We start from the raw sequence: 57,671 nt of genomic DNA, 5'->3' as shown, positions 1-57,671 counted from the left end.
GCAAATGGCCCGAATGCGCTATCGTTCCGGAGGCCGGTACAATGCCCCCATTACAATTCGTTCGCCTTTTGGAGGCGGAGTGCATACTCCGGAGCTCCATGCTGACAGCTTGGAAGGATTAGTAGCACAGCAGCCGGGTTTAAAAGTCGTCATCCCTTCTACTCCTTATGATGCGAAAGGCTTATTAATCTCTGCTATTCGTGATAATGATCCGGTTATTTTTCTTGAGCATATGAAATTATACCGTTCTTTCCGACAAGAAGTACCTGAAGAGGAATACATCATTCCATTAGGCAAAGCTGATATTAAAAGAGAAGGTTCAGATTTATCCATTATTACGTATGGGGCAATGGTGCATGAATCTCTAAAAGCTGCTGAAGAGCTTGAAAAAGAAGGCTACTCGGCAGAAGTGATTGATTTGCGGACAATTGTTCCTCTCGATATTGAGACAATCATTTCATCAGTGGAAAAAACCGGCCGGGCAATCGTTGTACAAGAAGCTCAAAAACAAGCAGGTATTGCAGCAAATGTTGTTGCAGAGATTAACGACCGAGCCATCCTTAGCCTGGAAGCGCCTGTATTGCGCGTAACAGCTCCTGATACAGTATACCCGTTCCCGCAAGCGGAATCTGTATGGCTTTCAAACTCTAAAGACATCATTGAAACAGCGAAAAAAGTATTGACTTTTTAATTAATCGAATCGTGATGGAAAGAAAAGGGGCATGAACTGATTGCCCCTGTGTACGTAATATAACGAAGTTGCAAATTAAGCAACGTGAACTTAGGAGGGTGATTCCAAGTGGCATTTGAATTTAAATTGCCTGACATTGGCGAAGGTATTCATGAAGGTGAAATCGTCAAATGGTTTGTTAAGCAAGGTGACAAAGTTCAGGAAGATGATGTTTTATGTGAAGTGCAAAACGATAAAGCAGTAGTAGAAATTCCTTCCCCTGTTACAGGTACGGTTGAAAAAATATTAGTTGAAGAAGGTGCTGTGGCGACTGTCGGACAAGTTTTAATCACATTTGATGCACCAGGCTATGAAAATTTAAAATTTAAAGGCGATGACCATGAAGAAGCGCCAAAGAAAGATGAAAAAAAAGAATCTCTAGTACAATCAACAGTAGAATCCGGACGGGATATTAAAAAGGATTCAGCAGCCGTGCAAGAAGCACAAGATCCAACAAATGCAGCAGAGTCTCCTGTACAGACAGAAGTTGATGCGAACCGCCGTGTTATCGCAATGCCTTCTGTCCGCAAATATGCTCGTGATAAAGGTGTAGATATTCGTCTTGTTGCCGGTTCCGGTAAAAATGGACGTGTCTTAAAAGAAGATATTGATTTATTCTTAAGCGGCGGCCAGGCTAAAGCTGAATCTGAAGCACCAAAAGCTGATCATGCAGCTGCACAGCAAACAGAAACAATAGCTGCTCCAACAGTTCCGCAAGGTCAATATCCGGAAACACGAGAAAAAATGAGCGGAATTCGCAGGGCGATCGCCAAAGCGATGGTAAATTCCAAACAAACAGCGCCACATGTAACACTAATGGATGAAGTGGATGTAACAAAACTTGTTGCCCACCGTAAGAAATTCAAAGAAATCGCAGCAGAAAAAGGAATTAAGCTTACATTCCTGCCTTACGTTGTAAAAGCATTAACAAGTGCTTTACGGGAATATCCGGTTTTAAATACTTCACTTGACGACGAAAAAGAAGAGATTATCTATAAGCACTATTATAATATCGGAATAGCAGCAGATACAGACAGAGGTTTATTAGTCCCCGTTGTAAAAGATGCTGACCGCAAATCAGTATTCAAAATTTCAAAAGAAATTAACGAATTGGCAACGAAAGCCCGTGAAGGAAAATTGTCACCGGATGAAATGAAAGGCGCTTCATGTACAATTACTAATATCGGGTCTGCCGGGGGCCAATGGTTTACACCGGTTATTAACCATCCTGAAGTTGCCATTCTTGGAATTGGACGAATCGCAGAAAAACCTGTAGTAAAAGATGGTGAAATTGTTCCGGCTCCAGTATTGGCACTATCGTTAAGCTTTGACCACAGAATTATTGACGGGGCAACTGCCCAATATGCACTAAACCACATTAAGCGTTTGTTGAATGATCCTGAACTTTTGTTAATGGAGGCGTAAAAAATGGTAGTAGGAGATTTTCCTATTGAAACAGAAACTCTTGTCATTGGTGCTGGTCCAGGCGGGTATGTAGCTGCAATCCGTGCAGCACAGCTTGGGCAAAAAGTTACGATTGTTGAGAAAGGAACAGTAGGCGGTGTATGCTTGAATGTTGGATGTATTCCTTCAAAAGCTTTGATTTCTGCAGGACACCGCTATGAAACAGCAAAACAGTCTGATTCAATCGGAATTATTGCCGAGAATGTAAAAGTAGATTTCTCAAAAGTTCAAGAATGGAAAGCGTCGGTTGTTAAAAAACTGACCGGCGGTGTTGAAGGCCTGTTAAAAGGAAATAAAGTTGATATTGTCCGAGGAGAAGCATATTTTGTAGATGCAAATACTGTACGTGTCATGGATGAAAACTCAGCCCAAACTTATAAATTTAAAAATGCTATTATAGCTACTGGTTCGCGACCAATTGAATTGCCTTCAATAAAATTTTCAAAACGTGTACTTGATTCGACTGGTGCTTTAAGCCTTCAGGAGATTCCAAATAAAATTGTCGTAATCGGCGGTGGATATATTGGAATTGAATTAGGCGGGGCATATGCAAGCTTTGGTTCTCAAGTAACAATTCTTGAAGCAGCAGATGATATTTTACATGGATTCGAAAAACAAATGACTGCACTTGTTAAGCGCAACCTAAAGAAAAAAGGTGCAGAAATAATCACTAAAGCAATGGCAAAAGGTGTCGCGGAAAAAGAAAATGGTGTCGTCGTAACATACGAAGCGAAGGGCGAAGAGAAAAATATCGAGGCTGATTACGTATTTGTCATGGTTGGCCGCCGTCCAAATACTGATGAACTAGGTTTAGAACAAGCAGGAATTGAAGTGAATGAAAAAGGCATTATTAAAACTGATAAACAATGCCGTACTTCTGTAAGCAATATCTTCGCAATAGGCGATGTTGTCGAAGGACTTGATTTAGCTCATAAAGCATCTTATGAAGGAAAAATTGCCGCTGAAGTAATAGCCGGCCACAACTCAGAAATTGATTATCTTGGTATTCCTTCAGTTGTCTTTTCAGACCCTGAACTTGCTTCTGTTGGATATACCGAAAGTCAAGCGAAAGAAGATGGAATTGAAGTCATCGCAGCGAGATTCCCATTTGGGGCAAACGGCCGTGCTCTTTCACTGAACAGCAGCGAAGGATTCATGAAACTCGTTACTCGTAAAGATGACGGACTAGTCATCGGTGCACAAATTGCCGGACCAAGCGCTTCTGATATGATTGCTGAATTGGGTCTAGCGATTGAAGCTGGAATGACAGCTGAAGACCTTGCCATGACTATTCACGCTCATCCGACTTTAGGCGAGATTACAATGGAAGCAGCGGAAGTAGCTCTAGGAACACCAATCCATATTTTAAAGTAAACACCCATCAAAAAAAATCCTTTCCAAGCGGGAAAGGATTTTTTTGCAGTTAAGTCAGAAATTCTCATTTTACAATTTATATATTGCAAATATCTTGTACTTCTTCTACATATATTACCTATACAAGCAGTATTCATTGGAAGTTTAAATATAAAGTTAAAAGACGGTGGTGCTCTATGAAGATATATACTGTTATTTTAGTACAGCTGATACTATGGAGCGGTTATACTTTTATGGAATGGCTTTCAAAGCGAGATCAGCCGATATACAATGTATTGATGTTTTTAGTGTTTTTTTATTTGGCCATTATTGCAGGAAACTTTATTATGAAATCAGCGAAAAAAACGTTCCTTGTCACTTTAGTAAGCCTTGCACTATATGGCGCATTTCAAATTACGATGCAGTTGATGAGCACCCTTTTGTTTATTGCTTTCTTGGATAATAGTACATAATTCGTCCATTAAATAAATGAAGTTCCCCTTGCAGCTTTTTAGCAAATAATTTGCAAAACTCATTTGCCTTTCCTTTGTCTCCAAATGTTGAGCTCTCAGGAAGAGTTATTTGTATATATGTTTGCTCCATTTTTGTTCCATCCTCAGTAACAATTGTTTCTTTATCAACCCCGAATATGATTGAATGATAGCGGTCACGGTTGGAATATAAATAAAACCATTTACCTTTTCCTTCCTCATTTTCTTTAATTTCATAAGGAAAAGCGGCATCCTCGTATTTCCAGTCAAGCTGGTCGCCAGTTTTAGAAGTTGTTGAGCGCCTGATCTATTGTCGCACTACAGGAGATTTTCACCACTTATTTTGTCAGATTATGTACAAAGAAAGAGCCGACAGCTTCTTTGACTATGGTACAATGGTCAGAGAAGCTGTCGGCTCTTTAAACTATAACTATAAAGGAAAAGGTTATTTGTTCCTCCCTGCTTGCCGGCCCGGAGAACAAACGACCCTCTCACACTATGCCTATCATACTAGAATGTTTTGTCTCAATCAAGAGATATATTTCCACTATAGAAACGAGTGAACTTGAAATCTTATGTCCCTGCTGCGGAAGGCGAACTAGAAAGCATGGAAAATATAAGAGGACGGTGCACTTTAAAACGAGATCTCATGAGATTCCGATTATGCGTAGAAGGTGCCCTGACTGTAAGAAGACTTTTTCATTGATACCTTGCTTTATTGTTCCATGGGGACGATTTGCCAATCACATCATTGAATTCCTTCTTCGGTGGATCTTTTCCGGCCTCCCTTTGGTCCTCCTTCCGGAGCGCCTGTCTACTGAAGAAGTTTCCGTTGTCTCCCAAAAAACACTATACAGGTGGAAAGCCAAATATTTCGCCCGTTTTTTGAAATGGTGGAAGAATGAACGGAAGAGGATGGCTGAATACTACCAGGATGGAGACGGGTTGCTAGCCCTTTATCGTAAAGGAATTGGTTCGGCTGAAGAATTCCTTATCCTGGTTTCCTCCTTTTTTGGGGAGGATCGATCCATTCCCGGGCCAGGGAAACTTTTTTCATCCATACATTTCCGCCAATCCCCTATCCGGATTTAATCAGTGGTCTGTCTTTTCAACTGGCGGACAATTTGTAAATTTGAGGATGAATATCCATTTCCTTGCTCCACAAAATATGTCCCTTTTCTGGAAAGAAAAATGAGAGGAAAATAGAGTTTGTTTTATCATTTACCTATTTTGTGGAAAAAGGAGAAAAAGAGAATGAATGAAAACCTGCGTAATGACATTGCCGCTTTCCGATTTGGGTTAATTGCCCAAGTGGTTCAGCGGAAATTACAGCCCGGGGAGAGGTATGCCCTATTGCGGGAAATAGCCAAACAACGCTATACGATTCCAGGCAGTGAGAAGACGACCATCAGTATTCGATCCCTCGAAAGATACCTCCAGGCATATGAACAAGGAGGTTTTGAAGCCCTGAAACCTCAGGTCAGGGAAAAGAAAGGCAGCCTTCGGAAACAGGATCCCGAGGTACTGAAGCGTGCCATTGAACTCAGGAAAGAGCTTCCAAGCCGAAGTGTGGAACAAATTATCCGCATCCTTGAGCTAGAGGGGAAGGTGCCGGTTGGATTCCTGAAACCCCGTACTCTTTCCCGATATTTTCAGGAACAGGGCTTGAGTAAGAGAGATCTTCATCACGCAGTAAAGAAAGAGTTCCGGCATTTTGAACATGAAGCACCAAATGATTGTTGGCAGGCTGACACCCAGCACACCCTTTATTTGCCGGATCCAAAAAATCCTGAAAAACGCAAGAAGGCCTACCTGATTGCCATTATCGATGATCATAGCCGGCGTATCATGCATGCGGAATTCTTTTTTGAGGAACGGTACCCCAGATTAGAAAGGTGTGTTCAAAAAGCCGTCTTAAAGTATGGAGCCCCTCATCTTTTCTTCTGTGATAATGGTTCCGTATACAATGCCAAACAATTCAAAGTGATTTGTGCCCGTATGGGCACTAAGCTGATCCACGCGAAGCCTTATTCGCCGGAATCAAAGGGTAAAATTGAGAAGTTTTTTCAATATGTAGATTCCAGTTTTACAGGCGAAGCCAACCTTTTAATCAATCAAGGAAAGCTTACTACGCTGAAGCAGTTAAACGAGTATCTTCGTTCGTGGTTGGAAGCCTACGATAACCGGGTTCATCGAAGTACAAAACAGACACCTAGAAAACGGTTTGAAGCCAACCAGGAAAATCACCGTCTGATCCCCGCAGAAATGTTAAGGGAAATTTTCCTGTGGGAAGAGGAACGCACAGTGCGCAAAACCGCCGTAATAGAGTTGGAAGGAAACATGTATGATGTCGATTCATCTTTGCGGGGGAAAAAGATTCAAATCCGCTACAATCCGTTTGACCTTTCGTACATACAAGTTTGGAAAGATGGGCAGCGTTTTGATGATGCCAAACCAGCAGAACTCCTAAGTCAAAGCCATTCTAAACTGCCGGATGAATCGGTTGACGACTCTTCTTCCACATATGTCTCCAGCTTCCTGGAACAACTAAAACAGAGGCAAGAAGAGGAAAAGCGTAAACAGCTAGGTACACCTAGTTTTGTGCAGTGGAAAGAAAAACAGTCAGGGGGGCAGGCCTGATGTTAGAATTTTTCGAAATGAAGGATGTCCCATTCACTCGTGAAATTTCACCAAGTCAGTTATTTGTAGCTTCCAGTCACACAGAGGCTGCAGCCCGGCTGGAGTACACGGCTCGCCACAGGCAGTTCTGCCTGTTGACAGGAGAGGCCGGGATGGGGAAATCAACCGCGGTTCGAGCTCTAATCCATCAATTGGATCCCATGCAATATCGGTATTTGTACATCTGTGATTCTGCTCTGACTCCAAAGCTCTTTTACAGGGAAGTCCTACAGGACTTTGGCATACAGCCTGCCTTTCGGTCAACCGATGTCAAACGGCAGTACCAATCATTAATGCTCGATATTTATGAAAATGAAAAAAAGATTCCCGTCGTGATTCTGGATGAGGCTCATCATTTTTCTGAATCGATGTTGCAGGAATTGCGCTTTATCCTTAATTTCCGGGAAGATTCAATGTCTCCATTAGCTCTCATTATCGTGGGACAGCCAAGTTTAAGAAACCAACTCAAGTCCAAACATCTGGAGGCAATCGACCAACGGATCCAGATGAGATATCAACTAAGTGGGTTAACTGAAAAGGAAACATATGCATATATTCGTCATCAGCTGGATGCGGTAGAAACCCCTCAAGAAATTTTTTCAGAAGAGGCCATCCAAGCGATTTTCAACTTCAGTCATGGGGTTCCAAGGAAAATCAATACCCTGTGTAGCCAAAGCTTGTTGGATGCCTTTGTTCAGGGACATAAAATTGTGGGTGAATCACACATTCATCGGGTGATAAACGATCTTTAAAAGAGGGATGGGCATTGAAGAGACTTGAAGAGTATTTTGTACAACTGCAGGATGGCATTGCAGAAATGGAGGCTGTAATCGAAGTACTTAGATGATGAAATTTCTGAATTGAGGAACAAAGGGATACACTACTAAAATTAATTATTAATTACACTACTAAAAAAAGAGCTAAAGAATTTGTTATTCTAGTAGGTCGATATCGACATAGAATTAGACCATTACAACTGCCAGTGGCATTGTGGGTGACTGATATTCACTTGCCATGTCATTGCCACTGGCAAACAATCCGACATCGAAGGTGTCTGCGGACAAGAAGTAAGGTTTTTATAATAAAGAAGAAGTTCTTTTACTTCATCTAATGTAATATCCTTTTTCGCTGATGAAGGAACAAGCTTAATATATGCATTCTTTGTCATTATCCATCCCCCTAATTTTCAAAAATTATTAGTTTCTTATATACATTCTAGCTATATTAAAATTGTCTGACAACTTATTAAAAAATCGATTTAAGAAAAATCGGTTGTCAAAAGCAAAATTTTGAATTATAATAATTTTCTAATTACAAAGAAAAGGAGGTATGTTATGGGAATTTTCGAAAAACTTTATGATGAATACGAAAATGTGAAAGTTCGATTTGTTGGGTTTGCGACTGATCAGGCACGTTTTGACTTTGGAATAGTATATACGAGTATGTTTTTCGGAAAACCGCTTTTTGTCTGCATGCAAACAGGCCGCTCAGCCCTCCTTGATCCAAGAGACCTCGAAGATACAGATTATCTCATGAAGACTTTCCGTATTCAGGATGAACAACAGGTTGCTGATTTAGTAGAATTTTTCCAAGAAGCATTACCGACTACACCTTTCGAACCCCAATATGAATAACAAAAAACAGGTCTAATTAGGCCTGTTTTTCATAAATATGTTATACTAATTGGAAAAATAAACAAATAAATAATAGTAAAAAATCTGCAAATTTCGTTAATAATGATACATAAATAAGGCTTGAAATTTTAAATGTGTTATATTATTATTCTATTAAAGACATTGAAGCGCTTTCAGAATTTGATAAACTTCATTAAGAAGGGGAGATCAAAAAATGGGAACAATTGTATGTCAAACATGTCACTCCACTATTGACCATTTTGAAGCTGAAAAAGTTACTGTTCTTTATTCCATAAATTGTAATTGTTGCGATAAAGAGAATGAAGATCAAGAATAATAGTTTGATTGTTTAAAAGCATGTGAAAAATTTTCACGTGTTTTTTTTATCATGAGAAAAAGGGGGATGACTCATATGCAAAGGGTCAGACCCCTGACAAACACCAAAAAAATCAAACTTTTATTGGATTTGCCGGAGAATCCAGACCCTAATAAGACAGCCCGAAAGTGCTTTTGCATTTCCTAAAAGCTTAACGGATGGCTTTATGTTCTTTTATTACTCTTAATGTTTTTAGTTCGTAATCTTCAGGCCCTTGCACCGGAAGACCGGCCTCTATGTTCTTTTTAATATAAAGTAGGTTTTCTTTTGTAATAATTTCTCCAGGGATAAAGATTGGAATTCCCGGTGGATAAACCATGACAAATTCAGCAATAATCCGCCCTTCCGATTCTTCAAAAGGTACAACTTCTATTTCTGCATAAAATGCATCCCTCGGAGTTAAAGCAAGAATCGGTATATCGGGAAGCATAACTTGAACCTTCATTTTTTCAGCTTGATGTTGAAATTCTTTAGACAGATCCTTCAATGCTTCAAGAAGAATTTGTGCTTCTTTTTCAGTATCCCCAGGAGTAACAATGCAAAGAATATTGTATAAATCTGATAATTCAACTTCAATATTATATTTTTCCCTTAGCCATTTTTCAGCATCATATCCGGTTATTCCTAAATCTTTAACAGAAATAGTCAATTTTGTCGGATCATAATTAAACGTTGCTTTAGAACCAAGGATTTCATCGCCTACACAATATAAATGTTCAATTTCATTTATTTTTTTTCGCATCGAATGAGCAAGCTCAATAGTCTTATCTAACAATTCTTTTCCTTCTGTAGCCAGCCTCTTTCTCGCTGCATCTAAGGAAGCAAGGAGTAAATAAGATGTTGATGTAGTAGTCAACATGCTCAAAATCGATTGAACTCTTTTCGGAGAAATAAGTCCTTCACGTACGTTCAAGATGGAACTTTGAGTCATTGAACCTCCAAGTTTATGAACGCTCGACGCTGCCATGTCTGCACCTGCTTGCATAGCTGAGAGAGGCAGATCATCATGGAAATGGATATGAGTACCATGGGCCTCATCAACAAGAACAGGAACATTATAATTATGCGCAATCGAAACGATTTCTTTTAAATCGGCAACCATTCCGAAATAAGTAGGATTAATGACAAGAACGCCTTTTGCATCTGGATGCTGCTCAAGAGCCTTTGCCACTGCTTCTGTTGTAATTCCGTGCGATATTCCGAGGTTTTCATCAATTTCCGGGTGAATAAAAATAGGCACAGCACCTGAGAAAACAATTGCAGACATTACAGATTTATGGACGTTTCTGGGAACGATAATTTTGTCGCCAGGTCCGCAAACAGACATAACCATTGTCATTATAACGCCACTTGTTCCTTGAACGGAGAAAAAAGTATGATCCGCTCCAAAAGCTTCAGCGGCAAGATCCTGGGCTTCTTTAATAATGCCTTTAGGCTGATGGAGATCATCAAGAGGCCCGATATTTATTAAATCAATTGATAAAGCATTATCTCCTATAAAATTTCGAAAATCCGGGTCGATTCCGGTCCCTTTTTTATGTCCTGGAATATGAAACTGAACCGGATTTTTTTTTGCATGTTGTATTAAACCGCTAAATAACGGTGTATGAGATTGATGCAATGTTGTCACACCTCTTTATTTATTATCAATGAAGAAAAAGTCATAAAACAAATGAATTATAGCATCTATCATTTTCTTTGCAAAGGGAGAAATTTGTAAAAACGGCTGTTATTTTACACCGTTATAGAAAGGTCACTTTAGTTTTTGAAATAGACAGGAAAATAACACGGAAGTATCGAATTACATAAGTAAGAATTGTATGGAGGAAAATGTATGAATTGGAATACAAGAGTTACTGAATTATTGAACATTCAATATCCAATTATACAGGGAGGCTTAGCTTATTTAGCTTATTCAGAGTTGGCTGCGGCAGTTTCAAATGCCGGGGGATTAGGGCAAATTACTGCTATGTCACTTGGAAGCCCTCAGGCTTTAAAAGAAGAAATTCAAAAGGTAAGAGCTTTAACAGATAAACCTTTTGGTGTGAACTTTGCGATCGGTCAGCACGCAAGACCGTTTTCTGATATGCTCGATGTTGCAATAAAAGAACAGGTTCCGGTTATCTCCATGACAGGCGGAAATCCGACACCCATTTTTGAACAATTGGAAGGGACGAAAATAAAAAAACTTGTACTTGTAGCTGCAAAGAGACAGGCACAGAAAGCGGAAGAACTGGGTGCTGATGCTGTTATGGTAGTAGGACAAGAAGGAGGAGGCCACCTCGGAAGAAATGATATTGGAACGATGGTCCTCGTTCCTCAAGTTGTTGATGCAGTCAGTATTCCGGTAATAGCATCTGGAGGAATCGGCGACGGAAGAGGACTTATGGCTGCGCTCATTCTTGGGGCAGAAGGAATTGAAATGGGCACAAGATTTATTGCAACAAAAGAATGTGTCCATGCACATGAAAAATATAAACAGAAGCTGGTAGAGGGTACGGAAAATGATACGGTAGTTATTAAGAGGTCTTTAGGCGCTCCTGCAAGAGCCATCTTAAATTCATGGACTGAAAAGATTCTTGCGATTGAAAAAGAAAACGGAGGCTATGAAGCATTAAAGGACTATATAAGCGGGACGGCAAACAAACGATTTATATATGAAGGAAAAATAAATGAAGGTTTTGCATGGGCAGGTCAAGTTATGGGGCTGATTAAAGACATTCCATCAGTTGAGGAACTTATTAATCGGTTAATTCAGGAAAGTGAAGAAATCCGTAAACGTTGGATTAATTAAACCGATTTAAAAAAGATTCTTTTCGAGCAATATAAATATAGTTATACAAAATGTCAGACATTAGGAGTGTTAAAAGTGGAATATCATTATCCGATTGATTATGACTGGTCCACGAAAGAAATTGTGGATGTAATTAAGTTTTATGAAGCTGTAGAGAAAGCCTATGAAAAAGGGGTTAACCGTGACGAGCTGCTTAATGCTTACCGGCGTTTTAAAGAAATAGTTCCAGGCAAGGCCCAAGAAAAAAAGCTTTGCAGTGAATTTGAGGAGTTAAGTGGCTACTCGCCTTACAAAACTGTGAAAACTGTCAGAGAGGCGAATTCAGGGGAAATGATAAAAATAAGATAATTGAACTAACTCTAAGATAAACGGTAAAAATACTCCAATTTGGTTTGCGCTAATAAATATAGGGGTATTTGTATTCTATAAACAACTGTTGGAGTGGAAAATAAATTGCCCGATTTTATTTTTTTAAATGGAAAAGAAAAAAGTAGTTGCAAGTAAAATGGATAGCTCATAATATAATAGTAAAAAAATCAGAAAAAATTATTTCTCGAAAAAATGGAAGGGGTGTTTTTTCATGAATCAATTAATAAATTCGTCAAGAAAGAAAAATAGAGATATGGAAAGAACAGCTGTTTTAAGACTGGAAATGGATTATGAATTGGCAACGCTATTTGAAGCTATAAATGAAAAAAATGAAGAAAAGAAGAATGAATGCAAAAAAAATCTGGAAAATATCAGACAAGAATTGCTTAAACTTAAGGCTTTGTAAAAACTGTCTGAAAAAGGAGTACATGTAGAGGAAAATGAGAAAACAAAATAAGTGGCTAAAGAGTTAAAAACGAACTCCTGAATGAATATGGGGGGTTCGTTTTTGTTTTTATGAATATTGTAAAGGATGAAAAAAATGAATATTTGGTTAGCCGGAAAATATAAAACTTGAAAGGTTCAGTTATTTCCATTAAGCTTTTAGTAAATTTATGTGTCTATAGCGGAAAGCTCTGACTTAATATGGAGCAGTTTCGTGTAATAGTTATCTTTATTGGAGGATTAATATGACGAATTGGAAAGAAATTGATGCAAATGCAAAAACATGGATCAAAGAAGCAGGAGAAAGAATAAAGAACTCTTTTCCAAAAACATTAGATATTCAGGCAAAATCAAATCCTAATGACCTCGTTACCAATATTGATAAGGAAACAGAACAATTCTTTATTACAAAGATAAAAGAAACATTTCCTGATCATTACATATTAGGAGAGGAAGGATTTGGCGATAAATTGAAAAATGTAGCGGGGATCGTCTGGATTATTGATCCGATAGACGGAACGATGAACTTTATTCATCAACAGAGAAATTTTGCAATTTCTGTTGGAATTTATGAAAATGGCTTCGGCAAAATCGGATTAATATACGATGTTGTCCATGATGAACTGTACCATGCATTTAAAGGCGAAGGTGCTTATATGAACGGAAAACCACTTCCACGCCTTGAGGAAGTATCTGTTTCTGAAGCGATTATTGGTATAAACGCAACATGGATTACGCCAAACAAAAGAATCGATCATAATTATCTTGCAGCTCTTGTTAAAGATGTGAGAGGAACAAGGTCTTATGGATCGGCTGCACTGGAGATTACCTATGTTGCTACTGGAAGGTTGGACGCTTATATTTCTTTACGTCTCGCTCCTTGGGATTTTGCGGCAGGTATCGTAATAATTGAAGAACTTGGGGGCGTTGTGTCATCATTGAGAGGCGAACCGATAAATATTATGGAAAAAAGCTCCTTGTTTGTCTCTAAACCCGGACTTCATGGCACGATTATGAAAAAATATTTGCAGGAAGGGAATTGGTAGAAAACGAAAAAAAGAAAAAGGTGAACACAAATTAAATCAAAGAGGCTGAAGGTTGAGATCCCTCCAATGTTATAAAAAATCATTCTTTATTTTTGTCTTTGTTGGAAGGTGTCAGATCCTTATGAGTCAGCCTCTTTTCATTTTACAGCTCTCCCTTTTCTCTCATTTTTCGTTTCGTTTTAAAACCGAATCCCATGATAAACACCAGCAGCACGAACGAAGCGATGGCCCCAACCACGCTTCTTTCTGCAATGGAAATCCCTATCCCAATAATGCAAAAAGCTGCCGCAAATGCAAACAATAAAAAAATCCATTTAATCTCTTTCAAAAATGCTTCCTCCTCCAGGAAATACAATTCCATTTCAGGTTATTTTACATAAAAACTTTTTTAGTTTCTAGTAATTTTTGTGTTATAATGTGTTAGTTATAATAATAACAGCATTTACTAATGTAATTACAGGCAGGAGTGACCTTTTTGAAATTACGTGAAGATATAAGAAACATCGCTATTATTGCCCACGTTGACCATGGGAAAACAACACTTGTTGACCAGTTGTTAAAGCAAGCCGGTACATTCCGTTCAAATGAGCATGTTGCAGAGCGTGCGATGGATTCAAATGACCTCGAAAGAGAAAGAGGCATAACGATACTTGCGAAAAATACAGCGATCCAATATAAAAACACGAAAATTAATATTCTTGATACGCCGGGGCATGCCGATTTTGGCGGTGAAGTAGAACGGATCATGAAAATGGTTGACGGAGTTCTACTAATCGTTGATGCATACGAGGGATGTATGCCGCAAACTCGTTTCGTATTAAAAAAGGCATTGGAACAAAATTTGACCCCGATTGTCGTCGTAAATAAGATTGACAGAGCTTTTGCCCGGCCTAAAGAAGTAGTAGATGAAGTTCTGGATTTATTTATTGAACTTGATGCAAATGAAGAACAGCTGGAATTTCCTGTGATTTACGCATCAGCAATAAATGGAACAGCGAGTACAAATCCAACAAAGCAAGATGAAAACATGCAAGTACTGTATGACGCGATTATTGAACATATTCCTGCACCGGCTGATAATCGGGAAGAACCGCTTCAGTTTCAAGTTTCGCTCCTTGATTACAATGACTATGTCGGAAGAATTGGAATTGGCCGAATTTTCCGAGGAACGATGAAAGTTGGTCAACAAGTTGCATTAATGAAGCTTGATGGTTCAGTAAAACAATTCCGTGTGACGAAAATGTTTGGGTTCTTTGGGTTAAAGCGTCAAGAAATTCAAGAAGCATCTGCCGGAGACTTAGTCGCTGTTTCCGGGATGGAAGATATTTATGTCGGGGAAACAGTTTGTCCGGTTGACCGCCAAGAGGCGCTCCCATTATTAAGGATTGATGAACCAACATTGCAAATGACATTTCTTGTAAACAATAGTCCGTTTGCAGGCAGAGAAGGAAAATATTTAACAGCAAGAAAAATAGAAGAAAGACTGCGTGCACAATTACAAACCGATGTTAGTTTACGAGTGGAAAATACCGACTCACCGGATGAATGGATCGTTTCCGGAAGGGGAGAACTTCATTTATCGATTTTAATTGAGAACATGCGTCGTGAAGGTTATGAACTTCAAGTATCGAAGCCTGAAGTCATTGTAAAAGAAATTGACGGCGTACGTTGCGAACCAATTGAACATGTACAAATCGATATTCCTGAAGAGCATACCGGAGCGGTAATGGAATCACTTGGCGCCCGAAAAGGGGAAATGCTTGATATGATTAATAACGGGAATGGTCAGGTCCGGCTGATTTTTAATGTTCCGGCCCGTGGATTAATTGGTTACACTACAGAGTTCTTAACACTTACACGCGGTTATGGCATCATTAATCACACTTTTGACAGTTATCAACCAATGCAGCCCGGTCAAGTCGGCGGCAGACGCCAGGGAGTGCTCGTATCTATGGAGACAGGCAAAGCTACGACATATGGGATTATGCAAGTTGAAGACCGCGGCACCATTTTTGTGGAGCCAGGTACTGAGATTTACGAAGGGATGATCGTCGGAGAACATACGCGTGAGAATGATATTACGGTAAATATTACAAAAGTTAAACAGGCGACCAATATCCGTTCTGCGACGAAAGACCAAACGGCAACGCTTAAAAAGCCAAGAATTATGACGCTTGAGGAAGCATTGGAATACTTGAATGATGATGAGTATTGTGAAGTGACTCCTAAATCAATCCGCTTGCGCAAAAAGATTCTTGATAAGAATGAACGTGAAAGAATTGCCAAGAAAAAGAAATATGCCCAGTTGGGCTAAAACCTAGGGGGGTGATGAGTAATGGATGTGACGGAGCGTTTGTCCTTTTTTGCCGCTTTATATAAAGTAAATGAAAATCCCGAGGCCGGAATGTGGATGCTATATGTAACAATTGTCGTCCTGTCCATCATTGTGTATAAGCTTGGATTTGCCAAGAAACTCCCTGTTTTAAAATCATTCATTATTTATCTTTTCCTAATTCTGGGATGTACGATATTAACCTTCCTGGGAGCTTTCCTCCCAGTTGCTGAAGGGCTTGTTGTTGCTGCTTTAATTTTGATTATTTATAAAATTCGTCTTCGTCAGGAAAAAAAGCAGGAAGCGAATACAAACTAGGAGCATACAATGAGATCATTACTGGATGCATTATATAATTGGCTGACAATTAAAATTGTAAGTGATGAAAGGCCTGATGATACGGCGGCAGCAGAAACGAAGAATCTTTTTGAACGAATATTAAAAGAGGATCACGGAATAGGGGATATCGAAATTAAAAAAGATGATGTGATGTATACATTGCATTATCGTAAGGATGAAGAATGGAAAAAAACATCGTTTCCCTGTGAACTTATTGAAGTAATGATCAACCAGATAAACGAAGAACCGGAAAAATACCCGAATTACCCTAAATAAGAAGGGTCTGACTCCCTCCAATTATGACAATATATAGAATGATTATAATAGTGTTTGTCTATGTATTGTATTATAGGGGTCTGACCCTTTGCTTTTAAGTCAGCCTTTTATCCATATTACCAATCATCTTCTTGTGAACGAGGTTTATTGAGGCGGAATTTGCCTGATGCGAGTCTTGCCTTTGTTTTCTCTTCAATTCTCCTATCGCACTGATAGCACATGTACGTATGAATAGGACGATTTCTAAGACGTTTTGCTAATGGAGATTCATCTTCAATTGTTTCAATTTTATCACATAAAACACATTTTACTCTCATTTCAACACCTCTTATTGGCTCTTTTTTAGATCAAATTGCACTGTGTTGCTTAGAAAAAAATGATCATTAAACAAAAAACACGGCTGGACAAAGTGATAGCGCTTTTTTTATTATATTATAGATCATCACTACGTTTCGAGTGAACAATGATAAGATATACTAAGTTTAAGTTCCGGGATAACATGTAAAGTAGTAATATGTTCAATATTTAAGGAGGGATTAAAAGAATGGCTAATCAAGTTGAACCTAAGTTAATTAAACCTCTATACGATGAATTGCAAAAAGAGCGCTTTGTTCTTCTTGCGACTATTGACTTTGAATCGGGCGGCCCGAATGTAAGCGCAATCTCATGGGTATTTGCGAAAGATGATGAAACGATCTATTTTGCAGTTGATAACAGATCTAGAATTGTTCAAAATATCAATAAAAACAACAAAGTCGTTATCAATATTATTGCGAATGAATCTACATATTCAATTAGTGGAGAGGCAAGTGTGAAACAGGAAAAAATGGAAGGGGTTCCGCTTAAACTTGCTCTCATTGAAGTAAAGATCAAGGAAGTAAGAGATGTTATGTTTTATGGCTCAAAAATTGTAAAAGAACCTGAATATGATAAAACATATGATAAAAATGCCGCCGCCCGTTTAGATAAACAGGTAATGGATGCAATGAGAAATGAGGCTGTCTAAAAAGCCTAAGGGTCAGACCCCATAGCACAATATATAGAACATAATGTTGGAAAATGTGCTATATATTGATAAATGCACATGGGGTCAGACCCTTATGAGACTGCCTCATTTTACTTTTCAGAACAAAGAAAAACTTTAATTGGAAACTTATTCTTTTTGATAATTCGATTGTTTTTGTTGTTCTTTATCCAATTCATTTTTATGTGAACCTTTCAATTTGTTTTTAGGTTCTTCCGTTGCATTTTTTGGTTTTGGATCAACCATTTCAGCCGGCACTTCAGGCATAAGCCGCCCGGTGATATCAGAAAGTTCGTTTATGATTCCTTGTATTGGTTCCCCGTTCTCAATATCCTGAGAAATTTCCCTCAGCCGTGCATTCATATCCGGGTCAGCAACTACAATTGCTCTTGCACCATACGGATCTTGTTTCAGGCTTTCAGCCACAGAATATTTGATGGTGCCTACTTCAGAACGTTCGATATTAGAATCAACATCAATACCGACAATTGCGAACTTTCCTAAAACAACTGCAGTGGCATCATTTACATTCCGGATGCTGGTAGCCAGTTCAGCTAAGCGGCGGGAAATTTCCTGCCCAGTTTTTCGGTCCACTTCTTCGAAAGCAGTGTTTTTCACACTTACTAAATCTTGCTTTTTTGTTTCTGCACCTTCGTTTTGAGTATTACAGGCTGCAATATTCAAAAGTAATAAAACTAAAAGCAATATTCTGTACATACTAAATACCTCCGTCTTCAATAAAAGAACTTATTATTGTTTGATAACCATCTTCTCATGCAACAAGCCAAATGATTTTGAAGTTATAGAATTAAACCACTTTGAAAACCGTTCAATAACAATATTTGAATAAAGAATTTACTTAACAATTATTGTGCAAATTTTCGTCTATATTTATTCGGTCAAACATATATTTTACAAAAGCACAATCCTACCTTGAAAATTGTATTTTAGAAATAGAAGAGCGGGAGGCATCAGTTTGAGTAAAATATACGTGTTGGATACGAATGTCTTGTTACAAGACCCGTTTTCGATTTTCTCGTTTGAAGATAACGATGTGGTTATACCTGCTGTAGTTCTCGAGGAAGTCGATTCAAAAAAGCGATATATGGACGAGATAGGCAGAAATGCAAGGCAGGTTTCAAAACTCATCGATAGCTTTAGAGAAACTGGGAAACTGCATGAAAAGATTCCCCTTGAAAATGGAGGCTCTTTAAGAATCGAGCTGAATCATCGCTCTTTTCATCAGCTCCAAGAAATCTTTGTAGAAAAAACAAACGATAACCGCTTATTGGCTGTAGCAAAAAATTTGTCTTTAGAAGAACAGACGAAAGAAAATGGGAAAACGGTCATATTAGTAAGCAAGGATGCTCTTGTCAGAGTAAAAGCGGATGCCATCGGTCTTAAAGCAGAGGATTTTTTGAGTGACAGGGTAGTAGAAGTTGATCATCTTTATACGGGTTTCTTAAATGTGTTTATTGATGCGGCTCTTTTAGTGAAATTCTATGAAAAAGGGGAATTGCACTTATCGGAAATTGCCGATCATCCTTTTTTTCCAAATCAGTTTTTGATTATGAAAGATTCACTCGGAAGTTCGTCATCTGCACTTGGGATTGTTGACCAGCGAGGAAAAAAAGTAAAAAGGCTAGTTTTTGACCATGAACAAATATGGGGAATTCGCCCAAGAAATGTCCAGCAGACGATGGCAATTGAGCTGCTCTTGCGAAAGGATTTGCCTCTTGTGACTTTAACGGGGAAAGCGGGTACCGGAAAAACTTTACTCGCTCTTGCATCAGGATTATTGCAAACAGAGGATTTTCGCCAATATAAAAAGCTTCTTGTTGCAAGGCCTATCGTACCTGTTGGGAAAGATCTTGGATTTTTGCCGGGAGAAAAGCAGGAAAAACTAAGGCCTTGGATGCAGCCAATTTTTGATAATCTTGAATTTTTGTTCAACACAAAAAAGCCTGGTGAGTTAGATGCAATTTTAGCAGGAATGGGTTCTATTGAAGTGGAAGCGTTAACTTATATCAGAGGCAGAAGCATACCTGATCAATATATTATTATTGATGAAGCGCAAAATTTGACAAAACATGAAGTAAAGACCATCTTAACAAGAGTAGGAGAAGGCAGCAAAATTGTTTTGATGGGGGATCCAGACCAAATTGATCACCCTTATTTAGATGCGTATAACAATGGTCTTACATATGTTGTAGAAAAATTTAAAGACCAAATGATTGCTGGACATGTGAAGCTTATTAAAGGAGAACGGTCGGGTCTTGCACAACTTGCGGCGGACTTGTTGTAAGTTTAAAGGAAAGCCCCATTCCGGCCATATTTTGAATGATGGACAAGAAAAGGGGCGATGGAACATCATAAAAAATATAAGCAACGATTGGTTTCTTTATTATTGTACTGTAAATCCCTTCACGTTCTTAATCGGTGCATCTTTATTTGAACCGTCGCCATAGTATACATAAACGGGTCCGTCCTTTTTCAACGGTTTTCCATCTTTCGAAAAACCTAGTATTAAATCAAAGCCCTTCTCAAGCGGCAATTTTATATCCGATGAATCTGTTTCAATGACAAGCCACTCAGCGTTCTCAGCAGGTTCGGCATTGTTTAGAAATGATTTAAACGGGATTCCAAAAGTACCGGTTAATATTTTTTCTTTCTCAAATTTTTTTTCAGATTTTAAAGTGGGTGGATAAACTGCCCCTTCCATAATTTCTCTGTCCCAGTGCTTTGAGATGGATTTTGCATATTCTTCGAGGTTATCATCTTCTTGATTTTGAGAAATAAAGTATGTTTTTAAGTCAATGCGCCTATCGTCAAAAATCCATACGCCCGGATCCATTGTGATATTGAATTTTACTTTCCCTTTAATTGTAATGATATTTTCCATTTTCTCCACCTCTATCTGAATTTCATTCCCTTAAAGTATACATAGACTTTCACCAATTGTCATTTTTACTCAATAGTATAAGGGTCTGTAGTGAGCTTAATGAAACACTTCTTTTCCCGCCGGTGAAGGAAAAATTGTTCCTTATTATTCTTGCTTTTTTGTCCGATAAACGGTAAACTTTTAAGATAGGATCGGGTAATGGCTCGGAAACGGGGGGATCAATGTTGGCGTTCGAAATGATGGTTAATCATCAAGAAAAAGCACTCGCCCTATTAAAGGCTGACGCTGATAAAATTTTAAAGCTCATAAAAGTGCAAATGGATAACCTTACAATGCCTCAATGCCCTCTATATGAAGAGGTGCTGGATACGCAAATGTTTGGATTATCCAGAGAAATAGACTTTGCTGTCCGGCTCGGTTTGGTGGATGAAAAAGAAGGAAAAGCGATCCTTTATAAACTCGAAAGAGAGCTTTCCCTTCTTCATGAGGCGTCACAAAGAAAATAACATTGAAAAACTCAAACATATTCATTAGAATTTGTTTGAGTTTTTTTATAACTGCATTCATAATTAATCGAAAAAGAGTATATTTAATAGTCTAGAAGAAATAAAACTTTTTGTGCTATATTATATAATAAATAGTATAACATTATTGTGGAAAAATAATAATTGATATGTTACATTTAAATAAACTTTTCTCTTTTACGATAATAAGTCTAATCATATCGTTAGAAATAATGAATGCATTTAAGGAAAGAGGCTGAATGTTAAAAAAAATTTTAAAATGTTATGATTACTCTTTAATTATTGTCATGGTACTTTTATCTTTATTTGGATTAGTGATGGTTTATAGTGCGAGTATGGTTTGGGCAGTACAACGATATGGTTTGCCGAGTGACTTTTTTTATCAAAAACAAAAGTTGTTTTTGATTGGGGCATTTATCGTATTTTTGATTGTTGTCCTGTTTCCTTATAAGGCGATGAAAAGCAATAAAATACTTGGATTTATTGTATTGATGTCGTTATTTGGTTTAGGGGCACTCTTTGTTTTTGGACATATCGCAGGCAACGCTCAAAGCTGGTTTAAAATCGGACAATTGAGCCTGCAGCCGTCTGAATTTACGAAAATAGCTGTAATTATTTATTTGTCTGCAGTTTATGCCAAGAAACAATCATACATAAATGAATTTAACAAAGGAGTTGTACCCCCGTTAGTTTACCTTGTCCTCGTTTGTATTTTAGTAGCTATTCAACCAGATTTTGGTACAGCAGTTATTATTTTTTTAATCGCGGCATCCATTATTTTATCGTCTGGTATGAATTGGAAAAATATTTTAAAACTAATTCTTATAGGGATATTGGTAGTATCACCAGTTGCGCTAGTCATGAAAGATGAACTTTTTACAAAGGAACAGCTGGAAAGATTTGAAGCCGTGAAAAATCCATTTGAAGATGAACTTGACACAGGATTTCATCTTACTAACTCTTTTCTTGCAATTGGTTCAGGAGGAATAAATGGTCTCGGATTGGGAAAAAGCATTCAAAAGCTGGGCTATTTGCCGGAATCCCATACAGATTTTATTATGGCGGTCATTGCCGAAGAGCTGGGAGTATGGGGTGTTAGCTTTGTTATACTATCTTTAGGATATATTGTTTTGAGAGGTATTTATATTGGCCTTAAATGCAAAGACCCTTTTGGCAGTTTGCTTGCTATCGGAATCTCAAGCATGATAGGCATCCAATCCTTTATTAATCTTGCCGGGATATCTGGTTTTATTCCTCTTACGGGTGTTCCTCTGCCTTTTATCAGCTACGGAGGATCGTCATTGTTGCAGTTGTCGATTGCGATGGGGATTTTAGTAAATGTTTCTATGTTTGTGAATTATGAAAGAAAGTTTAAAAAGAATAAGGAAAAAAAGATAGTTGCTTAAAAGACAACAACAATCAAATCTGCTTTTAATCAATTCCACAGGCTTTCGTGCCTTAATTGGTTTTGAATAAATATAAAAATACATAAAAGAAGAGGTGTTCTAATGAAAAGACGCATTAACAAAGTATTAGTCGCGAACAGAGGTGAAATCGCCATTCGGGTGTTCAGAGCTTGTACGGAGCTCAACATTCGGACAGTAGCCATCTATTCGAAAGAAGATTCCGGTTCATATCATAGGTATAAAGCTGATGAAGCGTATTTGGTAGGAGAAGGGAAAAAGCCGATAGATGCCTACCTTGATATAGAGGGGATTATCGAAATTGCCAAAACTTGCGGAGCCGATGCGATCCACCCCGGATATGGATTTCTTTCCGAGAATATCGAGTTTGCCAAGCGATGCACTGAAGAAGGAATCATTTTTATCGGTCCTGAAGCAAAACATCTTGATATGTTTGGAGATAAAGTAAAAGCAAGGGAGCAGGCACAGCTTGCCGAAATCCCTGTTATTCCTGGCAGCAACGGGCCGGTTAAAGGGCTGGAAGAAGTGATTCATTTTGGAAAAACATATGGTTTTCCAATTATTATTAAAGCTGCCCTGGGAGGCGGCGGCCGAGGAATGAGAATTGTAAGGAGCCTTGAAGAAGTTAGAGAGGCTTATGAACGTGCAAAATCCGAGGCAAAGGCCGCTTTTGGCAGTGACCAAGTTTATGTAGAGAAATTTATTGAAAAACCGAAGCATATTGAAGTTCAAATTATCGGTGATGAACATGGAAATATCGTTCATTTATATGAACGTGACTGCTCGGTTCAGCGCCGCCATCAAAAAGTTGTCGAAGTAGCTCCATGTGTTTCTATTTCGAACGAATTACGGGAAAGAATATGTGAAGCTGCCGTCAGGTTAATGAAAAATGTAAATTATGTAAATGCAGGAACAGTAGAATTCTTATTGTCCGGTGATGAATTTTACTTTATTGAAGTGAATCCGCGCATCCAAGTTGAACATACAATTACCGAAATGGTTACTGGAGTCGATATTGTCCAAACACAAATTCTAGTTGCGGAAGGACATGAGTTGCACGGAGATAAAATAGGAATTCCGGAACAAAAAGATATTCACATTAATGGTTATGCAATTCAAGCTCGTGTTACAACAGAAGATCCGCTTAATAACTTTATGCCTGATACCGGAAAAATCATGGCTTACCGATCAGGCGGCGGTTTTGGTGTCCGCCTTGATGCAGGAAACGGGTTTCAGGGTGCAGTTATTACGCCATACTATGACTCATTGCTTGTAAAACTATCGACTCATGCTATGACATTTGAAAAAGCGGCGGCAAAAATGGTCCGAAACTTAAGAGAATTTAGAATTCGCGGAATAAAAACAAATATTCCTTTTCTCGAAAATGTTGTGAAACATGAAAAATTCCGTACCGGACAATACGATACTTCGTTTATCGACACAACACCGGAGCTTTTCTTGTTCTCTAAGAGCAAAGACCGGGGGACAAAAATGTTGACTTACATCGGTAATGTAACAGTAAACGGGTTCCCAGGCATTGAAAAAAGGAAAAGGCCGGTATTCGATAAGCCGAGAATTCCTAAGCTCAAATATAGTACAGAATACAAAAATGGTACGAAACAAATACTTAATGAACATGGTGCGGACGGTTTAGTCAAATGGGTGAAAGAACAAAAAGAGGTTCTGCTGACTGATACGACATTTCGTGATGCTCATCAATCTTTATTAGCAACTAGAATCAGAACAACAGATATAAGCCATATCGCAGAGCCTACTGCAAAATTATTGCCTGAACTTTTCTCATTCGAAATGTGGGGAGGGGCTACATTTGACGTCGCCTATCGGTTCTTGAAGGAGGATCCGTGGGAAAGGCTGATAAAACTAAGAGAGCAAATTCCAAACGTTCTTTTACAGATGTTATTAAGGGCTTCAAATGCAGTTGGCTATAAAAACTATCCTGATAATGTAATTAGGGAATTTGTAGAGAAATCTGCATATGCCGGGATCGATGTATTCCGAATTTTTGATAGCTTGAACTGGGTTAAAGGTATGGAAGTAGCCATTGATGCAGTAAGGCAGACTGGAAAAATTGCTGAAGCGGCAATTTGTTATACAGGGGATATAACAGACCCGACAAGAACAAAGTATGATTTGAATTATTATAAAGAATTAGCAGTTGAACTGGAAAAACAAGGCGCACATATTTTGGGAATTAAAGATATGGCGGGACTTTTAAAACCTCAGGCAGCTTATCGCTTAATATCGGAATTAAAAGAAGCTGTAAGCATTCCGATCCATCTTCATACTCATGATACAAGCGGAAACGGAATTTATATGTATGCGAAAGCAATTGAAGCGGGGGTTGATATTGTCGATGTTGCTTTAAGTTCCATGGCCGGTTTAACATCTCAGCCTAGTGCAAATACTCTTTATTACGCATTAGAAGGTACCGAAAGAAAACCGAACGTTAAAATAGAAGCACTCGAACAGCTTTCCAATTACTGGGAAGATGTACGAAAATATTATCATGACTTTGAAAGCGGGATGATGTCTCCGCATACAGAAGTTTATCAGCATGAAATGCCTGGAGGACAATACAGCAATTTGCAGCAGCAAGCAAAAGCAGTAGGGCTCGGGGACAAATGGGACCATGTGAAAGAAATGTATGCGCGAGTAAACCAAATGTTCGGAGATATTGTCAAAGTTACTCCTTCCTCGAAAGTGGTTGGGGACATGGCATTATTTATGGTGCAAAATGAGCTGACAGAAGAAGATATTTATAATAGAGGAGAATCTCTGGATTTTCCAGACTCAGTAGTAGAATTTTTTGAAGGGTATTTAGGACAGCCTCACGGCGGATTTCCGAAAGAACTTCAGAAAATCATTCTCAAAGGCAAAGAGCCGATCACAGTCCGTCCAGGGGAATTGCTTGAAGATGTTGATTTTAAGGCTCTTAAAGAAGAGTTATTTAAAGAAATTGGAAGACCGGTTACAAGCTTTGAAGTAATTGCCTATGCCTTATATCCGAAAGTCTTTTTGGAATATATTCAAACAGTTGAAAAGTTTGGGGACGTGTCTGTCCTTGATACACCAACGTTCTTATATGGAATGAGACTTGGTGAGGAAATTGAAGTTGAAATTGAAACAGGTAAAACACTTATTGTTAAGCTTGTTTCAATTGGACAAGCACAAGCAGACGGTACAAGGGTTGTCTATTTCGAATTAAACGGTCAGCCAAGAGAAGTTATTATTAAAGATGAAAGCATTAAAACAACAGTAGCTTTTAAGGTTAAAGCAGATCCTAAGAATGAATCACACATCGGCGCTACGATGCCTGGAACGGTTATCAAAGTTCTAGTCAATAAAGGAGAGAAAGTAGAGAGAGGAGACCATCTCGTAATAACGGAAGCGATGAAAATGGAGACGACCGTTCAAGCGCCGTTTTCCGGAATTGTAAAGGATATATTCGTCAACAATGGGGATGCGATTCAAACCGGAGATTTATTAATTGAACTGGCAAAATCATAAATAAATAAGACCTGTTCCCGCTATCACGCGGAAACAGGTCTTATTTTATATCGGCCGGAACCGGAGAAACGGAAACCGCATTTGTTTGTTGCTCTGTCTTCATATTCTTTTTCGCCTGGGCATTCTTTTTGCTTCTTGAAGTTAACAGAATAAAATAACTTAAGACACCAAATAAGCAGGAAATAAAGAAAGCGTGTGCCAGTGCTATATAAAGATTTAATCTCGTTAAGACAACAAGTGCCCCGGATGCTGCCTGAAGGGATACAAGAATAAATGAGATAATCCAGCCCCAATAAACAACCTTTTGGTGTTTATAATTTTTAACAGCTAGCAAGGTGACATAGCCAATCCATAAAAAAATAATTCCTGCTGCAGCTCTGTGTCCCATTTGGACCCATTCATAAAAATTAGCAGGCAATGATAGTGATGTATTTATGCAAAGCGGCCAATCCCTGCAAACAAGACTGGCATTAACATGTCTGACTAAAGCTCCTGTGTATACGACAATGATACTGTATGCTGTTATGCCGATCATATGCTTTTTCATTCTGTTATCAAGTACAAGATTCTCAGCATTAAATTTATGATTTACTTCGAAGATCAGCAAAGTTAACAGAAATACTGCTGCAAATGAGACAAGAGATATACCAAAATGAAGGGCAAGAACAAAATCGGATTGACCCCAAATTACAGCTGCCGCTCCAATTAGGCCTTGAAAGAGAAGAAAAAAAACTGACAAAAATGAAAGAAACTTTGTCTCTCGTATATGTCCGATCGAACGCCAAGACCAAATGGAAAGTACCAACACCATTATGCCAACAATTCCAGATACAAGCCGATGTGCAAATTCAATGATTAGTTCAATCGTAATAGTACTCGGAATAAGTTCACCGTTGCAGAGTGGCCATGATCTCCCGCACCCCATACCTGAATCTGTTTTTGTTACAAGGGCACCGCCCAGCAAAATAAGCAGCATTCCGACAGTTGTTAGAACGGCGAACCATTTAATGGATTTTCTCACTGCATTTCCACCTTCTTACCTATAATAAGTACGTGCATTTTTCATTATAGCCATTTATTCAATATTTTTGTAATCAGAATGATAGTAGCATACACTTTTCAGATAGTACATAATAAATCATTTTTTACAACTGTATTTGCTTCAAATATCATTGTAATTATAGTAAAAACGGTTGAAAATTGAAAGAGAGTTTGTTAGTAATATTAAAAGAGGGGAATCTGTGGGCAGTTTACCTTTTCTCAAACTCCCGACACTTGGGATGTAAAAGTACATATTCGAACAGAAGCGGCCGTATTTTTTTTTCTTTAATTATGGTGGAAAAATGACATTTTTAACAATCGAAACAGAAGTTTGACACAATTTAGCCATAATTTATTCAAAAAATATTCACATAAAACTACAAAAATATGATTTAATATACATTGAGTGACATTCTATACAAATATTTAACAATATTTTTACGTTAATAATACTGAAAACAACATTATTTTTTTTCTGAAGTTGTTTTCAATTTCCCAAGTTTTTATTGGAAATATAGCAATAAGCATAAAAATCTTTTATAGTATGGGTAGTACCTAATATAAAGCTATATTTGCAATGCGGGAAAAGGAGGAAAAGTTATGACTGACCCAAAGGCTTTTCGCGAAGCTGCGATTGATCCCAGCGAGCGAAGCCTGGAACCTGATATCCCTGAAACAACTGCTTGGAGGGATTTTCTTTCTTTAATTAAAATTGGTATTGTTAATTCTAGCATGATCACGACCTTTACTGGTCTATGGCTTGCTCTTTATTTTACGAACCAAAGTTTTTTAAACAATCTTGATCTTGTTCTGTTTACGCTGATTGGTTCCTTGCTAATTATCGCCGGTTCCTGTGCCATTAATAACTATATCGACCGCGATATTGATCATTTGATGGAACGAACGAAGGGAAGACCGACCGTAACAGGAAAGATTGCTCCGGCAAAGGTCGTTTTTCTCGGAGTTTTACTTATCAGTTTCGGGACAATATTTTTGTTAATGACAACATTAACTGCAGCTGTTATTGGTTTGATAGGTGTATTCAGTTATGTGTATTTATACACGATATGGTCTAAACGACAATATGTATCAAACACGGTTATTGGCAGCATTTCAGGTGCGATTCCGCCCTTGATCGGCTGGGCGGCAATCGATGCGAACCTTGATCCTGTTGCTTGGTATTTGTTTTTGATTATGTTTTTCTGGCAGCCGCCGCATTTTTATGCGCTCGCGATGAGAAGAGTAGAAGAATACAGAGCTGCTGGAATTCCAATGCTGCCTGTTGTCAGAGGCTTTGATGTTGCGAAAAAACATATTATGTTGTGGGTTGCTGCACTATTGCCGTTGCCGTTCTTACTGACATCACTTGGAATCCCGTTTTTAATTGTCGCAACAGCTTTGAATATTTGCTGGCTTGCATTAGGAATTTTCGGGTATAAGAAAAAAGATGATGTAAAATGGGCAACTTCAATGTTTGTATACTCGCTCCAATATTTAACTATTATGTTTGTAGCTATGGTAATAGTCACACTCATATAAATTGTTTTGTGAGGAAATTCTTTCTGTATAATTTTTACTGGAGAGAATTTTTCCATATATTATTTGATCAAACATTTCAAAAGAAATTTTTCACGAAAGAGGGGTTTGATTAAGCTATGAAAAGGCTTGCAAAATGGCGCCTGTTGACAATATTTGCAATAATGGCGCTCGTTCTGGCCGGCTGTGGTGAACCGTATTTATCAGCACTAAAGCCTGCCGGAGAAGTTGCGAAAACGCAATTTAATTTGATGATCCTAGCCACATCAATTATGGTAGGGGTCATTCTCGTTGTAACAGTGATTTTCGTTATCGTATTGATCCGCTTCCGTCGTAAAGATGACAGAATACCAAAACAAGTTGAGGGAAGCCATAAACTTGAAATTATTTGGACTGTTATTCCGATTATCTTGCTTCTTATCCTTGCAGTTCCAACGGTTGCTGCAACATTTAATTTTGCAGATGTATCGCCAATGGAGAAAAAGAATAAGGAAGGCAAAACGGATGTACTCGTTGTTAACGTCCGTGCAAATTTATACTGGTGGGAATTTGAATATCCAAACGAAGGAATCATTACTAGCCAAGATTTAGTTGTTCCTACCGGTGAAAGAGTTTACTTTAATCTAAAATCTTCAGATGTTAAGCACTCTTTCTGGATTCCCGCTGTTGGAGGTAAATTGGACAATAACACAGAAAACATCAATAAGTTTTGGTTAGAGTTCGATCCTGAAAAATCAAACGAAGCAGGCAACTTATTTTATGGAAAATGTGCCGAACTCTGCGGACCTTCGCATGCTCTGATGGACTTTAAGGTAAAAGCTGTTTCCCGTGAAGAATTTGATAAATGGGTGAAAGATATGCAGTCTGTAAAAGAGCCTGAAAAAGCACAGACAGACTTAGCTAGAGAAGGTCAGGAAATCTTTAACAAAAGCTGTATAGGATGTCACGCTGTAACTCCGGCTAATACGACACCCGAGGCGGCCCGTCAGGCTCCAAACTTGACCAACTTCGGTGAACGTTCACGTATAGCGGGAGTACTCGAACATAATAAAGAAGAATTAAGAAATTGGATAAAAGATCCTGAGGCTTACAAGCCCGGAAACAAAATGACTGGTACATACGGCCAGTTAACTGATCATCAAATTGATGCTCTTGCAGAATACTTAATGAATTTGAAAGTACAGGACTAATGGGGATTAGTTTAAGAGGGAGGTAAAACTGTGAGTACCTATGCTCAGAAAAGAGGATTCGGAGCAGTCTTATGGGACTACCTGACAACTGTCGACCATAAGAAAATTGCAATCCTTTATCTAATAGCTGGTGGATTTTTCTTTCTGCTCGGCGGTCTTGAAGCATTGTTTATCCGTATTCAGCTTGCAGTGCCGAATAATGACTTTGTAAATGCAGGATTATTTAATGAAATTATGACCATGCACGGTACAACAATGATTTTCTTGGCAGCTATGCCGCTCGTATTTGCTTTTATTAACGCGATCATGCCTTTACAAATCGGGGCCCGCGATGTTGCGTTCCCATTTATTAACGCGTTGGGTTTTTGGCTGTTTCTTTTTGGAGGGCTTTTCTTAAACCTTTCATGGTTCCTGGGAGGAGCTCCTGATGCCGGATGGACTTCATATGCTTCTTTGTCACTTGCATCTGAAGGACACGGAATCGATTTCTATACTTTAGGTTTGCAGATTTCAGGTTTTGGTACCTTAATGGGAGGAATTAACTTCCTTGTTACCATTATCAATATGCGTGCACCGGGTATGACTTATATGCGGATGCCGCTGTTTACCTGGGCGTCATTTGTCGCGTCTGCCTTAATCTTATTTGCATTTCCGCCGTTAACTATCGGAATTTTCTTATTAATGTTTGACCGTCTGTTCGGTTCCAACTTCTTTGACTCGGCTGCAGGTGGGAATTCGATTATCTATGAACATTTCTTCTGGATTTTCGGGCATCCTGAAGTTTACATTTTGATATTGCCTGCATTCGGTATTTTCTCTGAAGTCATTTCTACGTTTTCGAGAAAACGATTATTCGGTTATTCGTCAATGGTTTTTGCGCTTGTTTTAATCGGGTTTTTAGGATTTATGGTTTGGGCCCATCATATGTTTACAACAGGAATGGGGCCGATTGCCAATGCAATCTTCGCTGTTGCAACGATGGCCATTGCCGTTCCTACAGGTATTAAGATTTTTAACTGGTTATTCACGATGTGGGGCGGAAGCATTAAATTTACAACCCCAATGTTATGGGCTGTTGGATTTATTCCATCATTCGTTATGGGCGGGGTAACAGGAGTTATGTTAGCTTCAGCTGCTGCTGACTACCAGTATCACGACACTTACTTTGTTGTTGCCCACTTCCACTATGTAATTGTCGGCGGTGTTGTATTCGGATTATTTGCCGGAGCACATTTTTATTGGCCTAAAATGTTCGGCAAGATGTTAAATGAGTTCTTAGGAAAAATAACATTTGTCTTATTTTTTACCGGTTTCCATTTAACATTCTTTGTCCAGCATTTCCTTGGATTAATGGGAATGCCTCGCCGCGTCTTCACGTTCTTGCCTGGACAAGGATTGGACACAGGGAACTTTATCAGTACAATCGGAGCCTTGTTGATGGCTGCAGCAGTTATCGTATTGCTATTGAACATCGTTATTTCAAGTGTTAAAAAGCAAAAAGTCGGCAATGATCCTTGGGAAGACGGACGTACATTAGAATGGGCGATCCCTTCTCCACCGCCATTTTATAACTTTAAACAATTGCCGCTTGTTCGCGGTTTGGATGCTTATTGGCTGGAAAAAATGGAAGGGAAAAAAGGCATGGTTCCGGCTGAACCGCTTGGAGATATTCATATGCCAAACTCATCCTTTGTTCCATTTATGATTTCGCTCGGTTTATTTATTGCCGCTTTTGGAGCAATGTACCGTGCTGATTATTCATGGGGACTACCAGTGTTTATTATTGGCTTGGCCGTTACGTTTGGATCTATGGCGTTCCGATCAATTAAAGATGATCATGGTTTCCATATTCATAAAGAAGATTTAATTGATGATAATAAGAAGGGGGTTAAGGCATAATGCAAGCTGAAGAAAAATTTACAGTTGAAACGTGGCCTGCTTCGCCTGAAAGGGCTACCCTCGAAGGAAAAAATAAATTTTTAGGTTTCTGGTTTTTCTTAGGAGGAGAGACAGTGCTCTTTGCGTCTCTCTTCGCGACCTATCTTGCATTAAAAGATAAGGTTCCTAATGGAGACCATGCGTTAGCTAAAGATATGTTTGAATTACCGCTGACATTCGTGATGACGATGCTGCTGTTAACCAGCTCATTAACAAGCGTTTACGCGATGTATCACATGAAGAACTTCCAATTCAAAAAAATGCTTCTTTGGCTTGGAATTACCGTTCTTCTTGGCGCAGGCTTCCTTGGCTTGGAAGTTTATGAATTTAATCATTATGTACATGAATATCATCACACTTTTACAAGCAGTGCATTTGGATCAGCATTTTATACATTGGTCGGTTTCCATGGAGCGCACGTTCTGTTTGGTTTAATGTGGATCCTTACTTTAATGATCCGCAACGCGAATCGGGGTTTAAACTTGTACAACGCACCAAAGTTTTATGTAGCAAGCCTTTACTGGCACTTTATTGACGTCGTGTGGGTATTTATCTTCACAGTAGTATATCTAATGGGAATGGTGGGATAAACTGATGACGAACCAACAACTCAATTCAGGTAACCCAAGAGTAGACATCGAATATCGTCGTAAGAAAAATGCAGAAGAGATGAGAGATCAAATTATCTCTTTCTCCATAATGATATTTTTAACTCTTATCGCATTTGCAGCAGTTGCCTATGAAAAATTTTCTGGATGGTTTACTGTACCGTTTATCATCCTTTTAGCAGTTGTTCAAGTTATTTTTCAGCTGTATTATTTCATGCATATGAAAGAAAGAGGTCATGAATCACCCGCACTTTTTCTGTACTCAGGTGTATTGGTTGCGGCTATGACTGTACTTGCTTTAATGACTGTAGTGTGGTGGTAAAAAAAGAGGCTGTCTCATAAGGGTCTGACCCCATGTGCATTTATCAATATATAGCACATTTATGCAACAATATGTCCTATATATTGTGTTATGGGGTCTGACCCTTAGGGTTTTGAGACAGCCTCTTTTTAAGTGGATAATAACATTATGGTGGTTTTTTTTTGCATTGCGGAAATAATTTTTTAACTGTAAAATATAATTGTATTTTTTATATGAACGGGGTGATTCTGCCTTGCCATTAAGCATATTTGGTTTTCGGGCATTATGGAGCCCATATTTTTTTATCGAATTATCACTCGTCATTGCAGCCTTTTTTCTGATAACAGTGAAATATCGTGATCGTTTTGTTGGGAGCGAACCTTTAACAAAAACAGAAGGAACGTTATTTGTTATTTTGATTATTCTTTTGTATATTATTAAAGGTTCACCTATTGATCTTATGGGGCATCTTACTTTTTCTGCACATATGATTCAAATGGCTGTTGTAAATCTAGTTGTTCCTCCAATTTTGATGATTGCGATACCAAAATGGCTTTGGAAATATGTTATAAGTTTAAAAGGAATTAAACCGTTATTTCGTTTTTTTACGAAACCATTAATTGCGGTAGTTTTGTTTAACGGAGTTTTCTCTTTCTACCATATCCCGCTTATTTTTGATGTGGTAAAAACAAATATGTGGCTGCATGCCGGATATAATACGTTGTTGTTTATCTTAGCAATCTTGATGTGGTGGCCCTTATTAAATAAGCTCGAAGAATACCAGACATTAAATGGGTTAAGGAAAGTTGGATATATTTTTGCTAACGGGGCATTGCTGTTACCTTCATGCGCACTGATCATTTTTGCTGATTCACCATTGTATGCGACATTTACAGATCCAAACTCATGGGCAAAATCGCTTTTATTGTGCGTGCCGTCATCAACATTGTCTGGTTTGAATTTAAGTGGTCCTGAGATGTTCACTTCATTATCTCTTCTTAATGATCAGCGGCTTGGCGGCATTCTAATGAAAATTACTCAAGAAATTGTATTTAGTGTTGTACTTGCGAAAGTATTCATTGACTGGTATCGAAAAGAACAGAATGAACATGATACTGAGTCCGGAGAGTATTTACCACCTCACCCAATTAAACAATAACAGGGGGCTGACTCTTTGTTTTGAGTCAGCCTTTTTTACAGCGAGATGCCATAATATGTAAGATTTTTTACAATTTTTTTAAAACTCCGCCTCTTTAATTGAAAAAAGGATCATGTTTATTAGAATGATTTTGTACGCAAAAAACAATCACTGTAGTTGAATTTGTACAAAATAATAAAAAGGGATTATATTTTTAACAAAGGACAGAGAGGACGACGTTATGGGATCATTGCCGATATTACCGACGATAAGCACTATGTTTATTGTTTTAAGTGCAGCTGCTATCGCAATAGGATGGATTCAAATTAAGCAGCGGAGAATTGAAGCTCATAAAAAAACAATGTTTATGGCAGCTGTATTTGCCCTATTGTTTTTTCTAATTTATGCTGCAAGAACAATCTTCATCGGAAATACAGCTTTTGGCGGGCCTAAGGACATTAAAATCTATTATACATTGTTTCTCATTTTTCATATTATTTTGGCAACAGCAGGGGCTGTATTTGGAATTGTGACCCTGCTAACAGGATATAACAATAAATTAGCTAAGCACAGAAAACTCGGACCTGTAACAAGCATTATCTGGTTTTTCACGGCCATCACTGGAGTAGCGGTTTATTTATTGCTTTACGTTTTTTACAAAGGCGGGGAAACGACTTCAGTGATCAAAGCAATTCTTGGATTTTAATCGATTTTGAAATGGCGGGCTATAAATTGACCCGCCATTATTAGATTATATTTTAAAATTTAGTTTGATAATCCCGGCTTCTTTTGCCGAATTAAACGCAATAAGCAAAAGTGGTCCGATAAACAATCCGAGTAAGCCCAGCAGTTTTAATCCTAAATACATAGCTGTTAAAGTTGCTATTGGTGATAAGCCGATGTGGCTGCCCATTACCTTTGGCTCTAAAGTACGCCTGATTATCAGCAAAATGGCAGCAAGCACAGCCAGTTTCATTCCAAGACCTATATTATCAGTTAATATGTGAAATAGTGCCCATGGTCCGATAACAGTTATGGAACCAATAATCGGAATAAAATCAATCAACCAAATAACGAGTGCCATAATTAGAGCAATTTTAGGTGTAATCATCAATAAACCGAGTAGCGAGGTAACAAAAACTATAACACTTACGAGAAACTGAGCTTTTAGAAATCCGAAAACAACGTAGGAAAGGCGGGATGTCATAAAGTGAACTTTATCAGCAGTATTTTCTGTTAAATGATTATTGATTCCTTCACGTAATCGCGGCAAATCAATGAGAAAAAGAAATAGTGCAATTAAGTAAACTAGAAAACTGATAAAAAAATTCGGAATTTTTGCAAGCAGAGTCTTGATATTATTAATATTTACATATGCCAAGAGGTCGTTTTTCAGGTTGTTTAAAAAATTCTGAACTCTCTTGCTGATTTCATTTACAAATTCGCTTGGAAGATCTTGCGCAACATTAATAATGTTTGCTTCAACTCTGAGCCATACTTTAGAAATTTCATTTACATAAAAAGGAGCATTTTCTGCTATTTTTATTGCTTCGGTAATTACTTTCGTGGTAATAAAGTATCCGATTATGCCTAGAAAAAAAAGAAATAGAAAAAATACAATAATAACTGAAAAGCGGCGGTTTAACCTTAATTGTGTTTGAAAAAGCTGTACTAACGGTTCCAAAAACAATGCGGTTATCAATGCAGTGATAAGCGGTACTGATACTGGCATGATGAAATAAAACAAAATGATAGAAAGTACGAGCCCTAGGATGATAAGCAAATAACGTTTCTTAACAAATCCGTGCAAGACAGAACTCCTTTCAGATCTTTATCTTCATTCAGGCAAATATCGTTATTTTAACAATTAAATTATAATATGAAATAATTACAAACAATTAAAGGGTCAGACCGCTCCAATACAATATATAGAAAACACTCTATATATTGCCATTGTTGGAGGGAGTCAGACCCTTATGAGTCAGCCTTATTCAATAGCGAATTTTTCAATTTCGACTTTTAAATCCGCAAGAATTTTTTCACATTGGCTTACAAGTGTTTTAGGGAAATTTTCGCTTTCTCCGTATTCTACACCATGAGGATAATAATATTTGCCAAGCAGTGGAGTTATTAGTTGGATAGTTGCTTTATTGGCCCCTACGTCCCCTTCAACAGCAAAACCAAAAACTCGAAGGTAGAAAGTGCCTTCTTTTAGCTCAAATTTGCGGTCATATGTTACACGTTCATAATCCCACTGGCCTTCGCGAACAAAATCGAAACTTGACATAACATCATCTAAATAGTTTAAATCTGCTTTTAAACCTTCCAAGCCAGTATTTTCAAATTTCATGAATGTCCCTCCTAGAAAACAATCCGTCAATAACGTATATTTAAACAACGTAAACTCAATCTTAATAATAGTAGAAAATTGAAGAAGTTGCAATGAATACATAAAAGATAATATAGTTCTTTTAAAAATTGAAAGCAATCATGGTAAAAAGCAGAAAAATTATTGAAATTAGCTAAAAAGATTAAAAACGTGACATCAGAAATGTCTGAAATTAGCAATTAAAAAACAAGTATATTGCGCATAATTCTCCCGCTTATGGAAATGCTATATGAATGTAAAGGAACATAGCATTCCTTACCAATGTGTACATAAAAATATCGGAGCTGAGCATTTCCCGAGGAAATTTTTGAAGATTGGATAAATATAAATTTCATTCTCTAAAATATACTCGAGAAAAAGCAGCTTATACCGGTATTGTGGATGTACAAAGAGCATGTTGGATTGTTATAAAAGATTAAAGGAGGAAAACAGATGGAAAAAATACGTGATATTATGACAACCGATGTTGAAACTTGTTCTTTGTTAGATAATATTTATGAAGTGGCTGTAAAAATGAAAGACTTGAATGTAGGGGCAATTCCGGTTGTGGATAACGGTAAGCTTGTTGGAATGATTACAGACCGAGATATTGTCTTAAGATGTATTGCAGAAAAAAATCCGCCTTCATCAAAAGTAGAAGAGGTTATGAGCAGGCAGTTGGTTACTGTTACTCCGGAATCTTCTACAAGAGAAGCGGCGCAGCTTATGGCAAAAAATCAAATTCGCCGCTTGCCGGTTGTTGAAGGAGATAAGCTTGCGGGGATCGTTTCACTCGGAGATTTTGCTGTCCGACAATTAACAGATGACCAAGCTAAAGAAGCTCTCTCAGAAATATCTGAACAGCACGGTCAACAGCATCATTAAGAAAAAAAGGCACCTTAGGGTGTCTTTTTGTTGTAAGGAAAGGTTATAAGAATGAAAAATCATTTATAATGCTCAAAGCCTTTATTCCAATGGATTCATATCCATTTTAAAAAACGAAAGTTATAAATGATATAATATTTCTGGAAGTTCAACATAAATAGCATATATAGATAGAGAAATAATAGAAGGGGGGCATACTTCTGCGTATTTTAATTCGTATCTTAATTTTAGTATCCTTGTTTCTGATTTTCTATATTTATTATGGGTTATCGAAAGAAGAAGACAATAAAGGTTTGGTTAATAAAGAGAAAATATCTCCGAATTTAGATTCTCCCAAGTTTCAAACTGAAGTAGAAAAGAAAAAATCTCAAACGCTAAAAGCTTCAGATGATAGCCTTTTAACATTGATAGGAAAAGATGCTGAATCATTAAAGACAGTTCTTGGGGAACCTAATAGGATTGACCCATCATATTATGATTATGAATGGTGGGTTTATAACAAAAACCCAAAAAAATATGTTCAGGCTGGCGTTGAAAATGGTAAGGTGGTTATAATATATGCCATTGGTTCTGAAACGAATGTAGCCCCCTTTACTATCGGGCAGCCAATTGAACAAATTCATAATACCGTATTAATTGAGCCGAGTGTAAACTTGGAATACGCAAATAATTATTATCGGTTTGAACTTTCCGAAGAGGATATTAATACACGCCCTCTTGTTCAAATTGGCGGGTATTTTGCAGAACTTTATATTGATAGATTTACCGGTACTCTTTCAAGTGTAAGATTTTTGGACGCTAAGACACTGATTAAGCACCGTCCATATGAACTTGTATATCGAGGAAAATTAATTGAGTCAAGTCCTGAAGATGGAATGGAAAAAATAGAGCGGGGAACAGAACAACAAATATTTGATATAACTAATATCATTCGTTTAAGGTATGACTTGAACACTTTGAAATGGGATGAAAAAACGGCTGAAGTGGCATATTCGCACAGCAAGGATATGTATGAAAGCGGAGAATTTTCACATACTTCCGAAAAATATGGGGATTTATCAAATAGATTAAAGGCAGCGGACGTTTTTTATCAACTTGCAGGAGAAAATATCGCAGCCAATTATGTTGATGGTCCGGCAGTTGTCGAAGGGTGGATGAACAGCAAAGACCATCGGGAAACATTATTAAGCAGTGAATTTACTCATCTAGGAGTAGGTGTGTTTCAAAAACATTATACGCAAAATTTTATTCAAATTTGGAAAAAGTAATATTGGCATTATTTCGATCATACTTATTGATGAAAGTTTGAGATCTGGCCTCAAGCTTTTTCTTATAGTGAACCAATTTTTTGTTTTTTCATATCGTATTTATATGCATATGCAACTTTATGAGGTGAATATATTGGTTAAGAAAAAGCTTGATCCATCTGTCCAAAAGTTTAAAGAGTTTGTACAATCTAATCCCAAAATTATTTTAAAAGTTCGAAAAGGAGAAGCAACTTGGCAAGAACTATATGAAGATTGGTATTTGCTTGGTGAAGATGACCCCCGCTGGGATTCGTACCGATCAGAACAAACGGAGCAAAAAGAATCCGAAACGGAAAAGAAGGATGATTGGAAGGCACAATTAATAGGATTGTTCAAAAAGATGGACGCTAATCAAATAGAGAAGCATATTCATAATTTAAGCCAGGCGCTTGGAGCTATACAAAATGTTATTGGACAATTTCAGGAAAGCACCAAAACAAAAAGCACTTCTGAAAAGGTGCAGCCGCCCCATCCTTTCCAATTTAGAAAAGATTGATAAAAGGAGCTAAATCGTATGCGGAAAGAAATTGTTGATCTTTTAGATAGCAATCAGGAACTGAAACAATTTATCCGAGAACAGCCTCAGTGGTACCGGACGTTATCAAGAAACCCTGAAAAAATACAGACAATGCAAATTGCATCCATGCATTACTATAGAAAGACAATTCCCCATAAGGTAGAAAAGTTTACGAACGGAGTCCAAATGGCTTCAATGATGATGCACATGTTCCAAATGATGAATTCAAATTCATAAAATGAGCTTTCTCAAAAGAATGAGAGAGCTCTTTTTTTATTGAGTAAAAATAAGAGGGAAAGTAAACAATACAAACAAAAAAGGAGTGAATACATATGCGGCATATTAAGAACACCTTTTTCATATTAATATTTTCAAGTTTATTGTCAGCTTGCCAAAAAGACATTCCTGAACCGGAAACAAATATATCAATATTGCCAATTGAGTATGCAAATGCAGCCGGTGATCAGCCAGTTTCGGTTATTGAAGATAAAGGGGACAAGACTTTTTTTGTCCGCCATCATGTCAGAGGTGAGAATCTCTATATTGAATGTATGGTTTCCGGCATATCATTTCGGAGTAATCATACTGGTAATACTGGGAAAATTATTTTGTCTATTGATGGAAAAAAGATAAAAGAAATTTCTTCGGCAGCTTTTATTGTTAAAGGCCTGAACCCGGGAACACATAAAGTTAAATTGGAAATTGTAAAGACAAACAATGAGCCTTATCATCTTATAAAAGAGTTTTATGCAACCATTCCATAGGTGTAGTGTTTCGTTTTTCTTCCGTTCCATGATAAAATAAAATACGGAGGTGAGCGTATTTGCTTGCTACATGTGAGCGAGTAATTCTATTAGAAGAGGCAGAAGAGCTGGCAAAAATGGTGTTGCAATCAGAAGAAGCTGAAGAGTATCGCTTGCGTTTATATAAATTAAAAACTGATAGTGAAACTCAGAGAAAGATCAGGGCTTTCGTAAAATTGAAAGAATTGTACGAAGAGGTTCAGCGGTTTGGCAAGTATCATCCCGAATATAAAAAAGTGATGGGAGAAATCCGGGATGCGAAGCGTGCAATGGATCTTGATGAAAACGTATATTTATTTAAAAAAGCAGAAAATGAACTTCAAAGTTTGTTGGATGAGATAGCTGTTATCTTCGGCCATTCCGTTTCCAAACATATTAAAGTTCCGACCGGGAATCCTTTTTTCGACAGCCTTTCCGGCTGCAGCGGCGGCTGCGGGACTGGCAGCAGCTGCGGATGTTCAGCCTAAAAGGGCTGACTTTTAAGGGTCTGACTTCCTCCGGCAATGACAATATATAGAACAGTTTTTAAGAGTTTGTCTATATATTGCAAATTGGAGGGGTCTGACCCTTTTTTATAGGCTTCTGTCTTTTGAATATTGTCGTCCACTCATTGATAAACAGCGTTTCCGTATGCTAGACTAATATAAACAAACGTTTTGTTGAAGGGGAAAAATGATATGTTTGTTCAAAGGCAAGGAATTATTGTTTGGCTTTATTCACTCAAACATGCAAAAATGTTAAGAAGATTTGGCAACGTTCATTACGTTTCGAAACGGTTAAAATATGTTGTTTTATATTGTAATCTTGAAGAAACAGAGATGCTAACAGAAAAACTGCAATCTTTTCCATTTGTGAAAAAGGTTGAACCATCTTATAAACCTTTTTTAAAGATGGAATATGAAAATTCAAAGCCTGATAAGGCAAAAGAATATGATTATAAGATGGGTATTTAAAAAACGTCCATGAGTATTAAACTCCCAACCCTAACATGGAAATAGCTTTTATTATAAAACAGAACCAACATAATAAGGCGGTGTGAGCGAAGCAAAGCTTTCAATATTTACAAAGCTAAACAAGTATCTTGTTAATGATAAGTTGGCATTTCTATTTTTGTTGCGTAGCTCCGCCCCTTTTCTACAAAAAAGGGCTGACTCCCACCGATAATGACAACATATAGAGTAGATTTTTTGTGGAGGGTCTGCCCTCTTTTTATGTTTTAATCTAAAGGCTGTATGTAGCGGTTCATTCGCAAGATTCCGATTAAATGCTGATAAAATAGTTCTTTTTCAGGAAACATTGTCGATGGCTTTATATTTAATTCTATAATTTCTTTATTTAGGCTTTTGGCAGTTACTGAAAATAAATCATATCTTTTGTTCGGAGTTTCATGTGGGTACGGAATTCCTTCCCTGCAAATATAGAGCGGCTGAAAATTACCGCTTGCCGCCGGATTTAAAATCACAACCAATGAGGTTGCTTTTTTGCCATTGATGGCCGTATGCATGGCCAGCATATGTCTGAGACGATATTCATTTACTTTTGCCAGTTCAATTAATTCATATATATCAGAGTATCCTTCTCCGAGTTCGATAAACCGTTGAATCAATTCCAATTTCCTCCTTTTTTTAATTCCACTATAACATCAATACTTTATCATTTTCAGTTTGAAAATAGAAGCAGGTTGGAAGGGTCAAATTGGTTAAAAACAGCAAATTTCACTATTATTAAACAAAATTTATATGACGGAACTGCCTTGATTTGATATTGTTAAGATAAGACCTTTGCTAAGGAGAATTCCGATGTTTAGGACATCATTTTTTATTTTCGTTATCTTATCAGCTGCAATTGGAGGAATGTTGTTCTGGCAATGGAAAGCTTATTCCGAAAAGAATGGAGCACCCGGTCATTTGCAGACGGAATCTGCATCGCAGCAAATAACTGTTGAATCGGCAGCAAATGATTTGAAAATCTCACAATCCATCAGCGGGCTTGTTGATGGAAAAGAGTACAAAGTTTCTATCCCGGAAAAAGTATCTTCATGGAAATGCTTGAAGGATGATGGAAACCCTTGCGATTCTAAAGATCAATTGCTTGATACTTACATGTCGGAGGATGGAAAAATTGTTTTTTCTTATTCGATTTCTTTAAAAGAAAATTTATCTGCTCTATTGTTGAATGACTGGACATTCTCATTACCTGATGTTTCTATTGTTCACACAAAATTAGAAATTATCGATTATGTAAGAAGAGGAGGTTCATGGGCAGCAGGACTGCCTTTAAAAGGATATAAGCATTTGGACTTTATTGACTACTTTGTATTTGAAGGAGAAAGTGAATCATTTTCATTATATTGGCAGAAGGAACCGTTGCAAGAAGAAAAAAATGTGCCGGAAATAAGATTGTTTGCGGAATCAAAAAATGCTGAACCTGTAACTTTAACTTCACTAAAATCTCTTTCTGATTTTCCTTATTTGTCGGTTGTGGTTACCGACAGCCATCCGGAAACAGACGGAGACGGGATCATTGTCGTTAAGAAAAACATTCAGCCAGATGTTTTAGTTAGAAAAGTTTTGGATCATTATTTTCGTGCAAAGTTCAGCAAGGCGGAAATCGAAGAGAAATGGCTTGCAGATGTGCTGGCTGCTTGTTTCACAAAACAAAAAAGCCGCTCTGTTAAAGGTGAAAAAATTATACAAGAGCTTACTGCCAAGCTTTCTGATCGCGAATTAAGTGCTTTTATGTCTTCCGTCATTCAAGATAAGACTATTTTATCAGCAAAAATTATGGACGATCGATTATCAAAACAAAAAGGATTAAAAACTCAATTTTTTACATTGAATAAAAATGAAACTGCTTCATTTGTACCATTATACTTTTTTGATTCGAGAAAAGTATTTATGAATGGAAAAGAAAGAAAAGGCATTGAAATTTTATATCAGAATGACAAGCGATTATTTCCGCTTTTAGAAGTTCTCACAGGTCTTGGGTATGAAGCAAAATATCTAGCTGACGAAAAAAAACTGGTTTTAAATAAAGGGGAAAACAAATACCAGTTTTATACTGATCGCAATTATTTTGTTTTTAATAAAGAGGATTACGGACTGCTGGAAAACCCGTTTCTTTTGATAAACGGTAAAGTATATATGGAAGAAAAATGGCTTATATCCTTGTTTAAAATCAATATAAAAGAAAATGAACTTCAAATTAATATCTTTACATCCTAGAATAAAGAAAAAACCCTGCAGATACCTGCAGGGTCCTTCTATATCCTTGTAACAGGACAGAAGGCAAAGGGAGAGGAGAAACCGGAGGAAGAACTTATGGGGAAACGTAAGTCTTCTCCGCGGTTGGCAACAACACCATCGAATAGATGTTGTTAATAACATTATTTCCATAATCTTTCGGGTTATACACTATGTAGACAATTATTTCTCGAAAGTTTATAGTAGTTGGCTAAAAAAATCAATTGTGTTAGGATAATGTAGAAAACTTACAATAAGGGCTAACATAGTGGTGATTACCGATGAGAGTAGTTTCTGGTTCCTGTAAGGGCAGGATTTTAAAAGCCGTTCTAGGGAGTTCAACTAGGCCTACAACGGATAAAGTAAAAGAAGCAATATTCAATATAATCGGGCCTTACTTTGCTGGCGGCCTCGGCTTGGATTTGTTTGCAGGCAGCGGAGGATTGGGAATCGAAGCTTTAAGCAGAGGATTAAATAAGGTTATCTTTGTTGATAAAGACAAAAAAGCAATACAGATTATTCATGAAAATATTAAAAACTGCGGGTTGGAGGAACACGCGGAAGTTTATCGAAACGATGCGGAAAGAGCTTTAAAAGCAATTATTAAGCGAGGACTTGTTTTCGATTTCATTTTTCTTGATCCTCCATATAAAAAACAGCAGATTTCTAAAATTTTGGAAACAATTGATAAGGAAAATCTGCTTACAGAGAGCGGCGCAATCATTTGTGAACATAGTGCGGATGAACATTTGCCTGAAAAAGCAGGCAATTTCATTCGAAAAAAATTCGAACAATATGGCATCATTGCTGTTTCCATCTATATTTACGGTTCTGAACATTAAGGAGGTATTTATTTGGCGAGCATAGCGGTTTGTCCAGGGAGTTTTGATCCGATTACATACGGACACATGGACATTATTACAAGAGGTGCAAAAGTATTTGATGAATTATATGTCGTCGTGTTGAATAATGCATCGAAAACTCCCTTGTTTACAATAGAGGAAAGAATTCATTTAATAAAAGAAGTAACAAAAGACATCGCTAATGTGAAAGTAGATTTCTATCAGGGATTGCTCGTTGACTATGCAAAGAGTGTAAATGCAAACGCTATCATAAGAGGGCTCCGGGCAGTGTCCGATTTTGAATATGAAATGCAGATTACTTCTATGAACAGGATTTTAAATGAAAATATAGAAACAATTTTTATGATGACGAAAAATCAATATTCTTTTTTAAGTTCAAGCATTGTAAAAGAAGTTGCAAAATACGGCGGAAATATTTCTGAACTCGTTCCGCCGATTGTAGAAAATGCTTTGAAAGAAAAGTTTACTTCCTGATAAAGAGGGGCCTGACCAAGCCCCTTTTCGTTTGAAAAGTTTGCTAAAATTTTCTTTTTGTATAGATCATTATATAAATAAGAAGGGCAATAATCGTAATGATAGGACCAGTTTCCACTATTCCATAATAAAGTTCGCTAAAGACTGACACTTCTTTAAATAATAAAACCGGGATGGCGTTTGAAGGCTGCTCTTTATCGTAAAATTTTTCATAAATAGGATCCCAAAGAAGGAATGAATAAAGACTGGATAAGATGCCATGAAGAATTCTTGAAAAGAAAAACGGCTTAAACTCAATATCCGTTTGTGCTAAAATGCTTGCTACTTGGGCTTGAACGCTAAAACCGCTAAACGCAAGGATAAAGCTCGTGATCATAACTTTTTGAAGGACAGTTGCTTCTTGAACCTGGCTTGTCATTTGACTCCCAAGAGTAATTTCGAAAAGGCCTGAAATTAACGGAATGCTTAGCGTCTCAGGGAATTGCAGGAATCTTAATATAAATTCAATGATATTTGCGAGAAACGATGTAATGTGTAAATGAAATAACAGCTTATTAATGACGGAAAATAATATGATAAAACCGCCGATCATCAATAATGTTTGTATAGAAGACATAACTGCGTCTCCCAGCAGCTTGCCAATCGGACGATTATCTTTAATTCTTGTTCGGTGCAAAGTTGACAATGCGTTTCGGATTGAAAACTTTCTCTTTTTTATCTCTTTATCGGCGGCATCCTCATTTCCGTAGAACCTCATGAGCAAGCCAACAGTGATGTTCCCCAAATAATGTGATAATGCTAAAATAACGCCTAATTGAGCATTATAAAAAAAACCGACTGAAACAGCACCAAAAATAAACAAAGGGTTTGATGAGTTTGTAAAAGATACAAGCCTCTCTGCTTCAATTTTGGTCAGCTGCCCCTCTTGTCTCAGTCTTGCTGCAAGCTTGGCCCCGGCAGGATAGCCTGATGCCATACCCATAGCCCAAACAAATCCTCCTGCTCCCGGGACTTTAAACAGCGGCCTCATCAGTGGTTCCAGCAGTACCCCGATAAATTTTACAACCCCAAAGCCAATCAGCAATTCTGAAACAATAAAAAATGGCAAAAGGGAGGGGAAAACAATTTCCCACCACATATTTAATCCTCTGATAGATGCATCCACTGATTCCTGAGGGAAAGATATTAGAGATACCGCCATAAATGAAACCGAAACCGCCAAGAAAATCGATTTCAATTTTGAACGAAACAATTAAGGAGCCCCCCCTCCAAAGCTGCCATACTGTGCAACTTGTTCAAACAATGTTAAAATATGTATTAGAAAAATTACAGCAATTACGAAGAGCACTTGCCCTTTTCGATACTTGTCCCCATATACCTCAATATACTCATAGAACTTTAAAATAGACCATATGTTTAAAACATGAATAAATGAAATGGCCTAAAAAAGGAGGAAATCTCTTTGCGTCGTCCGAAAATAGGATTGGCACTTGGTTCGGGTGGAGCGCGAGGATTTGCCCATCTAGGTGTTATCAAAGTGTTAAAAGCAGAAGGGATTCCGATTGATTTTCTTGCCGGCAGCAGCATGGGGGCTATGGTTGGATGTTTATATGCTTCAGGTCTTGATATTGAGCGATTATATAAATTAGCCGGGGCATTCAAAAGAAAATATTATTTAGATTTTACCGTGCCGAAAATGGGATTTATATCAGGAAAAAAGGTAAAGGAATTGATTCGCATATTTACCCATGGCAAAAATATTGAACAGCTTGAAATCCCTGTCGGGGTAGTGGCAACCGATTTAATGACAGGAGAAAAAGTTGTTTTTCGTCAAGGTCCGATCGCAGATGCAGTACGCGCCAGCATATCCATACCGGGAATTTTTGTTCCGGAAAAACTGAACGGAAGATTGCTCGTTGATGGCGGAGTTGTTGACAGAATTCCTGTGTCGGTTGTGAAGGAAATGGGAGCGGATTTGATAATAGCTGTCGATGTTTCACGTGTTAAAACAAATACCGAAATTTCTTCGATTTTTGATGTTATTATGCAAAGTGTTGATATTATGCAAAATGAATTAGTGTTAAGCCGCGAAATCGCTTCGGACGTAATGATTCGGCCTCGGGTTGAAAAATATAGTTCGCGCTCCTTTACCAATATTGATGAAATCATTTCAATCGGGGAAGAAGAAGCGCGAAAACAAATCGGCAAAATTAAAAGTATTATTGAACGGTGGAAGGAGCCTCCTATAGAATGAGCAGAAAAATTTATATACGCAACTTCCTTATTGCTGCAATCATCCTTTTAGCCAGCTCTTTTTATTATTTGCCTTACTATGTGTCAAAGCCCGGCATGGCAAAAGAATTGGAACCGATCATTGAAGTTGATGGCGGCTACGATGAAGAAGGAAGCTTAATGTTAACAACGGTAAGAATGGGACGAGCTAATATTTACTCTTATATTCTCGCGAAACTAAGCAAGTATCAGGAAATCTTTCCTGCTGAGATGATTAAATATGAGCATGAAACTGATGAAGAATACGCGCTTCGCCAGTTAAGAGCAATGGATACATCCAAATTATCGGCGATTGAAGTTGCTTATAAAAAAGCCGGGATTCCGGTTGAATACCGATATAAAGGCGTCTATGTAATGAGTGTCCTTCCCGATATGCCTGCTGAGGGAAAATTGAAGCCGGGAGACAGGATTTTTAAAATAAATGACGTTATGTTCAAGTCTTCTGATGAATTTAAACAGTATGTCAGCAAAAAGAAGAAAGGTGACATGATTCAAATCTCTTATGTACGTAACGGCAAAGCCAATCGCACCATGCTTCAGGTCATGCCTTTTCCCGATAATCGTGATCAATTAGGGATCGGCATTGTTCTTGAGGATGATAAGGAAATCATTGTTGAACCAGATGTCAAAGTCAATACTGATGAAATCGGCGGTCCTTCTGCCGGACTGATGTTTGCTTTAGAAATCTATAATCAATTAACGGAAGATGATTTGACTCAAGGGTTTGATATTGCCGGTACGGGGACTATTTCGCCAGACGGAACAGTTGGAAGAATTGGAGGAATTGAGCAGAAAATTGTAGCTGCGGATAAAGCAGGTGCTGATATATTTCTAGCCCCAAATGAAAAAGGCGCACATGGATCAAATTATGAAATAGCGGTCAAGACTGCAACAGATATTGGAACTGATATGAAAATCGTTCCTGTCGACACGTTTGATGATGCGGTTTTCTATTTGGAAAATTTAAAAGAAAAAAAATAAGACAGTGATTTCCCTTTTTGGGAAAGCTGTCTATTTATTTTGAGACAGATAAATTGGCGGGTGATTGAATTCAGCCTGCAACAGCTTTGTTTGAAATTTGAGACCGGCTCCAAGGGCATAAACTCTTGAACTGCGTATATCCAGTTCAATTTGGTTATTATAAAAGGAAGACAATTTTGAAACTATCGGGATATCTGATTGATGTTTAAATTTGTTCAAATAATCTCTTCCTTTTTCGGTCATTCCTAATAGCCGCAGATAACTAACTTTTGATTGATTCATTTCATATTTCTTTGCATTTGTTAGAATATGGACGCATGTTCTTTGCAGTCTTGTCCACGTATACCGTTTAGTTTTTATCTTTTCCATGAAGTCCTTAAAGCTATCTGCATGAAGAGCAAAGGAAATCAATCTATTTTCAAGACCTTCTTCCACTTCATAAACAGCCTTCAACTCTTCTTGGTTCGTTTGCAGAAGTTTATAGCGGAGATAAGGCCAATAATTCTCCCAGCTGTGAAGCTTCCCAAATTTTTTTATATATTGGTTAAGAAGGTGAAACGTATGCTCCGGAACATATTGTTTAATTTGCGCCATTTTATTTTTTTCAGAAAATAATGCCTTTCGGATACTTGTTGCACTTGCGATCGTTTGAGATGAAAAATGCTCATCATGATAATCCGCATTTTTTCGTTTAATTGTATAGGCTTGCATATTAAAACCTTGGTTGTCAATTGCTTTCAAGTACTGAAACCCTAGAATATTGTTTGGTTTCGATAAATCAACGATTTCCTCATCAGCAGGCAAATCTTGAAAGGCGAGGGACATCGCTTTTGGATAACTGACCCCTTTTTCGATATGATGCTTTATTTGCTGCTGAAAGAGGTGGTTATGTTTTTTCATATATCTTAATGTCGCCTGAAAATCAGCTATACTTCCTGATTCACTGCCAAAACAAATGCTGTTGCATCCGGCTTTATAGAGAATTTCTACCGCTCCTTTTGCAAATGTTTCCGCTTTTTGCACGGCAAACTGGTATGGAAGTTCAAAAACGATATCGGCACCCCCTTTTAAAGCCATTTCAGCACGGTCCCATTTAGACAAGAGGGCTGGTTCTCCTCGCTGCAAAAAGTTTCCGCTCATGACAGCGATCACGATATCTGCACCAGTTTCTTCCCGTGTTTTTTTGACATGATAGGCATGTCCGTTATGAAAAGGATTGTATTCAACAATAACACCGACTGCATTCATTTTTTTTACTCCCTATAAAATTGGTATTTGAATAGAATAAGCAAAAAATTAGTTTAAATTAATGAGTTATTGACTACAGTATAGTGTAAAGAAAAAATATTGACAAATAATTATATGAAAGCTATAATTACCTTTGTTGCCTTGGGGTGATTCAATTTGAAATGGACGATAAGTCAGTTGCAAAAATATCGAAACAAGGAATTTTTTGTTGATGAAACGGTTAAGGTGGATGAAATCAAAGATATTGATACTTCGATTCGAAGTGTTTCTCCGATGCATATAACCGGACGGGCAGAAATTGGCACAACTAGAGTGACGTTTTACTTGAAAATGAAAGGTTCTCTTGTGCTTCCTTGTTCTCGTACATTAGTAGACGTGAATTATCCAATTGATGTTGAAACAACAGAGACATTTCTGATTAACGATTCAGATTTTTATGAATCGGATGTGGAAGTACATCGAGTAAAAGGTGACGTTATTGATCTTATGCCGATCATACGTGAAATCCTTTTACTTGAAGTACCGATGCAAGTATTCTGTGAAGATAGCAGCGAAGACGGCGCACCACAATCAGGTAAAGATTGGGAAGTGATCCGCGAGGAAGATAGGAAAGAAAAAATTGATCCTCGCCTGGCCGGACTTGCAAAACTGCTTGAACAGAATGATTCTTCGGATTCATAACCGAAAAGAACTATGCAACGTGAAGAACCAGCTTGTAATCTGGCCTTCATAACTTTCTTTATTCTCTTTAAGGAGGTGGGAAGAGTGGCTGTACCTTTTAGAAGAACTTCAAAAACTGCGAAAAGAAAGCGCCGGACTCATTTTAAATTACAAGTTCCAGGTATGGTAGAATGCCCAAACTGCGGTGAAATGAAACTTGCTCACCGCGTATGTAAAGCATGCGGAACATACAAAGGAAATAGAGTTGTCAACAATTAATTCCCATATTGATAAAAAGCACAAGGAGTGAAGTTCCTTGTGCTTTTGTCATTTTATAAAGGAATTACAATAAAACTTGAAAGAATACAATGAAAATTCCTAAAATAAAAGGGAATATTTATTTAATGGAGGGCAAATATGAAATCTTTTTTATTGGAAGAGCGGGAACAAGGATGCTTATTATTTACCATTAATAGACCTGAAAAGAGAAATGCCGTAAATTTTGATGTAATGGACGGACTTAGTGAAGCGATCAATTTAGCGAAAAAACCGGGAGTGAAAACTCTCGTTATTACCGGCGCTGGTGAAGCAGCATTTTGCTCGGGCGGCGATCTTTCTGTATTTCATCAACTGAAAACAGAAGAGGAAGCTTATGGCATGCTCTCAAAAATGTCAAATATTTTATACAGACTTTTAACCCTTCCAAAACCAACAATTGCTCTTATGAATGGAACGGCAGTGGGAGGTGGCTGTGAAATAGCTGCTGCATGTGATTTTCGGGTGGCAAAAAAAGGGCAAAAAGCAGGGTTTATTCAAGGGAGTCTAGCAATTTCAACAGGATGGGGAGGCGGAACCATTCTTTTTGAAAAGCTTTTGGCAGGAAATGCGTTGAAAATGCTGATGGAATCGCGGCTTTTTCAAGTTGAGGAATTGGCTGACTTTGGTTTTATCGATCACATTTATGACGGCGATCGTGAAGAAGTTTGCGATTCTTTCTTAAGAAAAATTCTTTCTCTTGAAACGGATGTTTTGTCAGCCTACAAAAAAATGCTAATAAGAAAGTGGACAGTATCCGGTCTTCAAAAAAGAATGGAGGAAGAAGTTCGAAACTGTGCCGCTTTGTGGGAGAAAGATGTACACCATGAGCTTGTTGCAAAATTCTTAGAACGTAAATCTTAATTTTTGCATTTTATCGAAGTATGTTATCAGTCTATCTTTTCTAGTAGCTGCATATGTATTAATAAAAACGCTAGGGGGGATATTCTGATGTCAGCAACCCGACAGGATGCCTGGACACAAGATGAAGATTTATTGCTTGCAGAGGTAGTATTGCGCCATATTCGAGACGGAGGGACCCAATTACAGGCTTTTGAGGAAGTGGGCAAGCGGCTGTCAAGAACGGCAGCAGCATGCGGATTTCGCTGGAACTCGATAGTAAGAAAACAATATAAATCAGGAATAGAGCTTGCAAAAAAACAGCGAAGGGAACAGAAGAATAATGCTTCAAATTTAGTAGTGAAAAATGATAAGAGTGTTGAAAAAAAAGAAGTAAACTCTGCTGCTTTTAAGACTTCTGTGCAAAAAGAAGATCTTTCGTTTGAGACTGTCATTAACTATTTAAAAGATCTATATGAAAAAGCCGGTAAATACACCGGCGAAGAAGAAAATATCGCGAAATATGCTGATAAAATTAAAGAAATGGAGAAAAAAATGTTTTATTTGGCTGCAGAAAATGAAAAATTGGCGAAAGAGCTAAATGCGGTTAAAGAAGATTACCGCGCCTTAATTGAAATTATGGAGCGGGCTAGAAAAATGGTTGTTTTGCAGGAAGAAGACCATCAGCAAAAAGTAAAGTTTCAAATGGATAAGAATGGGAACTTAGAAAGAATTGATAAATAAAAAGGGGCTGACCTGAAAGGAAATAAGTTCCGGTCTTAAGGGGTCAGTCCCTTATTGTTATTGCATCACTAATATTGGACATAAAATATCATTAAAATTTAAACTAGACCAAATCTAGAGAGCAATTTCATTTTTTTGAAAGTAATTTTTTGAATATTTGCATAAATAAATAATATTAGCAGTTAATTTGGCACAGATAGGGGGTGCGATTGTGCAAAAAATTGTCATTGCAAACAGGGGAGAAATTGCTTCAAGAGTAATCAGAACTTGCCATGAACTTGGAATTGATACAATTGCTGTTTATTCGGACGCCGACAAAGATTTGCCGTTTGTAAAAGAGGCAAGATATGCGTTCCGTCTTGGAGAGCCGCCTGTTCATAAATCGTATCTTAATAGCGAACTCATTCTAGAAATTGCGAAATCAGAAAAAGCGGACGGTATTCATCCGGGTTATGGTTTTTTATCTGAGAATGCTGATTTCGCCCGCATTGTGCGGGAAGCAGGTCTTACGTTCATTGGTCCATCTCCGGAAACGATTAAACAAATGGGTGATAAAATCATCGCACGTAATACGATGAAAAATGCAGGGGTACCTGTTTTACCGGGGAGCAGCGAAGGATTAACAACGCTAAAGGAGGCTCGTGATTTTGCCAAATCAATCGGCTACCCGGTTATGTTAAAGGCTAGCGGCGGCGGTGGCGGAATCGGTATGGTCTATTGTGAAAATGAGCAGGCGCTCGCTAAGTCTTTTGAGTCAACGAAAGCACGGGCGAAAGCATATTTTGGCTCAGAGGAAATGTTTATCGAAAAATACATTCAAAATGCCCGGCATATCGAAGTGCAAATATTTGGCGATGTTCATGGGAATATCATTCATTTATTTGAAAGAGATTGTTCTATTCAAAGGAGGAACCAAAAAGTCATTGAAGAAACACCTTCGCCTTTTTTGTCAGAATATACAAGAAAACAATTGTATGCTACTGCTTTGAAAGCCGCTGCAGCCGTTCACTACGTAAATGCCGGAACAATTGAGTTTATTGTTGATGAGGAAGAAAATTTCTATTTCCTTGAAATGAACACCCGTTTGCAAGTTGAGCATTCTATTACTGAAAAGATTACGGGACTGGACCTTGTTGAGTGGCAAATTCTGGTGGCAAGAGGAGAAAAGCTCCCTCTTATGCAAGATGAAATAAACCGAAGCGGCCATGCGATACAATTCCGCTTATACGCTTAGGATCCAAATACGTTTTTGCCTTCTCCGGGCAAAATTACGTATTTTAAATGGAAAGAGTTAGAGGGAGTTCGGGTTGACAACGGTTATATAGTAGGGTCAACTGTAACACCTTTTTATGATCCGTTAATAGCAAAATGTATTTTTTATTCGAATACAAGAGAAGATGTCCTAAAAATGGCGAAAGAATTTTTTCAAAACATAGAAATAGAAGGAATTAAAACAAACATTCCGCTCTTTATGAATATTATAGATGACAATGATTTTAAAAATGGAATGTATACAACTAAATTTTTAACGGAAAAGAAATTTGCAATAAAGTAGGTGGGCACGATGAAAGAAATCACTTCGACGATGGCCGGTACGGTATTAAATATTCTCGTAAATGTTGGGCAAGACGTTTCCATGGGGCAAGAAGTCATTATCCTCGAATCAATGAAAATGGAAATCCCGGTGGAAAGCCAATTAATTGGAAAAGTGAGCGGAATAAAAGTAAATATCGGAGATTTCGTGAATGAGGGAGATTTATTAATCGTCTTAGAGTAAAGAGTCAAGAGAGTAAGGCTAGTAGAGGTGGAATACAATGGCAACTGCAAAAACGATCTCTGAAGCATTAAAAGAGAAGAAAAGAGCGATTGAATCCGGCGGCCATCCAAAGTATCATGAAAAATTAAGAGAACAAAATAAATTATTTGTTCGTGATCGTCTCAAGCTATTATTTGATGATGGAAAATATGAGGAAGATGGAAAATTCGCCAACTTTACAGCCGGGGATTTGCCTGCAGACGGCGTTGTAACCGGAATAGGCAAAATCAACGGGCAGACTGTTTGTGTAATGGCAAATGATTCAACTGTAAAAGCCGGTTCATGGGGAGCAAGAACGGTTGAAAAAATTATTCGGATCCAGGAGACTGCCGAAAAGTTAAAAGTACCAATTTTATATTTAGTAGACTCGGCAGGAGCAAGAATAACAGACCAGCTTGAGATGTTCCCGGACCGTCGCGGTGCAGGAAGAATCTTTTATAATCAAGTGAAGCTTTCCGGCATGGTGCCTCAAATCTGCCTTTTGTTCGGTCCATCAGCTGCAGGCGGTGCTTACATTCCTGCGTTTTGTGATATTGTGATAATGGTTGATCAAAATGCATCCATGTATTTAGGTTCTCCGCGCATGGCCGAAAAAGTGATCGGCGAAAAGGTTTCACTTGAGGAAATGGGCGGTGCACGTATGCATTGTACGGTAAGCGGGTGCGGAGACATGCTTGTTTATTCAGAAGAAGAAGCTATAGAGTCAGCAAAAAAATATTTAACTTATTTTCCTGCGAGCTTCAAAGAAAAACCACGGCTGATTGAAGGAATTCAGCCAAAAGAAGGGCGTGCTTTGGAAGAGATTATACCTCAAAATCAAAATGCGCCGTTTGATATGTATGAATGTATTGTTTCCTTAATTGATGAGGGCAGTTTTTTTGAAATCAAGAAGCTGTTTGCGCCGGAATTAATTACCGGACTTGCAAGAATAAACGGGCGAGTTGTTGGAATTATTGCCAATCAGCCAAAAGTAAAAGGCGGGGTCTTGTTTGTTGATTCAGCTGATAAGGGAGCCAAATTTATTCAACTGTGCGACGCTTTCCATATTCCACTGTTGTTTTTGGCTGATGTGCCAGGTTTCATGATCGGAACAAAAGTAGAACGTGCCGGGATTATTCGCCACGGTGCAAAATTTATTGCAGCGATGAGCTCTGCAACCGTTCCGAAAATTTCTGTGATTGTCAGGAAGGCGTACGGTGCAGGCCTTTACGCAATGGCAGGACCCGCATTTGAACCGGATTGCTGCATCGCCCTCCCGACGGCGCAAATTGCTGTAATGGGTCCTGAAGCTGCTGTTAATGCAGTTTATTCAAACAAAATAAATGCAATTGAAGATCCTAAGGAACGAATAGCTTTCATTCAGGAGAAACAGAAGGAGTATAAAGAACATATTGATATTTATAAATTAGCATCAGAGCTGATCGTTGATGAAATTGTTTCCCCTGATGAATTAAGGGAAGTCCTTATCCAAAGATTTTCCTATTATGAGACAAAGGAAATGGTATTCAGCACACGAAAGCATCCTGTCTATCCGGTTTAATTATGTTGATTATAATTTTCCGTTTTTCTTAAATTAAATCCTGGGTCTGCCCTTTTGCTTTTGAGTTAGCCCAGGGTTTGTTTTTATTTTGGAGAGAAATGTAACTATTCACTATCAAATCTGTTAAAATATTGACTAAATAATGTTTATTTGAGGGGTTTTAATGAAAATAGGGATTGTTGGCGGCGGTTCAATCGGATTGCTTTTTGCCTATTACTTGAACAAATGTTTTGATACGACTATTTACACGCGAACAGATCGGCAAGCAAAGATTATAGGAGCGAAAGGCTTATTGTTTGAAAAAAACAGACAACAAGAAACTGTGCAAATCAAAGCGGAAAGCTTTTTAAATTGGAACGGCGAAGAGGATCTAACGATTGTAGCAGTTAAGCAGTATCATCTCGAAGACGTGCTCGCTCAAATTCATGAGAGAATGAACAATAAGGTGTCATTTCTGTTTTTGCAAAATGGAATGGGCCATCTAAAACACATTAATAAACTCACTGCAGAAAATATTTATATCGGATCAGTGGAGAATGGCGCCTACCGGGCGGGTGACCGTCATGTTTGCCATACCGGTGAAGGAGTTAATAGAGTTGCAGTCTATATTGAAAAGAATCGTTCTCTTTTACACGATTTTATAAAGCCGTTATCAAGCTTCTTTCCATTTGTGATGGAAAAAAATTGTTACGAGATGTTGATAAAAAAACTGGTTGTCAATGCTGTAATTAACCCTCTGACGGCGATTCTTCGTGTGCCTAATGGTGAGTTGCTCACCAATCCTTATTATCGTGAAATTTTTTGCGCTCTTTTTAAAGAAATAAGTAGGATTTTATATCTTGAAGATGAACAAGCCTACTTTCAGCACGTTATAAATGTATGCCAACAAACTTCCAAAAATCGATCCTCTATGCTAAAAGATATTGAAAAAAATAGAAAAACAGAAGTCGATTCCATTTTAGGATATTTGCTTGAGGAAGCAAAAAACAAAAACATATATGCTCCATTAATACATCAATACTTCACCCTCATAAAAGGAAAGGAGTATAGGGAGGAGGGGAATTAGGATGTCATCTGTATTTTCTGCTGTTATTGCCACAATTGTTACAATTCCATTGCTTGGGTACTTAATTGTCTTTATTATCAGCAAACAGCTGACAAGAAACCATCGCCGGTCTGTGCATCTTGCAATAGATGTAAGTACATTATTATTAATCGTTTCGGTACATTACATAACAGTTGTGATTTGGGAGAAATCATTTTTAGGAATTATTTTTATAACAATCTTAATGACCGGGATTATATTTGTTATTATTCACTGGAAAACGAAAGAGGAAATTATTTTTCTCCAATTATTCAAAGGAATTTGGAGGTTTAATTTTTTATTGTTTTTTTCTGCATACATAGTTCTTGTTCTTTATGGCCTGATTCAAAGAGTTGCCTATTCGGTGTTCCTTTAGGCAAATTTTTTTCTATTTAATCACGTCAATGCTATACTCTTTACTGAATGAAAATCGTTTATGAGAAAGGAAGTATACTTTACATGGAGATTTTGAATCTCACAATTCCGTCTGCCAATCGATTTGCAACGGATTACATAAATCAAGAATCTTATATGAATAATTTTTTTCATTATAAATATAAAGATCCTTCTGACTTTACCAAGCGCTTGGAAGAGCTTCAAATAAGAAATTTTCCGAGAGAGGAATTAGCGAATTATATCGAGAACTTTATGGAGCAATATCCCTCGTCCGATGCAGTAAAGCGCTCTATAGAAAAGCTCAGGCAAGAAAATAGTGTCGTGGTGTTAGGAGGACAGCAAGCAGGTATTTTAACTGGGCCGCTTTATACCATTTATAAAATCATTTCCATTGTTGTTTTAGCCCGGGAAAAAGAGCGGGAATTTGGCATTCCGGTCGTTCCGGTGTTTTGGATAGCGGGGGAAGATCACGATTTTTTAGAAATAAACCATGTTTACATATCATCGAACAAAAAAATCGAAAAATGGTCATTTCCCGAAAGGGTTATCGAAAAAAAGATGGCATCCAATATTCCGCTTAATAAAGAGGTTTGTTTAAAATGGATTGAAAGCATCATTGAAACATTTGGTGAAACAAATTATACAAATTCACTGCTTGAATTTCTGGAACAATCTTTAAAACATTCAAAGACATTTGTTGATTTCTTTGCTTATATGATTATGGTTCTTTTTAAAGAAACAGGTTTATTGCTTGTTGATTCCGGCGACAGGAGAATTCGAAGTTTGGAAAAGGAAATCTTTGTTAGACAAATAAAAGGGTGCATTGATATTACCCAATCTGTTTTAAATCAGCAGGACGAGATTAAGAAACAAGGATTAAAGCCGGTAATCGAACTAACTTCTCAAACGGCAAATTTATTTTATTACGACCCTTCTTTGCAGGAACGGATTTTGCTCGAATATGACAGTAAAGAAGGCAAGTTTTTCGGGAAAAATGGCACGGTTTCTTTTTCTGAAGAAGATTTAATACATTTCGCTTTAACGAATCCGGAAAATTTGAGCAATAATGTTGTGACAAGGCCGTTGACACAAGAATGGCTTTTTCCAACTCTTGCATTTATCGGTGGTCCAGGTGAAATTGCCTATTGGGCTGAATTAAAAACCGTGTTCGAAAGATTCGAAATAAAGATGCCGCCGATTGTTCCGCGTTTAAACATTACGTTATTAGAGCGGTCAATTGAAACAGATCTAAATGATTTAGGAATAGATATTAAAGAGGCATTAAGTACGGGGGTACAAAGACAAAAAGAATTATTCCTTGCCGCTATTAAAAATGAAACGATTGAAACTTTGTTTTTGCAAACAAAAAAGCAGCTAATTGATCGATACGAACTGATTGAAGAACATATAAAATATCATAATAAAGGTTTAATCCCGTTATTAAATAAAAACAGAAGCATAGTTTTAAAACAAATTGATTTTATGCAGAGAAAAATTGAAGAATCCGATAGGCTAAAACACGAAATAATATTAAGAAAGTTTGACAGGATTGAAACTTCCCTAAAACCAAATGGAGCTCCGCAAGAAAGGATTTGGAATATCTTATATTATTTAAACCAATACGGTTTTCATTTATTGGATGAACTTTTAAACTTGCCTTATCAATTTGACGGGACACATAAACTTATAAAAATTTAAAGAATATCAAGTTGCAAAATGGGGAAAGCTTAAATAGGAAGCTTTCCCCATTAATTTTGTAAAGGTTTTCATTTAATAAAAATGATTTTTATTGCATTGTTAAAACAATCCGTCCAT

General features: G+C 37.7%; 62 protein-coding genes and 2 pseudogenes (2 of these 64 only partly in view). 50 read left to right on the top strand and 14 right to left on the bottom strand.

Translation table 11 applies throughout. From position 1 onward, the window contains the following. From PB1_RS01845 to PB1_RS01830, 4 genes are all read left to right on the top strand, one after another. On the top strand, positions 1-691 hold the 3' portion of the coding sequence (locus tag PB1_RS01845) for an alpha-ketoacid dehydrogenase subunit beta (protein WP_003350393.1). The gene continues 287 nt to the left of window position 1, outside the view; 691 of the gene's 978 nt are visible here — the last part of the coding sequence; its start codon lies beyond the left edge, outside the window; its stop codon occupies positions 689-691. 108 nt (positions 692-799) lie between these two features. Next, complete coding sequence (locus PB1_RS01840) at positions 800-2,155, top strand: dihydrolipoamide acetyltransferase family protein (RefSeq protein ID WP_003350392.1); 1,356 nt, start codon at positions 800-802, stop codon at positions 2,153-2,155. Positions 2,156-2,158: 3 nt separating this feature from the next. Beyond that, entirely contained in the window at positions 2,159-3,568 is a 1,410-nt protein-coding gene (lpdA, locus tag PB1_RS01835) for a dihydrolipoyl dehydrogenase (RefSeq protein ID WP_003350391.1), read from the top strand. A 176-nt stretch (positions 3,569-3,744) separates the two neighbouring features. Next, positions 3,745-4,020, top strand: coding sequence for a hypothetical protein (locus tag PB1_RS01830; RefSeq protein ID WP_003350390.1), 276 nt, complete (start codon positions 3,745-3,747; stop codon positions 4,018-4,020). Here the strand turns inward: PB1_RS01830 and PB1_RS01825 are convergent. Further along, a pseudogene (locus tag PB1_RS01825) lies at positions 3,992-4,339 on the bottom strand (DUF1885 family protein); the annotation flags it as partial. The gene PB1_RS01830 and the pseudogene PB1_RS01825 sit on opposite strands and share 29 nt — an antisense overlap. Positions 4,340-4,536: 197 nt before the next feature. On the opposite strand from PB1_RS01825, the gene PB1_RS18485 reads away from it, so the two are divergent. The 3 genes from PB1_RS18485 (at position 4,537) to PB1_RS01810 (ending at position 7,469) form a co-directional block, all read left to right on the top strand. Beyond that, positions 4,537-5,130: a DUF6431 domain-containing protein gene (locus PB1_RS18485; protein WP_420796280.1), complete on the top strand. Its 594-nt coding sequence runs from the start codon at positions 4,537-4,539 to the stop codon at positions 5,128-5,130. A gap of 162 nt (positions 5,131-5,292) precedes the next feature. After that, entirely contained in the window at positions 5,293-6,678 is a 1,386-nt protein-coding gene (locus PB1_RS01815) for a DDE-type integrase/transposase/recombinase (protein ID WP_003350382.1), read from the top strand. After that, positions 6,678-7,469 (top strand): ExeA family protein, encoded by a 792-nt coding sequence (locus tag PB1_RS01810; RefSeq protein ID WP_003350381.1) that lies wholly within the window; start codon positions 6,678-6,680, stop codon positions 7,467-7,469. Before PB1_RS01815 ends, PB1_RS01810 begins: the two co-directional genes overlap by 1 nt. Before the next feature lie 218 nt (positions 7,470-7,687). On the opposite strand, the gene PB1_RS17955 is transcribed toward PB1_RS01810, so the two are convergent. Continuing rightward, positions 7,688-7,885 (bottom strand): DUF1885 family protein, encoded by a 198-nt coding sequence (locus tag PB1_RS17955; protein ID WP_003350380.1) that lies wholly within the window; start codon positions 7,883-7,885, stop codon positions 7,688-7,690. 166 nt (positions 7,886-8,051) lie between these two features. Here PB1_RS17955 and PB1_RS01800 point away from each other — a divergent pair, with 166 nt between their 5' ends. Beyond that, positions 8,052-8,351, top strand: a complete 300-nt coding sequence (locus tag PB1_RS01800; protein ID WP_003350379.1) for a DUF3055 domain-containing protein — start codon at positions 8,052-8,054, stop codon at positions 8,349-8,351. Positions 8,352-8,565: 214 nt separating this feature from the next. After that, positions 8,566-8,688 carry a GapA-binding peptide SR1P gene (locus tag PB1_RS16710; protein ID WP_081485580.1) on the top strand — a complete coding sequence of 41 codons (123 nt, stop codon included), beginning with the start codon at positions 8,566-8,568 and terminating at the stop codon, positions 8,686-8,688. A gap of 190 nt (positions 8,689-8,878) precedes the next feature. Here the strand turns inward: PB1_RS16710 and PB1_RS01795 are convergent, their stop codons facing one another. Then, positions 8,879-10,348 (bottom strand): aminotransferase class I/II-fold pyridoxal phosphate-dependent enzyme, encoded by a 1,470-nt coding sequence (locus tag PB1_RS01795; protein WP_003350378.1) that lies wholly within the window; start codon positions 10,346-10,348, stop codon positions 8,879-8,881. A 213-nt stretch (positions 10,349-10,561) separates the two neighbouring features. Between PB1_RS01795 and PB1_RS01790 the strand changes: the two genes are divergently transcribed. The 4 genes from PB1_RS01790 to PB1_RS01775 all read left to right on the top strand — a co-directional run bounded on the left by PB1_RS01790 (position 10,562) and on the right by PB1_RS01775 (position 13,380). Beyond that, positions 10,562-11,521, top strand: coding sequence for an NAD(P)H-dependent flavin oxidoreductase (locus tag PB1_RS01790; RefSeq protein ID WP_003350377.1), 960 nt, complete (start codon positions 10,562-10,564; stop codon positions 11,519-11,521). Between the two features lie 75 nt (positions 11,522-11,596). Further along, on the top strand, positions 11,597-11,869 hold the full coding sequence (locus tag PB1_RS01785) for a UPF0223 family protein (protein WP_003350376.1): 273 nt from the start codon (positions 11,597-11,599) through the stop codon (positions 11,867-11,869). 232 nt (positions 11,870-12,101) lie between these two features. After that, complete coding sequence (locus PB1_RS01780) at positions 12,102-12,296, top strand: hypothetical protein (RefSeq protein ID WP_003350374.1); 195 nt, start codon at positions 12,102-12,104, stop codon at positions 12,294-12,296. Between the two features lie 283 nt (positions 12,297-12,579). Beyond that, on the top strand, positions 12,580-13,380 hold the full coding sequence (locus PB1_RS01775; protein ID WP_003350373.1) for an inositol monophosphatase family protein: 801 nt from the start codon (positions 12,580-12,582) through the stop codon (positions 13,378-13,380). 142 nt (positions 13,381-13,522) lie between these two features. Here the strand turns inward: PB1_RS01775 and PB1_RS01770 are convergent, their stop codons facing one another. Continuing rightward, entirely contained in the window at positions 13,523-13,708 is a 186-nt protein-coding gene (locus PB1_RS01770; protein ID WP_003350371.1) for a YlaF family protein, read from the bottom strand. A gap of 147 nt (positions 13,709-13,855) precedes the next feature. Between PB1_RS01770 and typA the strand changes: the two genes are divergently transcribed. Genes typA through PB1_RS01755 form a run of 3 tightly spaced genes read left to right on the top strand, consistent with a single transcriptional unit; the run spans position 13,856 to position 16,327 of the window. After that, positions 13,856-15,694, top strand: a complete 1,839-nt coding sequence (typA, locus tag PB1_RS01765) for a translational GTPase TypA (protein WP_003350370.1) — start codon at positions 13,856-13,858, stop codon at positions 15,692-15,694. A 21-nt stretch (positions 15,695-15,715) separates the two neighbouring features. Beyond that, positions 15,716-16,030, top strand: a complete 315-nt coding sequence (locus PB1_RS01760) for a YlaH-like family protein (RefSeq protein ID WP_003350369.1) — start codon at positions 15,716-15,718, stop codon at positions 16,028-16,030. Positions 16,031-16,039: 9 nt separating this feature from the next. Continuing rightward, positions 16,040-16,327, top strand: coding sequence for a hypothetical protein (locus PB1_RS01755; protein ID WP_003350368.1), 288 nt, complete (start codon positions 16,040-16,042; stop codon positions 16,325-16,327). A gap of 116 nt (positions 16,328-16,443) precedes the next feature. Here PB1_RS01755 and PB1_RS01750 read toward each other — a convergent pair whose 3' ends face one another. After that, positions 16,444-16,644, bottom strand: a complete 201-nt coding sequence (locus PB1_RS01750; protein WP_003350367.1) for a YlaI family protein — start codon at positions 16,642-16,644, stop codon at positions 16,444-16,446. Between the two features lie 227 nt (positions 16,645-16,871). On the opposite strand from PB1_RS01750, the gene PB1_RS01745 reads away from it, so the two are divergent. Beyond that, positions 16,872-17,333, top strand: coding sequence for a pyridoxamine 5'-phosphate oxidase family protein (locus PB1_RS01745; RefSeq protein ID WP_003350366.1), 462 nt, complete (start codon positions 16,872-16,874; stop codon positions 17,331-17,333). Between the two features lie 147 nt (positions 17,334-17,480). On the opposite strand, the gene PB1_RS01740 is transcribed toward PB1_RS01745, so the two are convergent. Continuing rightward, positions 17,481-18,068 (bottom strand): YhcN/YlaJ family sporulation lipoprotein, encoded by a 588-nt coding sequence (locus PB1_RS01740; RefSeq protein WP_003350365.1) that lies wholly within the window; start codon positions 18,066-18,068, stop codon positions 17,481-17,483. 259 nt (positions 18,069-18,327) lie between these two features. Between PB1_RS01740 and PB1_RS01735 the strand changes: the two genes are divergently transcribed. After that, positions 18,328-19,656 (top strand): PhoH family protein, encoded by a 1,329-nt coding sequence (locus PB1_RS01735; RefSeq protein ID WP_003350364.1) that lies wholly within the window; start codon positions 18,328-18,330, stop codon positions 19,654-19,656. Between the two features lie 99 nt (positions 19,657-19,755). Here the strand turns inward: PB1_RS01735 and PB1_RS01730 are convergent, their stop codons facing one another. Further along, positions 19,756-20,253: a molybdopterin-binding protein gene (locus tag PB1_RS01730; RefSeq protein ID WP_003350362.1), complete on the bottom strand. Its 498-nt coding sequence runs from the start codon at positions 20,251-20,253 to the stop codon at positions 19,756-19,758. Between the two features lie 224 nt (positions 20,254-20,477). Here PB1_RS01730 and PB1_RS01725 point away from each other — a divergent pair, with 224 nt between their 5' ends. The 3 genes from PB1_RS01725 (at position 20,478) to pyc (ending at position 25,729) form a co-directional block, all read left to right on the top strand. Then, positions 20,478-20,759 (top strand): Fpa/YlaN family protein, encoded by a 282-nt coding sequence (locus PB1_RS01725; RefSeq protein ID WP_003350361.1) that lies wholly within the window; start codon positions 20,478-20,480, stop codon positions 20,757-20,759. Positions 20,760-21,016: 257 nt separating this feature from the next. Continuing rightward, on the top strand, positions 21,017-22,183 hold the full coding sequence (locus PB1_RS01720) for an FtsW/RodA/SpoVE family cell cycle protein (protein ID WP_003350360.1): 1,167 nt from the start codon (positions 21,017-21,019) through the stop codon (positions 22,181-22,183). Positions 22,184-22,285: 102 nt separating this feature from the next. Then, positions 22,286-25,729, top strand: a complete 3,444-nt coding sequence (gene pyc / locus PB1_RS01715) for a pyruvate carboxylase (RefSeq protein WP_003350359.1) — start codon at positions 22,286-22,288, stop codon at positions 25,727-25,729. Positions 25,730-25,769: 40 nt separating this feature from the next. Here pyc and PB1_RS01710 read toward each other — a convergent pair whose 3' ends face one another. Then, on the bottom strand, positions 25,770-26,750 hold the full coding sequence (locus PB1_RS01710; RefSeq protein ID WP_003350358.1) for a COX15/CtaA family protein: 981 nt from the start codon (positions 26,748-26,750) through the stop codon (positions 25,770-25,772). Between the two features lie 620 nt (positions 26,751-27,370). On the opposite strand from PB1_RS01710, the gene cyoE reads away from it, so the two are divergent. The 7 genes from cyoE (at position 27,371) to PB1_RS01675 (ending at position 34,187) form a co-directional block, all read left to right on the top strand. Then, positions 27,371-28,309 (top strand): heme o synthase, encoded by a 939-nt coding sequence (cyoE, locus tag PB1_RS01705; RefSeq protein ID WP_003350357.1) that lies wholly within the window; start codon positions 27,371-27,373, stop codon positions 28,307-28,309. Between the two features lie 116 nt (positions 28,310-28,425). Then, entirely contained in the window at positions 28,426-29,496 is a 1,071-nt protein-coding gene (gene coxB, locus PB1_RS01700; protein WP_003350356.1) for a cytochrome c oxidase subunit II, read from the top strand. 30 nt (positions 29,497-29,526) lie between these two features. Beyond that, positions 29,527-31,395: a cytochrome c oxidase subunit I gene (ctaD, locus tag PB1_RS01695; RefSeq protein ID WP_003350355.1), complete on the top strand. Its 1,869-nt coding sequence runs from the start codon at positions 29,527-29,529 to the stop codon at positions 31,393-31,395. Beyond that, a complete protein-coding gene (locus PB1_RS01690) occupies positions 31,395-32,024 on the top strand; it encodes a cytochrome (ubi)quinol oxidase subunit III (protein ID WP_003350354.1) in 630 nt (209 codons plus the stop codon). Before ctaD ends, PB1_RS01690 begins: the two co-directional genes overlap by 1 nt. 4 nt (positions 32,025-32,028) lie before the next feature. Continuing rightward, complete coding sequence (gene ctaF, locus PB1_RS01685; protein WP_003350353.1) at positions 32,029-32,364, top strand: cytochrome c oxidase subunit IVB; 336 nt, start codon at positions 32,029-32,031, stop codon at positions 32,362-32,364. 232 nt (positions 32,365-32,596) lie between these two features. Beyond that, complete coding sequence (gene ctaG / locus PB1_RS01680; RefSeq protein WP_003350351.1) at positions 32,597-33,502, top strand: cytochrome c oxidase assembly factor CtaG; 906 nt, start codon at positions 32,597-32,599, stop codon at positions 33,500-33,502. 220 nt (positions 33,503-33,722) lie between these two features. Beyond that, the gene (locus tag PB1_RS01675) at positions 33,723-34,187 is read left to right on the top strand and encodes a DUF420 domain-containing protein (RefSeq protein ID WP_003350349.1); all 465 of its coding nucleotides are present in this window, start codon (positions 33,723-33,725) and stop codon (positions 34,185-34,187) included. 45 nt (positions 34,188-34,232) lie between these two features. Here the strand turns inward: PB1_RS01675 and ytvI are convergent, their stop codons facing one another. After that, on the bottom strand, positions 34,233-35,291 hold the full coding sequence (ytvI, locus tag PB1_RS01670) for a sporulation integral membrane protein YtvI (RefSeq protein WP_003350348.1): 1,059 nt from the start codon (positions 35,289-35,291) through the stop codon (positions 34,233-34,235). Positions 35,292-35,468: 177 nt separating this feature from the next. Then, the gene (locus PB1_RS01665; protein WP_003350347.1) at positions 35,469-35,831 is read right to left on the bottom strand and encodes a YugN family protein; all 363 of its coding nucleotides are present in this window, start codon (positions 35,829-35,831) and stop codon (positions 35,469-35,471) included. Between the two features lie 471 nt (positions 35,832-36,302). Between PB1_RS01665 and PB1_RS01660 the strand changes: the two genes are divergently transcribed. From PB1_RS01660 to PB1_RS01630, 7 genes are all read left to right on the top strand, one after another. Continuing rightward, positions 36,303-36,734, top strand: coding sequence for a CBS domain-containing protein (locus tag PB1_RS01660; protein WP_003350346.1), 432 nt, complete (start codon positions 36,303-36,305; stop codon positions 36,732-36,734). Between the two features lie 245 nt (positions 36,735-36,979). Continuing rightward, complete coding sequence (locus PB1_RS01655; protein WP_155816385.1) at positions 36,980-38,002, top strand: CAP domain-containing protein; 1,023 nt, start codon at positions 36,980-36,982, stop codon at positions 38,000-38,002. Between the two features lie 133 nt (positions 38,003-38,135). Beyond that, the gene (locus PB1_RS01650; protein WP_034644819.1) at positions 38,136-38,537 is read left to right on the top strand and encodes a YlbD family protein; all 402 of its coding nucleotides are present in this window, start codon (positions 38,136-38,138) and stop codon (positions 38,535-38,537) included. A gap of 18 nt (positions 38,538-38,555) precedes the next feature. Beyond that, positions 38,556-38,795 carry a YlbE-like family protein gene (locus PB1_RS01645; RefSeq protein WP_003350343.1) on the top strand — a complete coding sequence of 80 codons (240 nt, stop codon included), beginning with the start codon at positions 38,556-38,558 and terminating at the stop codon, positions 38,793-38,795. A 95-nt stretch (positions 38,796-38,890) separates the two neighbouring features. Then, positions 38,891-39,322 (top strand): hypothetical protein, encoded by a 432-nt coding sequence (locus PB1_RS01640; protein ID WP_003350342.1) that lies wholly within the window; start codon positions 38,891-38,893, stop codon positions 39,320-39,322. 59 nt (positions 39,323-39,381) lie between these two features. Then, the gene (locus tag PB1_RS01635; protein WP_003350340.1) at positions 39,382-39,828 is read left to right on the top strand and encodes a YlbF/YmcA family competence regulator; all 447 of its coding nucleotides are present in this window, start codon (positions 39,382-39,384) and stop codon (positions 39,826-39,828) included. Positions 39,829-40,038: 210 nt separating this feature from the next. Then, positions 40,039-40,314, top strand: a complete 276-nt coding sequence (locus tag PB1_RS01630; RefSeq protein ID WP_003350339.1) for a YlbG family protein — start codon at positions 40,039-40,041, stop codon at positions 40,312-40,314. Positions 40,315-40,577: 263 nt separating this feature from the next. On the opposite strand, the gene PB1_RS01625 is transcribed toward PB1_RS01630, so the two are convergent. Then, positions 40,578-40,967 carry a DUF7147 family protein gene (locus PB1_RS01625; RefSeq protein WP_003350338.1) on the bottom strand — a complete coding sequence of 130 codons (390 nt, stop codon included), beginning with the start codon at positions 40,965-40,967 and terminating at the stop codon, positions 40,578-40,580. Between the two features lie 193 nt (positions 40,968-41,160). On the opposite strand from PB1_RS01625, the gene PB1_RS01620 reads away from it, so the two are divergent. The 3 genes from PB1_RS01620 (at position 41,161) to coaD (ending at position 43,940) form a co-directional block, all read left to right on the top strand. Beyond that, complete coding sequence (locus PB1_RS01620; RefSeq protein ID WP_003350337.1) at positions 41,161-42,585, top strand: stalk domain-containing protein; 1,425 nt, start codon at positions 41,161-41,163, stop codon at positions 42,583-42,585. Between the two features lie 299 nt (positions 42,586-42,884). Then, complete coding sequence (rsmD, locus tag PB1_RS01615; protein ID WP_003350336.1) at positions 42,885-43,445, top strand: 16S rRNA (guanine(966)-N(2))-methyltransferase RsmD; 561 nt, start codon at positions 42,885-42,887, stop codon at positions 43,443-43,445. Positions 43,446-43,457: 12 nt separating this feature from the next. Then, positions 43,458-43,940: a pantetheine-phosphate adenylyltransferase gene (coaD, locus tag PB1_RS01610; protein WP_003350335.1), complete on the top strand. Its 483-nt coding sequence runs from the start codon at positions 43,458-43,460 to the stop codon at positions 43,938-43,940. A gap of 43 nt (positions 43,941-43,983) precedes the next feature. Here coaD and ylbJ read toward each other — a convergent pair whose 3' ends face one another. Then, the gene (ylbJ, locus tag PB1_RS01605; RefSeq protein ID WP_003350334.1) at positions 43,984-45,192 is read right to left on the bottom strand and encodes a sporulation integral membrane protein YlbJ; all 1,209 of its coding nucleotides are present in this window, start codon (positions 45,190-45,192) and stop codon (positions 43,984-43,986) included. Between the two features lie 210 nt (positions 45,193-45,402). On the opposite strand from ylbJ, the gene PB1_RS01600 reads away from it, so the two are divergent. Further along, on the top strand, positions 45,403-46,194 hold the full coding sequence (locus tag PB1_RS01600) for a patatin-like phospholipase family protein (protein WP_003350333.1): 792 nt from the start codon (positions 45,403-45,405) through the stop codon (positions 46,192-46,194). Further along, complete coding sequence (locus PB1_RS01595; protein WP_003350332.1) at positions 46,191-47,213, top strand: SepM family pheromone-processing serine protease; 1,023 nt, start codon at positions 46,191-46,193, stop codon at positions 47,211-47,213. Before PB1_RS01600 ends, PB1_RS01595 begins: the two co-directional genes overlap by 4 nt. A 30-nt stretch (positions 47,214-47,243) precedes the next feature. Here the strand turns inward: PB1_RS01595 and PB1_RS01590 are convergent, their stop codons facing one another. Continuing rightward, complete coding sequence (locus tag PB1_RS01590) at positions 47,244-48,461, bottom strand: nucleotidyltransferase (RefSeq protein WP_003350331.1); 1,218 nt, start codon at positions 48,459-48,461, stop codon at positions 47,244-47,246. Between the two features lie 156 nt (positions 48,462-48,617). Here PB1_RS01590 and PB1_RS01585 point away from each other — a divergent pair, with 156 nt between their 5' ends. The 10 genes and pseudogenes from PB1_RS01585 to bshC all read left to right on the top strand — a co-directional run bounded on the left by PB1_RS01585 (position 48,618) and on the right by bshC (position 57,554). Beyond that, a complete protein-coding gene (locus PB1_RS01585; RefSeq protein ID WP_003350330.1) occupies positions 48,618-49,142 on the top strand; it encodes a YceD family protein in 525 nt (174 codons plus the stop codon). A gap of 84 nt (positions 49,143-49,226) precedes the next feature. Next, positions 49,227-49,400: a 50S ribosomal protein L32 gene (gene rpmF / locus PB1_RS01580; RefSeq protein ID WP_003350329.1), complete on the top strand. Its 174-nt coding sequence runs from the start codon at positions 49,227-49,229 to the stop codon at positions 49,398-49,400. A gap of 138 nt (positions 49,401-49,538) precedes the next feature. Then, on the top strand, positions 49,539-50,300 hold the full coding sequence (locus PB1_RS01575) for an enoyl-CoA hydratase/isomerase family protein (RefSeq protein WP_003350328.1): 762 nt from the start codon (positions 49,539-49,541) through the stop codon (positions 50,298-50,300). Positions 50,301-50,387: 87 nt separating this feature from the next. Continuing rightward, positions 50,388-51,020 carry an RsfA family transcriptional regulator gene (locus PB1_RS01570; RefSeq protein ID WP_003350327.1) on the top strand — a complete coding sequence of 211 codons (633 nt, stop codon included), beginning with the start codon at positions 50,388-50,390 and terminating at the stop codon, positions 51,018-51,020. A 211-nt stretch (positions 51,021-51,231) separates the two neighbouring features. After that, positions 51,232-52,575, top strand: a pseudogene (locus PB1_RS01565) (acetyl-CoA carboxylase biotin carboxylase subunit). Between the two features lie 9 nt (positions 52,576-52,584). Next, entirely contained in the window at positions 52,585-52,797 is a 213-nt protein-coding gene (locus tag PB1_RS01560) for a biotin/lipoyl-containing protein (RefSeq protein ID WP_003350326.1), read from the top strand. Between the two features lie 37 nt (positions 52,798-52,834). Further along, positions 52,835-54,376 (top strand): acyl-CoA carboxylase subunit beta, encoded by a 1,542-nt coding sequence (locus PB1_RS01555; RefSeq protein WP_003350325.1) that lies wholly within the window; start codon positions 52,835-52,837, stop codon positions 54,374-54,376. Positions 54,377-54,539: 163 nt separating this feature from the next. Further along, entirely contained in the window at positions 54,540-55,442 is a 903-nt protein-coding gene (locus tag PB1_RS01550) for a 2-dehydropantoate 2-reductase (RefSeq protein ID WP_003350324.1), read from the top strand. 1 nt (position 55,443) lies between these two features. After that, the gene (locus PB1_RS01545; protein ID WP_003350323.1) at positions 55,444-55,836 is read left to right on the top strand and encodes a DUF3397 domain-containing protein; all 393 of its coding nucleotides are present in this window, start codon (positions 55,444-55,446) and stop codon (positions 55,834-55,836) included. 83 nt (positions 55,837-55,919) lie between these two features. Further along, a complete protein-coding gene (gene bshC / locus PB1_RS01540) occupies positions 55,920-57,554 on the top strand; it encodes a bacillithiol biosynthesis cysteine-adding enzyme BshC (RefSeq protein WP_003350321.1) in 1,635 nt (544 codons plus the stop codon). Positions 57,555-57,642: 88 nt separating this feature from the next. On the opposite strand, the gene adhP is transcribed toward bshC, so the two are convergent. Further along, positions 57,643-57,671 carry the 3' portion of an alcohol dehydrogenase AdhP gene (gene adhP / locus PB1_RS01535; RefSeq protein WP_003350319.1) on the bottom strand. Its footprint extends 985 nt past the window's final position, so 29 of the gene's 1,014 nt are visible here — the last part of the coding sequence; its start codon lies beyond the right edge, outside the window; the stop codon is at positions 57,643-57,645.

The organism is Bacillus methanolicus PB1, from assembly GCF_000262755.1.
GTDB classification, from domain to species: domain Bacteria; phylum Bacillota; class Bacilli; order Bacillales; family Cytobacillaceae; genus Bacillus_Z; species Bacillus_Z methanolicus.
This window is presented reverse-complemented; position numbering and strand designations above follow the sequence as displayed.

Excerpts from the sequence above, each read along its gene's own strand:
- PB1_RS01665 (WP_003350347.1), bottom strand. The coding sequence starts at position 35,831 with ATGAAATTTGAAAATACTGGCTTGGAAGGTTTAAAAGCAGATTTAAAC.
- PB1_RS01775 (WP_003350373.1), top strand. The coding sequence starts at position 12,580 with ATGACGAATTGGAAAGAAATTGATGCAAATGCAAAAACATGGATCAAA.
- PB1_RS01555 (WP_003350325.1), top strand. The coding sequence starts at position 52,835 with ATGGCAACTGCAAAAACGATCTCTGAAGCATTAAAAGAGAAGAAAAGA.
- PB1_RS01570 (WP_003350327.1), top strand. The coding sequence starts at position 50,388 with ATGTCAGCAACCCGACAGGATGCCTGGACACAAGATGAAGATTTATTG.
- PB1_RS01645 (WP_003350343.1), top strand. The coding sequence starts at position 38,556 with ATGCGGAAAGAAATTGTTGATCTTTTAGATAGCAATCAGGAACTGAAA.
- PB1_RS01745 (WP_003350366.1), top strand. The coding sequence starts at position 16,872 with ATGGCTAATCAAGTTGAACCTAAGTTAATTAAACCTCTATACGATGAA.
- bshC (WP_003350321.1), top strand. The coding sequence starts at position 55,920 with ATGGAGATTTTGAATCTCACAATTCCGTCTGCCAATCGATTTGCAACG.
- rsmD (WP_003350336.1), top strand. The coding sequence starts at position 42,885 with ATGAGAGTAGTTTCTGGTTCCTGTAAGGGCAGGATTTTAAAAGCCGTT.
- PB1_RS01575 (WP_003350328.1), top strand. The coding sequence starts at position 49,539 with ATGAAATCTTTTTTATTGGAAGAGCGGGAACAAGGATGCTTATTATTT.
- PB1_RS01830 (WP_003350390.1), top strand. The coding sequence starts at position 3,745 with ATGAAGATATATACTGTTATTTTAGTACAGCTGATACTATGGAGCGGT.
- lpdA (WP_003350391.1), top strand. The coding sequence starts at position 2,159 with ATGGTAGTAGGAGATTTTCCTATTGAAACAGAAACTCTTGTCATTGGT.
- PB1_RS01740 (WP_003350365.1), bottom strand. The coding sequence starts at position 18,068 with ATGTACAGAATATTGCTTTTAGTTTTATTACTTTTGAATATTGCAGCC.
- PB1_RS01640 (WP_003350342.1), top strand. The coding sequence starts at position 38,891 with ATGCGGCATATTAAGAACACCTTTTTCATATTAATATTTTCAAGTTTA.
- PB1_RS16710 (WP_081485580.1), top strand. The coding sequence starts at position 8,566 with ATGGGAACAATTGTATGTCAAACATGTCACTCCACTATTGACCATTTT.
- PB1_RS01675 (WP_003350349.1), top strand. The coding sequence starts at position 33,723 with ATGGGATCATTGCCGATATTACCGACGATAAGCACTATGTTTATTGTT.
- cyoE (WP_003350357.1), top strand. The coding sequence starts at position 27,371 with ATGACTGACCCAAAGGCTTTTCGCGAAGCTGCGATTGATCCCAGCGAG.
- PB1_RS01660 (WP_003350346.1), top strand. The coding sequence starts at position 36,303 with ATGGAAAAAATACGTGATATTATGACAACCGATGTTGAAACTTGTTCT.
- PB1_RS01690 (WP_003350354.1), top strand. The coding sequence starts at position 31,395 with ATGCAAGCTGAAGAAAAATTTACAGTTGAAACGTGGCCTGCTTCGCCT.
- PB1_RS01810 (WP_003350381.1), top strand. The coding sequence starts at position 6,678 with ATGTTAGAATTTTTCGAAATGAAGGATGTCCCATTCACTCGTGAAATT.
- PB1_RS01780 (WP_003350374.1), top strand. The coding sequence starts at position 12,102 with ATGAATCAATTAATAAATTCGTCAAGAAAGAAAAATAGAGATATGGAA.
- PB1_RS01545 (WP_003350323.1), top strand. The coding sequence starts at position 55,444 with ATGTCATCTGTATTTTCTGCTGTTATTGCCACAATTGTTACAATTCCA.
- PB1_RS01590 (WP_003350331.1), bottom strand. The coding sequence starts at position 48,461 with ATGAATGCAGTCGGTGTTATTGTTGAATACAATCCTTTTCATAACGGA.
- PB1_RS01760 (WP_003350369.1), top strand. The coding sequence starts at position 15,716 with ATGGATGTGACGGAGCGTTTGTCCTTTTTTGCCGCTTTATATAAAGTA.
- ctaF (WP_003350353.1), top strand. The coding sequence starts at position 32,029 with ATGACGAACCAACAACTCAATTCAGGTAACCCAAGAGTAGACATCGAA.
- PB1_RS01815 (WP_003350382.1), top strand. The coding sequence starts at position 5,293 with ATGAATGAAAACCTGCGTAATGACATTGCCGCTTTCCGATTTGGGTTA.
- PB1_RS01560 (WP_003350326.1), top strand. The coding sequence starts at position 52,585 with ATGAAAGAAATCACTTCGACGATGGCCGGTACGGTATTAAATATTCTC.
- PB1_RS01790 (WP_003350377.1), top strand. The coding sequence starts at position 10,562 with ATGAATTGGAATACAAGAGTTACTGAATTATTGAACATTCAATATCCA.
- PB1_RS01550 (WP_003350324.1), top strand. The coding sequence starts at position 54,540 with ATGAAAATAGGGATTGTTGGCGGCGGTTCAATCGGATTGCTTTTTGCC.
- PB1_RS01800 (WP_003350379.1), top strand. The coding sequence starts at position 8,052 with ATGGGAATTTTCGAAAAACTTTATGATGAATACGAAAATGTGAAAGTT.
- PB1_RS01755 (WP_003350368.1), top strand. The coding sequence starts at position 16,040 with ATGAGATCATTACTGGATGCATTATATAATTGGCTGACAATTAAAATT.
- coxB (WP_003350356.1), top strand. The coding sequence starts at position 28,426 with ATGAAAAGGCTTGCAAAATGGCGCCTGTTGACAATATTTGCAATAATG.
- pyc (WP_003350359.1), top strand. The coding sequence starts at position 22,286 with ATGAAAAGACGCATTAACAAAGTATTAGTCGCGAACAGAGGTGAAATC.
- PB1_RS18485 (WP_420796280.1), top strand. The coding sequence starts at position 4,537 with ATGCCTATCATACTAGAATGTTTTGTCTCAATCAAGAGATATATTTCC.
- PB1_RS01595 (WP_003350332.1), top strand. The coding sequence starts at position 46,191 with ATGAGCAGAAAAATTTATATACGCAACTTCCTTATTGCTGCAATCATC.
- PB1_RS01620 (WP_003350337.1), top strand. The coding sequence starts at position 41,161 with ATGTTTAGGACATCATTTTTTATTTTCGTTATCTTATCAGCTGCAATT.
- PB1_RS01730 (WP_003350362.1), bottom strand. The coding sequence starts at position 20,253 with ATGGAAAATATCATTACAATTAAAGGGAAAGTAAAATTCAATATCACA.
- PB1_RS01750 (WP_003350367.1), bottom strand. The coding sequence starts at position 16,644 with ATGAGAGTAAAATGTGTTTTATGTGATAAAATTGAAACAATTGAAGAT.
- PB1_RS01630 (WP_003350339.1), top strand. The coding sequence starts at position 40,039 with ATGTTTGTTCAAAGGCAAGGAATTATTGTTTGGCTTTATTCACTCAAA.
- PB1_RS01720 (WP_003350360.1), top strand. The coding sequence starts at position 21,017 with ATGTTAAAAAAAATTTTAAAATGTTATGATTACTCTTTAATTATTGTC.
- PB1_RS17955 (WP_003350380.1), bottom strand. The coding sequence starts at position 7,885 with ATGACAAAGAATGCATATATTAAGCTTGTTCCTTCATCAGCGAAAAAG.